Consider the following 57,410-nt stretch of genomic DNA (forward strand, 5'->3'; position numbering starts at 1 on the left):
CGTGGCGACCAGATCATCGTCGGCGCGCGGATGGTTGAAGAACGGGATGAAATCCCGGTGCGGCGTCAACTGCAGATGCTCATACCCCAACTCCGCCACCAGCTTCGGGAACTCCAGCAACTCGTGCGAGTGGTGAAACGGCGTGGGATCCAATGCAATCTTCATCGGGTTCCTCGCTTTGCGTAGTCGGCGATGGCATCGACGTTGGACCGGTCGATGAATGCCGGGCCGGTCAGCGTGGGCTGACCGCCACCGATCACGTTGCCGTTGTTGAGGTAGAGCCACAGTGCGTCGACAGCCAGATATCCCTGTAGGAACGGTTGTTGGTCGATTGCCCATTGCACCTTGCCGCCCTTGATGGCGTCGACCAAGGCGGCGTTGGTGTCGAACGTCGCGACTTTCGCACCACTGCCCGCGGTGGCGACTGCCTCCGTGGCCGTGATCGCGATCGGTGCGCCGAGCGCGACGACGTAGTCGATCGACGGATCCTGCTGCAGTTTGGCGGTGATCGTCGACTGTACCGACGGCATGTCGGTGCCGTTGACGTTGAGGGTCTGCATCCGCCCGCCGTAGCCTTCGGCCACTCCGGCGCAACGAGATTCGAGCGCGATGTTGCCCTGGTCCTGGATGACGCACACTACTTTTTTCGCGCCGTCGGCTGCGAGTCGCTTTCCTGCAGCGATTCCGGAGATCTTCTCGTCCTGGCCGAAGTACGCCTTGGCGCCCGCGGCTTTCCACGCGTCGATACCTGCGTTCAAGGCGACGACCGGGATTCCAGCGGCGACTGCTCGCTGCACCGCGCCCGTGAGTGCCTCCGGTCGCGCGAGCGTCACCGCGATCGCGTCGACCTTGCTGTCGACCGCGTTCTGCACCAGGTTCGCCTGGTCGGGGCCTTGGAGTTCGGACGAGTACTTCAGTTCGATGTTGTCCTTGGCGGCCGCGGTCTCGGCACCCTTACGCACCAGATCCCAGAACGTATCGCCGGGAGGGCCGTGGGTGACCATCGCGACGGTGAACCGCGGTGTGTCGGCCTGCCCCGCGGTCATACCACCCCCGGAGGTCTGCGGCTTGCCACCGGTAGATGAGCACGCACTCAAGCCGATCACGATGGCGGCCAACGCGGTTGCGATCCGTAACGCGCTCATGGCGTCACCCGACCACTGCGGAATTGGCGGCTCTGAGGGTTTCCGCGGCGACCTGCAGGCCTTCGAGCGGTCCGAACGCGACGTCTTCGTGTTCGATGTTGACCCACATGTTCGGGTCGACGCGTTCCAGCGCCTGCAGGAAGCGGGTCCAGAAGTCGGTGTCGTGGCCACGGCCGACGGCCACGAAGTCCCAGGCCGAGTCCTCGGGCCACTTGTTCACCACGTGCCTGCCGCCGAGCCCGGTTGGGTTCTGGTCCAACGGAATTCGGGTGAACCGCTCGTCGAGTACCCCGTAGATCTTGCAGTTGTCGTTGATGCGGGTGTCCTTCGCGGCAGCGTGGAACACCAACGGTCCGAGCCAATCGATCGCGGCGATCGGGTCGATGCCCTGCCAGAACAGGTGTGAAGGATCCATTTCCGCGCCGACGTTGGTCGCGCCGGTGCGTTCGACGAGGCGCTTGAGCGTGGGTGGATTGAACACCAGGTTCTGCGGATGCATCTCGATGGCGACCTTGACGCCGTTCTCGCGGGCCAATGCGTCGATCTCAGTCCAGAACGGCACCGCCACCTCATTCCACTGATAGTCGAGTGAGTCGAGATAGCCGGAGTCCCAGGTATTCACATGCCAGGCCGGCCACTGCCCACCGGGATGAGCCTGCGGCAGGCCGGACATGGTGACCACGCGGTCCACCCCGAGCAGACCCGCGACTCGGATGGCGTTGCGCAGGTCTTCGGCGTCCTCGGGCCCGACTTCGGGGTCCGGGTGCAGCGGGTTGCCGTTGCAGTTCAGGCCGGCGATCGACACGCCCGTGCCCTCGAATTCGGACAGGTACTGCTGCGGCGTCACCGCGCCGGACAACAGGTCACCCACCGGCAGATGCGGGGTCGGCAGGAACCCGCCCGCGTTGATCTCGGCTCCGGTCAGCCCGAGTGAGGCGATGGTCTGCAGCGCTTCGCGCAGCGGCAGGGCATGCAGGATGGCGGTGTAGACACCTAGCTTCATGTGAGGAATTCCTTTCAGGTCAAACGACTTTGACGGTGGCCCCGCCCGAAAGGGCGGATTCTGTGACGGCGGCGACGACGCGTAACCCGTGCAGTCCTGCGTCGAAGCCGGGCAGCGGTCCCAGCTCACCGGTCCCTGCGATCTGGTTCAGGAACGCCCGGTTCTGGTAGGCGAAGAGATCGGCGACACCGTGTCCGACGCCGCCGGCATCCATGGGCAGCCCACCACGGACATACGGGTGCTCGGGTCCGATGATGACGCGTCGTGTTCCGGCCAGTTCCACGCGACTCTCGGCGGTCGAGATCTCGAATTCGCCGGGGCGGTGCAGATTCCACGACGCCGAGCCGGCGGAGCCGAACAGTTCGAACCCCAACCCGTCGGGCAGGGCGTGGGCCACCCGCGATGCCGAGAACGTTCCGACCGCGCCGTTGGCGAAGGTCGCCGTGAACGTGGCGACGTCTTCGTTCTCAACCGGTGCAACCTGGTCGCTCACCGCGGCTTTGGTGTGTCCGTAGGTGACGCCGATGGGCACCGGACGTTCGGTGATGACCGTGGCAAACGCCGCGCCGCCGACCTCGGCGATGGGGCCGCACACGAATTCGCTCATGTCGATCAGGTGGCTGCCCACGTCGGCGAGAGCGCCCGTTCCTGGCCCGCCCCGGTACCGCCAGGTGATCGGCGACCTCGGATCGAGTGCGTAGTCGCACCAGTAGTGACCATTGAAATGCACCAACTCGCCAAGGGTTCCCGCAGCGAGCTCACGGCGGATCTGCTCGACGGCGGGTGAGCGGCGGTACGTGTAACCCACGGCGGTCACGCAATCGGACTGCTCGGCGGCGGCCACCATGGCTTCGGCGTCGGCGAGGCTGCCCGCGAGCGGTTTCTCGCACAGCACATGCTTGCCAGCCGCGAGCAGGCCTTCGACGATCTCGCGGTGCAGGTGGTTGGCCACCACCACGCTCACGGCATCGATGTCGGGCGCTTCGGCGATCGCACGCCAGTCGTAGCAGGCCCGCTCGTACCCGTAGCGCCGGGCGGTGTCGTCGGCCACCGCGGCGCTGGTATCGGCGATCGCGACCAACCGCACAGCTGGCCCGGTTTCGAACAACGTTGTGGCGGTGCGGTATCCGGCCGCATGTGCGCGCCCGGCCATACCTCCGCCGATGACGGCGACGCCGATTGACTGAGAGGTCACTGCTACGTCACACCCCTTCGGAAACTAATGTCTTAAACCGATCTATTTGACCGGTCTAGTTCCGATACTATGGGCTCCGTCACAGCGCCTTGTCAAGACCGGGAGGGAGTCGGATGCCCGCCAACCGAGAGCGGCCGACCATGCAGGACATCGCCGACAGGGTCGGCGTGTCCAAGGCGCTGGTGTCGCTGGTATTCCGTAATGCCCAGGGCCCCAGCGCCGAGACCCGCCGGCGCGTGCTGGCCGCGGCCGACGAACTGGGCTACCGAGTCAACCGGGCCGCCGCCCTGATGACGGCACGGCGCACCCACCTCATCGGGGTGGTGGCCAACATCCGCAGCCCGTTTCACGCCGAGCTTGTCGAGGACATCGTGGCCGAGGCCGACGCCAACGGCTACGAGGTGGTACTGGGCGCCGTCACCTCAACGCATCCTGAACTCGCCGTTCTCGAGACGCTGCTGAGCTTCCGGTGCGAGGCGCTGATCCTGCTCGGGCCTGAGCTCACCGAGAGAACGCTGGCCGAGCTGGCGGGGCGAGTGCCCGTCGTGGTCGTCGGCCGCCGCACGCCGTGCCGCGAGGTCGACGTGGTGCGCACGGCCGACGGCCGCGGTACCAGCAGAGTGGTCGATCACCTGGTCGAGTTGGGCCACCGGCGCATCAGCCATCTCAGCGGCGGCAACGGAACCATCCCCACCGACCGCAAGGCCGGCTACATCCGGGCGATGAAGCGCCACGGCCTGGCGGACCAGATCGACGTCATCGAGGGCGACTTCACCGAGAGCTCGGGCATCGCGGCCGCACACACCCTGCTCGACCGCACCGTGCGGCCCACGGCCGTGGTAGCGGCCAACGATCAGAGCGCCATCGGCCTGCTAGACCAGTTGATGCGGGCCGGCGTGGCCGTACCCGGCGACATCGCGGTCGCGGGATACGACGACAGCGTCCTGGCCCAACTGGCCCACATCGACATGACGACCGTCAGCCAGGAACCCCGGCAGCAGGCAGAAAGCGCCGTCAAGGCAATCGTCGGCAGGCTCGACAACGGCCGCACCGAACGGCTCGACGTCGTGCTCGAACCACGGCTGGTGGTGCGGCGTACGACCGGCTGACCCGGACCTAGAAGATCTGCCAGTCGGAGGCGCCGTCGGGCTGGTTGTACAGCCCCGTGGAGTTCTTGATGACGACCGGGTCACCGCTGCCGAAGTTGTCGTAGAACCACTGCGCGTTCTCGGGGCTCAGGTTGATGCAGCCGTGGCTCACGTTGCGCTTGCCCTGATCGGCCACCGACCACGGGGCGCTGTGGACGAACGCGCCGCTGTTGTCGATACGGACCGCGTCCTGCACCGTCAGCTTGTAGCCCTCGGGCGAGGTGTTCGGCACGCCGTAGGTGGCCGAATCCATGACGATGCTGGGGAACTTCTCCAGCACGTAGTACGTGCCGTTCTTGGTCTCGTGCTTGCCGTCGGGCTTGCCCATCGACACGGGGAAGGTCTTTTCCAGCTTCCCGTTGCGCATCACCTGCATCTGGTGAGCCTTGTCGTCGACGGTGGCCACCAGGTAGTCGCCCACGCGGAAGCTGGACTTGGTGCCGCCCGCGTCGATGTTCACCACGGTGTTGGCCGGCCAGAAGTCCTGCGGCCGCCAACGCACCTGGGTGTCGTTGACCCAGTAGAACCGGCCGGGAACCGGCGGGTTCGACGAGATGTGGATGGCGTCCTCGGCGAGCTTCTTGTCGGCGATGGGCCGTTGGAACTGGATGTAGATCGGCTTGGCAACACCCACCATCGACCCGTTGACCGGGTTGAAGGACGGCGGAAGGAACACCGGCTCGCCCGTGTACGGGGTCGGGTTCTGGCCTGCCGGGGTACCCGAGGGGATCACCGCGGGGGCGCCGTAGTTGGTGACCGACGGCGGAACGGCGGCCGGTTGCGCAGCCGGGGCCAGCGGATCGGCCGCGGCGGCCGGATCGGGCGCGGGCAGCACGCCTGGAGGTGGCGGCGGGAAAGCGGGGTCCACGGGTGCGGGTGGCGCATCGGGATCCGCCAGCGCGGACGGGCTCAACACGAGTCCGCCGACCAATCCCGCGGCCATGAAAACGGTGATCAGTCTGCGTTTTGCCGATTTCGGCATAGATAACCTCCAGACAGCAGAACTTTCTCCAGTGTCGCACAGCGCGGAGACCAGCTACTGCCGCGAGAGGCCATCACACCCCGACCCCGGCCGTATCCACGGCGCTGAACTGCACTGTTAGTCGGCGCGAACGTGTCAGGCGTTACTTCTCGGTGGTTGCGCAGGAAACCTCGAATACGTCGCGGCTGGCCAGTACTCCGACCATCGCGACGATGATCAGTGCCGCCGAGCTGGCGATCATGACGGCCAGGCCGACGTTGTCGTAGAGCACGCCACCCACCAGGGAACCGGCCATGATGCCCACCTGGAAGGCGGCCACGTAACGGCCGGACGCGCCATCGGGGTCCTCGGGTGACGTGCGCATCGCCGAGGCCTGCAGCATGGGCGGCAAAGCCGTCGACGCCGCACCCCACAACACCATGGCGGCCACCCCGACCAGCACCGTCGCCAAACCTCCGGCACGGCCGAACGCCAGCGTCGTCAACGCCACCAGGGCGGCGGCCAACGCGGCCAGACACGCCACCACCGAAGCTTTGGGCCAATGGTCCAGCGGCCGTGCCATGGCGGCCATCGCGATCAGACCGGCGACTCCGTAACCGGCCAGCAGCCACGCCAGCTGCGGCCCGTGCACGCCCACCACGTCCCGGATGATCACCACGATGAACGTGTAGGCGATGAAATGCCCGGTGACGCCGATCAGGGTCAGCCCGGACAGCGTCATCAACCGGCCGTTGCGGCGATGCACCTGGCGGACAGGCACGTCGTCACGGGCCACCGGCATCGGCGGGAGGATCGCCCAGGCCGCCAGCGCCACCGCCGCTGCGGCACCTGCCACCACCGCCACGGCCATCCGCCAGCCCCACAGCTCGCTCATCGCGGCGGTCAGCGGGTTACCCGCCACCAGGGCCAGGCCGGTACCGACGTAGACCGCGGCGGTCGCCCGGCCGGCGTGGCTGGGCGGTACCAGCCGCGCTCCGATCGGCGCGATCACCGACCACATCAGACCGTGGGTGAGCGCGCACAGCACCCGCCCGCCGGCCAGGACCGCGAAATTCGGAGCGACGGCCGAAACGGCTTGCGAGACGGTCAGACACACCAGCGTCGCGAGCAGGGTGCGACGCCGCGGCCAGGACGCGGTCAGCCGCACCAGGGCGACCGTGGTGACCGCGGCGACCAGCGCGTAGCAGGCCATCAGACTGCCCACCAGACCCGCACTGACCCGCAGGTCCGCGGCGATCACCGGCAGTGCACCGACCGGCAGGATCTCGGCGGTGACGTAGATGAAGGCCGCTGCGGCCAGCACCGTGAGCGATGCGGCGACGCGCACCGTCCACGGGCCTGCGGATGTCGACGACAGCTCGACGGTCATGGTGGGATGCCACGGTAACGGCTTGGCGTTGCAGTTTCGGACAACCGAACCGAAGGGATGCGTAATGGTTGCTGTACCGGATGGGTTTGAAGACCTGCTGGATCGGCCGTTGTTCGGCCATCTGGCCACCATCCGGCCGGACGGCACGCCTCAGGTGAACCCCATGTGGTTCGACTGGGACGGCTCACGGCTGCGTTTCACCCACACCACCAAGCGGCAGAAATATCGCAACGTGACGGCGCATCCCGAGGTCGCGATGTCGATCCACGATCCCGACAATCCGTACCGCTATCTGGAGGTACGGGGCGTGGTCGAGGAGATCGTGCCGGATCCGACAGCCGAGTTCTTCCTCAAGCTCAACGACCGCTACAGCGGATCACTGACCGAGGTGCCGCCGGATGCCGCCGACCGCGTGGTCCTCGTGGTGCGTCCGACGCTCTACAGCAAGCACTGAGCTTCCCCGACGCCGACTTCGACGTAAACGTCGCTCGCCGAGCCCGGTGACAACACTTTCGCCGGACTCGCGGGCGGCCGCGCAGAATTGACGACATGATTGTCGCCTTCAGTGTCAGCCCGATGGGCGGTGACGAGTCCGGTGGTGTCGGCGCCGCCGTGGCCGAAGCCGTCCGGGTGGTCCGCGAATCAGGCTTGCCGAATGAGACCAACGCGATGTTCACCAACATCGAGGGTGAGTGGGACGAGGTCATGCCGGTGGTCAAACGGGCTGTCGAAGCCGTAGCCGCGGTGTCGTCGCGCGTCAGCCTGGTCCTCAAGGCCGACATCCGCCCCGGCTACACCGGCCAGCTCACCGCGAAAGTGGAGCGCATCGAGCGCGAGCTGGGCAGTTAGGACCGCACCAGCCGCGCGATCGCGGCCGAGGCCTCGGCGAGCTTCGCGTCCGCCTGGTCGCCACCCTCGGCCACGGCCTGCGTGACGCAGTGGCCGAGGTGCTCGTCGAGCAGCCCCAGCGCAACCGACTGCAGCGCACTGTTGACGGCGCTGATCTGGGTGAGGACGTCGATGCAGTACTTGTCCTCTTCGATCATCTTCGCGATGCCGCGGACCTGCCCTTCGATCCGGCGCAGCCGTTTGGCGTAGTTCTCCTTCTGGGGCGAGTAACCATGCGCTTTCGGCGGCGAGCCGCCGCTTGTCCCCGCGCCCTCAGCCACATCCATCAGACCAGCATACCGGTACCCCTCCGGGGTATGAATACAGGTTTGGCCGGGAGAAACGGCACGGGCATACTGCATGCATGCCCTCAGACTCCACCCCTGATTCTGGTCTTCGCGCAAGCGGCTCATCACCAGACATCAAGCCGCGCAGCCGCGACGTCACCGACGGCCTGGAGAAGGCCGCAGCCCGCGGAATGCTCCGCGCGGTAGGCATGGGCGACGACGACTGGGTCAAGCCGCAGATCGGCGTCGGGTCGTCGTGGAACGAGATCACCCCGTGCAACATGTCGCTGCAGCGGCTGGCGCAGCAGGTCAAGGCCGGGGTTCACGAAGCAGGTGGCTACCCGCTGGAGTTCGGCACCATCTCGGTGTCCGACGGCATCTCGATGGGCCACGAGGGCATGCATTTCTCGCTGGTGTCCCGCGAGGTGATCGCCGACAGCGTCGAGACGGTGATGCAGGCCGAGCGCCTGGACGGTTCCGTGCTGCTGGCCGGCTGCGACAAGTCGATCCCCGGCATGCTGATGGCCGCCGCACGGCTGAACCTGGCCAGCGTCTTCTTCTACAACGGCTCGATCATGCCGGGCGTCGCCAAGCTGACCGACGGCACCGAGAAGGAAGTCACCATCATCGACGCCTTCGAGGCGGTCGGCGCCTGCGCCCGCGGGCTGATGTCCCGCGAGGACGTCGACATCATCGAGCGCGCCATCTGTCCGGGTGAAGGCGCCTGCGGCGGTATGTACACCGCCAACACCATGGCCTCGGCGGCCGAAGCGCTCGGAATGTCGTTGCCGGGCAGCGCATCTCCGGTCGCGATCGACAAGCGTCGCGACGAGTTCGCCCGCAGGTCCGGAGAAGCGGTGGTCGGGCTGCTGCGCCGCGGCATCACCGCCCGCGACATCCTGACCAAGGAAGCCTTCGAGAACGCCATCGCCGTGGTCATGGCCTTCGGCGGCTCCACCAACGCGGTGCTGCACCTGCTGGCCATCGCCAGGGAAGCCGAGGTCGAGCTGACGCTGGCCGACTTCACCCGCATCGGCGCCAAGGTGCCGCACCTGGCCGACGTCAAGCCGTTCGGCCGCCACGTCATGAAGGACGTCGACGAGATCGGCGGCGTCCCAGTGGTGATGCGCGCACTGCTGGATGCCGGTCTGCTGCACGGGGATTGCCTGACCGTCACCGGCAAGACCATGGCCGAGAACCTCGCCCACATCGCGCCGCCCGACCCCGACGGCAAGGTGCTGCGCGCGATGAACAACCCCATCCATCCCACCGGCGGCATCACGATCCTGCACGGGTCGCTGGCCCCCGAGGGCGCCGTGGTCAAGTCCGCGGGGTTCGACTCCGACGTGTTCGAAGGCACCGCACGGGTTTTCGAGCGTGAGCGGGCGGCGCTGGACGCTCTGGAGGACGGCACCATCACGCACGGCGACGTCGTGGTGATCCGCTACGAGGGCCCCAAGGGCGGCCCGGGCATGCGCGAGATGCTCGCCATCACCGGCGCGATCAAGGGCGCCGGACTGGGCAAGGACGTGCTGCTGATGACCGACGGTCGGTTCTCCGGCGGGACGACGGGTCTGTGCGTCGGGCACATCGCGCCGGAGGCCGTCGACGGTGGGCCCATCGCGTTCGTGCGCGACGGCGACCGCATCCGGTTGGACGTCGCCAACGGCACGCTGGACATCCTCGTCGACGAAGCCGAACTCGCCGGGCGCAAGGACGGCTGGCAGCCACTGCCCCCGCGCTACAAGACCGGCGTCCTGGCCAAGTACACCAAGCTGGTGCAGTCCGCCGCGGTCGGCGCCGTCTGCACGTAACCCGTTGCACCGCGAGCGTGCGGGTCTGCCGGCCGACACACGTTCCACGCACGCTCGCGGGCCGGTAGAGTGACATCGGGCGCGCAGGAACGCCCGATGTCCGCTCGAAGAGGCTCAGCCTCCCTGCTGGTCGACTTACCTTGTGACCGACCTCTTCTCGGCCCGAATCGCGGACACGGGCGCATGAGAGGAGGCCGACATGGCCAGCCGACTGCCCACCAATCCGTCATTGGACAAGCTCCGCGATGAAGCGCGCCGCCTGCAGCGTGCGAATCACCTCCCGCTACACCAAGCCCAGTTCATGGTCGCTCGCCAGTACGGCTTCACCGGCTGGCCCGCCCTGGTGCACTATCTGCGTGAGGCCGCCGCACTCAGCGTCGACCCGGCCGCCGTCGGCGAGGATGCCCACGACCCGGCCGACCGGTTCTGCAATTGGGCGTCGTTGCGCTACAACGAATCCGACGCCCCGCCCCGGTGGCAGTCCGCGGCCGATCTGCTGACGGCCGACCCGACGATCGTCGAGCTCAGCGTCTGGGCCGCCGCCTCGGCCGCCGATCCCAACGCGCTTGCCGGCCATCTCACGAAGCGCCCCACGCTCGCCAACGCCCCCGGTGGACCGTTCGGCTGGGCACCGCTGATGTACCTGTGCTATTCACGAGTTCCGTTGGGCCGCACCGCAGAGGATGTCACCACGGCCGCGACGCTGCTGCTCGATGCAGGCGCCGATCCCAATGCCGGTTACCTGTGGTGTGGGCTGTCGACGCCGTTCACGCTGTTGACCGGGGCGTTCGGCGAAGGCGAGCAAGGGCCACGCCGTCAGCCCCGTCACCCGCAGGCCGCCACGTTGGCCGCCCTGCTGTTGGACCGCGGAGCGCATCCGGCCGACCAGCAGACGCTCTACAACCGGATGTTCCGCCCCGACGACTCACACCTGGAGCTGCTGTTCGCCCGTGGCCTTGCCGATGCCCCACCGAGCCCGTGGGAGCGCCGGCTCGGTGAAGCCATGGAGACCCGAGAACAGATGTGGCAGCGCCAGATCCACTGGGCTGCCGAGCACGGCTTCACGCGGCGACTCGAGCTGCTGGCGCGCAACGGCATCGACACATCCGGGGTCGACGTGATCATCCCGAGTTTTCCCGACGACCCCAACGCGCGCGACGACGAAGACGCCACGCCACTGCACCAGGCCGCGTGGGAAGGCGACCTGGTGTTGATCCAGAGGCTGCTGGACGCGGGTGCGAACCCGTTACTCACTGATGGGCGGTTCGGCTCCACGCCGCTGCAATGGGCCGAACACGCCTATCAGACCGAGGCGGCGGATCTGCTCCGCGCCCATACGCCCGACGGCTCAGGTGTGCCTGGTGTCTGAATTACGCACGCGCATACCGAGATACGTCGCGTAGAGGCCGAGCAGGAACACCAGTGCGCCACTGAGTACGTGCGACCAGATCATGCCCGCGGTGGGTCCGCTGACGTAGATCCAGGGCGAAATGACCAGCCACGCGCCGATGAGCGGCAGTGTCCAGGTCATGCCGTGGCTGCGGTCGAGCGCACACCCGAAGCACAGCGCCAGGAATCCGACGGTGCCGCCGACGAGTAGGTCGTTGGCCGACAACCGCGTGAACCCTTGGTAGCCGATGATCCAGGGCGACAAGGCGACGTAGAGGCCTGCCATCAGCGTCAGGCCGAAGGTCGCCTGCGCGGCCATCGACTCGGCGACACGGTCATACCGGGCCCGCAGCGCCAGGATGTCGGGGTGTTGATCGATTGACGAATGGACCGTTGTCATTTCCTACCCCTTCCGTTACGCGGCAAGGGGTTCGGCCTTGCCGCACCCATCCATCACTGCCCAGATTACGCGTGTTTGCGATGGTCGGAGCGGGGGCGATCGACGCGGATCTGACCCCGTCAGCTAACCCCGGAAGCCACCCCGCACGATCGCGGCGAGTTCCTCGCGCGAGCTTGCCCCCACGCGTTGGCAGGCGCGATACAGGTGGCCTTCGACGCTGCGCACCGACATCACGAGCCGCTTGGCGATCTCGCGGTTGGACAAGCCGGCCACGACGAATTCGACGATCTCGCGCTGCCTTTGGGTCAGCGGCTGGCCTGCCGGGTGCCGCAGTGCCGGTGTGCAAATGCCTCCGCAGTCGGTGGCGAGTTGGCGCGCCACCGCCGCGGCGTACAGCCCGCGCTTGCCCTGTCCGGAACCGCTGAACGCGACGGCCGCCTGCGCCGCGGCGTCGGCTGCGGTCACCCGGTCCCCGATGGCCTGGTACCTGCCCGACGCGTCGAGCAAGCCTGCACCGTCATTCGCAGCCAGCGCTGCGGTGTGCCGCGCGACCGCGTCCGCCAAGGGAAGTCGCAGCTCGGCAGCCAGTTCCGCGGCCCGGGCGGCGCCCGAGGTGTCACCCCACTGGGCCGCCGCCTGCAGGCAGGCGAGTTCGTGGGTGGGTTGGCGGTGTTCGCGGGCCTCTGTGGCCGCGGCCCGGACGGCGGCGATGGCTTCGGTCAGTGATCCACCTGCCGCCATGGCCCATCCGGTTGCCAGTGAGAGGTTGGTCTGCATGTATACGTAGTCGTCCGGCACCCATTGCCGGGCCTGCGCCAGCGCTTGGGCTGCCTCCTCGGCCTGCCCGAGTTTGCCATGTGCCTCGGCCAGGCCGAAGCAGCTCGCCGGGCGCAAACCTGTTGAGCCCCCGTGGGTTTCGACGCCTGCCAGCGCCTCGTGCAGCAGCCCGACCGCTTCGGGTATCGCACCGCGGACCAACTCGACGTGGCCGAGCAGGAACGCCAGGTTGGCCTGGGCCAGGCCAGGCAGGTCGCGCGCGGAATCTGCCAATTGCTTTGCGTTACGCACGCATTCGTCGATCCGTCCGGTCAACCGACACGCCCGGGCGTACACGCCGCCATACCAGAACCGGGTCTGCGACGACTCGAACGAGTTGATCGCCCGCTCGATCGCGTCGGTGGCGACCTCGTTGAGGTCGTCGACTTCACCCAGCGCACCCAGGGCCATCGTCAGCGCCACCGCCGCGATCATGGCGTGGTAGTCGGGCAACAGGCCCGATGCGATTGCGGCCCGGGCATTGTCACGCGCTGCTTCACAGCGCCCGAGGACGGCGTCGACGCCGGCTTGGATCGCCAGACGCGCCGCCCGGTCAGCCTCCGACTCCGGGCCTGCTGCCAGCTGTTCGAGGATGCCCGCGGCGTCGCGGGGGCGACCCAGCATCCAGGTCAGGTTGGCGGCCCGCAGCGTCGCCCAGTGATGCGCGTCCGGCCGTCCCTCTGAGCTGATCTGAGCCAGCACGGTTTCCGTCTGTTCACCGCGGCCGAGCAGCAGCAGCGACATCGCCCGCATCGGCGCGGCCTCGTAGGCGCCGCACTCGTCGGCCGCGGCGGCGAAACGGTCCGCCGAGTGCGGATCCAGCAGCGTCATCGCCGCTCGGGCGGCATCAAGGTACAGCTGCGGGTCGGGTTTGAGATCCGAGCCGAGCATCAGCAGCGCACGCCGGACCGTGGCGCTCAGATCGTCGTCGGGGCGCGACGACAGCCGCTCGACGAGCCGGCCCCGCAACCCGGAGAGATGCATCTCGCCGGCGGTGGCGCGGCGCAGCTCACCGTAGAGCGGATGCGCCAGCCGCACCTGCAGCCGTGACCCGTCGCGTTCGACCGTGACCACGCGCAGGCTCTCGGCGGCCTCCAGATCCTGGCGGCTGACCAGGTCGCACAGCACGTCCACATCGAGCGGTTCGCATTGCGACAGCAGGTCGACCACCATGGCCGCGCCTGCGGGCAACCGATCGAGGTTGCTGCCGACCATGTCGGTGATGCTCTGTGAGACGGCCACCTCGCCGTGCCACATCCACACTCCGGCAACCTGCCGCAGGCGTGCGCCGTCGATCTGGTCTTTCAGTACCTGCTGCAGATACAGCGCGTTGCCGCCGGTGAGCTTCCAGAACCGGCGCGCGCTGCGGCTGTCGACCGGGCCGCCGAGCGTCTGCTCGATGAATGCGCGTGTCGCGTCGGCCGAAAGCGGCTCCAGGTCGAGCCTGGCGAGCAGGCCGTCCTTCCACAACGCGGTGACGGCGTCGGGAGCGGCGCCGCCGGTCCGCGCGGTGACCACCAAACGCACTCCCCTGGCCTGGGCCAGTTGGTGCAGGACATGCGCGGACAGCTCGTCGAGCAGGTGCGCGTCGTCGACCCCGATCATGCTACGCCGCTGGTGTTGTTGCGCGACAAAGGAATCGATCAACCTGCGGACGCTGGGCAGCGGATCGCACATGTCCTGGCTGATGGCCCCGGTGAACGCGCCGAGCGGCAGCGACCTGGCGGATTCGGTGCCGACGAACCAGCTGGTGCGGTCACCGGTGGTGGCAGCCTGGCTGAGTACCTGACGGGCCAGTGCGGTCTTGCCCACGCCGGCGGGGCCGACGATCATCACGCCGCAGTGCTTGCTGCCGTGCAACACCCGACGAATGGTGCCGAGCTCGTCGTTGCGTCCCGTCAGCGTCATGCCACCCCTCGAAAACCGGGTTCCCCGAGGTCAGGATAGGGCGCGAAACGCCAACAGGGACCGTTATTGACCCACCATCCGATAACGCTCGGTGTCGGCTGCGATAACGTCCGGCGTCGCCAGCGGTTCGTCGCGGTCCAGATGGACGCCCCCGGCCCGCAGTGTGTCGTCGACCAGCAACCAGATCCACCGCACCAGATCAGCGATCAGGTCCTCCGCCGATGTCGGCCCCGGGTGGTCGAGCCAGCGACCCGCGGAGGATTCGACGAGCCCGACGATCGCGAACGCCAGCGGCTGCGGGTCGGTTTCCACTCCGAAGGCGCTGAGATACACGGCGAACAACTGGCACAGCTGGGTTCCGATGGTGAGCTTGATGTCGGCGATCGCGTCGGGCGCGTCCTCGCCGAGCGAACATCTCGCCAGATAGCGGTAGAGATTGCGGTGATCGACGAGGAACCGCACGTGGGCGCCGACGCTGGCCTCGATGATCTGGGCCATCGATCCGTTCGGCGTCCACAGCGGCGCCAGCTCGGCGTTGAGCATCTCGCTGGCCCGCTGCGCGACGGCGCGCTGCAGGTCGGCCGCATCGGTGAAATGCCGGTAGAGCTTGGTGCGCGTGACGCCGACATGTGCGGCGATCTGTTCGGTCGAGGTCTGCGGCCCGTGTTCGGCGATCGCCGACAACGCCGCGTCGACGAACTCGGCCCGGCGGCGTTCGCGCTGCCCGGCCCACCTGGCTGTCCGGCCGCTGACTGACTCCACGGAACACACCCTAGCCAATTAAGTGGTACATGACGTACCATAGCGTACCTGGTACACCTTGTACCACCTAGTTTCGAAGGGAACGACGCAGATGAATGCGGTGTCCACAGCACTCGCACCCGCCGAGGACTACGGCTTCTTCGGCCCCGAATCAGTCACCTGGAAGGTGTGGAGCTACCCCACCTCGATGCTGCTGGGGTTCTCCCGCGCGGTGACCATCGAGCACCTGGACCCGTTCCTGGCCGCCGCCGTCGACGCCACCGGGCAGGTCTACGCCCGCACCCGGCTGCGATACGACCGGACCATGCAGTACTTCGCGCTGGTGGCCTTCGGCGACGCCAAGTCGGTGCTCGACGCGTCGGAGATCCTGGTGAAGATCCACTCCAAGGCCGTCGGCACCGAGCCCATCACCAAGCGACCATTCGACGCCAACGATCCGCACTCGCAGCTGTGGATCCACCTGACCGCCTGGCACTCGATCCTCTACACCTACGAGATGTTCGGCCCGGGCAAGCTGACCGAGGCCGAGGAGCGCCAGTACTGGGAGGAGTGCGCGCGGGCCGCCGAATTCCAGACCATCAATCCCGACGACGTGCCGCGCACCCGCGAGGGCGTCCGCGAATACTTCGAGAGCAACCGGGCGGATCTGGTGGGCTCCGAAGTGGCCCAGCGGATGATGGACTACCTGGTCGACCTCGGGTACCACATCCTGCCGGAGAAGATGCCGCACGTGTTGCGCAAGGCGTTCAACATCCCCATGCGCGCCGCCATCGTCTCCACCATGCCGCAGTGGATGCGGCTGCTCGGCGGTATCCCGCAGAACCGGTTCGCCGACGTCGCGGCCCGCCTCGTGGTCCGCCCGTTCCTGAAGCTGATCGCGAGCAACCCGCGTCTGGAACTGAGGGCACTGAACCTGACGACGCCGCACACCACGCCCATCGTCGGCCCCATGCTGCTGGGCATCCCGGCCAAGAACACGGTCACCTACACGCCGGCGGAAGCCCGGGCCAAGTGGGGTAAGGCGACGCCGTTCGAGCAGTACAGTCAAATCGTGGCCAAGCGGGCGACCGGCGAGGGGCCCATACCCTATTCGCACAACCATCACGATGCACTGCTGGAATTCGACAAGACCGCGAGCTGACCTATGACCGCAAACATCGACCGCGCCCTCGAAGAACTCGTCGAGGGCGAGAAGAACTGGGCGGCACTGCCGTTGGCCGCCCGCAAGCGCCTGCTCGACGAGATGCGCACGCTGACCGTCGAACACGCCGCCGAGTGGGTGCATGCCGCCATCGGCATCAAGGGCCTCGACGCGTCCTCACCCCTGGTTGGCGAGGAGTGGATGTCCGGTCCGTACGCCCTCGCCTTCGGCCTGGCCGCGCTCTCGGACAGCCTGGCCAAGCTCGAAGCCGGGCGCAGCCCGCTCGACGACGCCGAGTTCGGCACTGCCCCGGGTGGGCGCATCACCGTGAAAGCGTTGCCGCTCACCACCTTCGACGAGTTGCTGCTGTCCGGGTTCAGCGCCGACGTGTGGCTTCAGCCCGGGATCGGGCGGGACGAGGCGGTGCGCGCCGCGGGACTCGCCCAGCGGGACCCGAGCCACACCCACGGCGTGGGTGCGGTGCTCGGCGCGGGCAACATCTTCTCGATCGCGCCGCTGGACACCATCTACGAACTGTTCGCCAACAACCGCGTGGTGGCGCTCAAGCTCAACCCGATCACCGATCCGCTGCTCCCGGTGTTGTCCAAGGTGCTGGCCCCGTTCATCGCCGTCGGCGCGGTGCGAATCCTCACCGGGGGCGCCGAGGAGGGCACATACCTGGTGCGGCACAAGCTCGTTGACCACGTGCACATGACGGGCAGCGCGCTGACCTACGACGCGATCGTGTTCGGCACCGGCACCGAGGGCGCGGCCCGTAAGGCCGCCGACGAGCCCGCTTGGACAAGGAGATGACGGCCGAGCTGGGCGGGGTGTCGCCGACGATCGTGCTGCCGGGCCAGTGGACCAAGGCCGACATCGAATTCCAGGCCAACCACGTCGCCACCCAGCGACTGCACAACAACGGCTACAACTGCATCGCCGCGCAGGTGGTCGTGCTGTCCAAGCACTGGCCGCAACGCAACGAGTTCATCGCGGCGCTGCGCAAGGCCCTCAACGACGCACCGCAGCGTCCCGCGTACTACCCGGGCTCCGATGCGCGGGTGGCCGGCGCCGACGCGTCCTACCCGGACGCTCAGCACCTCGGCGCGGGCGGTGCGCGCGTGCTCGTCGTCGATCCGCAGGATCGTCAGGCACTGCTGCGCACCGAGTACTTCAGCCCGGTGCTCGGCATCATCGAACTCGGCTCTGCTGGTGAACAATTCGCCGAGGAAGCGGTCCGGGTCGCCAACGACGAGTTCGTCGGCACGCTCGGCGTCAACATCATCGCGCACCCCGAAACCATCGCCGCCCTCGGCGCGAAATTCGAGGAGCTGATCGCGCAGCTGCGCTACGGCACCATCGCCGTCAACGCCTGGACCGGTGTCGGCTACCTGACTCCCACCGCAACCTGGGGCGCGTACCCGGGACACCTGCGCAACGACATCCAGAGCGGAGTCGGCGTGGTGCACAACGCTTTTCTGATCGACCGGCCCGAACGCACGGTCGTGCGGGGACCGTTCCGCCCGGCCCCGCGTTCGGTGCTGCACCGGGAGTGGTCACTGTCGCCGAAGCCGCCGTGGTTCGTCAACAACCGCACCGCGGCCACCACGGGCCGGCTGCTGGTCGACTTCGCCGGCTCACCCGGATGGGGCAAGCTGCCTGCGATCTTTGCCTCCGCGCTGCGTGGCTAGATCGTCATTTGCTCCTCGCGTGCGCGCATCGTCATTTGCTCCTCGCGTGCGCAGTAACCGCTGACAGCAGTCCAGCAGCACCTCGTGCAGGTCGGCGTCGTCGACGTCGCTGAGCTTGGGATCGGTTGCGCTGCCGTACATTCCGGATGCCAGCATGGAGATGACGATCCTGGTGGTGACATCGGGATCGGTGCCGAGCAGCAGCACGGTGAGCCGCTCGATGGTGTCGCTGAGGTCGGCCCGGCTGTTGACCAGTGTGTCGATGGCCGGGTCGCCGTGGAACACCGCGGTCATCCGGCGATGACGAACCGTGAAATCGACCATCCCGGTGACCGCGACCTCTTGCCGGGCCTCCGGTGTTGACATGCCTTCGGCGATCCTGACCAGCCGGGCCATGTCGTCGAACGCGGGCTGGATGACGGCCAGGACGATTTCTTCCTTGGAGTGGAACTGGTAGTAGACGGCGGCCTTGCTGACCCCGAGTCGGTCGGCGATCATCTGCAGGGACGTGCCGTTGACCCCGTGCTCTGCAAATAGAGCCAGTGCCGCTTCCAGCACTCGGTCACGCGCGAACCCGCGCGGCGCTACAGACTTCGCCACACTCGTCCCTTCGTCGCGAGGAGCGTACCCAAGGGCATCTCAGCTCACACCTCGGATTGCCCAATCGACTTGATTGAACTTAGCCGACTGTATAGGTTTCACTTGTCGTACGGCAAGGACAGCTGCCTGCATCCGAAAGGCTGACGAGCGAACATGAAGCTCTTGAGACGGTTCTGGATCCCCGTGCTCATCCTCGTGGTGGTGGTCATCGGCGCATTCACCGTGATGCGGGTCCGTACTTTCTTCGGAGCCGGTGACGGTTCGGGCGTCGCCAGCGCCAAGGTCGACGACACCAAACCTTTCGACCCCAAAGTCGTCGTCTACGAAATCACCGGCGAGCCCGGCGCGACCGCCGACGTCAACTACCTCGACCTCAACGCCCAGCCCCAGCGCGTCGACGGAGTGTCCCTGCCGTGGACGTTGCGGCTGGAGAGCACCGCGCCGTCGGTGTTTCCCAACATCGTGGCGCAGGGCGACGGCAGCACCATCAGCTGCCGCATCACCGTCGATGACGAACTCAAAGACCAGCGCACGTCCACCGGCGTCAACGCCCAGACCTTCTGCTTGGTGAAATCTGCATGAGCACCCCCACGCACGACGCGCCCACCGACGCCTTCCCGGCAAGCCCGCCGCCCAAGCACGCCGCCGACCACAGTGGCATCGCCAAGTGGATCCGGCGGCTGGCGCTGCCCATCATCCTCGGCTGGATCGCCGTCATCGCAGTCCTCAACGTGATCGTTCCCCAGCTCGAAGAGGTGGGGAAGATGCGCTCGGTCTCGATGAGCCCCGACGACGCGCCGTCGATGATCGCGATGAAGCGCGTCGGCCAGGTCTTCGAAGAGTTCAAGTCCAACAGCTCGGTCATGATCGTGCTGGAAAGCGACCACGCACTCGACCAGGCCGCGCACGACTATTACGACCAGATCGTCGCCAAGCTCCGCGCCGACACCAAGCACATCGAGCACGTCCAGGACTTCTGGGGCGACCCGCTGACGGCGTCGGGCGCGCAGAGCTCCGACGGCAAGGCCTCCTACGTGCAGGTCTACACGGCCGGTAACCAGGGCGAGGCGCTGGCCAACGAATCCGTCGAAGCCGCAGAGAACATCGTCAAGAGTGTGCCGGCTCCGCCAGGTGTGCACGCCTATGTGACGGGCCCGGCCGCGATGTCGGCCGACCAGGAGATCGCCGGTAACCGCAGCCTCGAGATGATCACGGCCCTGACCTTCGTGGTCATCATCGTCATGCTGCTGACGGTGTACCGGTCGATCATCACCGTGATCCTGACGATCCTGATGGTCGTCATGTCGCTGTCGGCCGCGCGCGGCCTGATCGCGTTCCTGGGTTACTACAACATCATCGGGCTCTCGACGTTCGCGACGAACCTGTTGGTGATGCTCGCGATCGCCGCCTCGACGGACTACGCGATCTTCCTGATCGGCCGATATCAAGAGGCCCGCAGCGTGGGTGAGGACCGGGAATCGGCCTACTACACGATGTTCCACGGCACCGCGCACGTGGTGCTGGGGTCCGGTCTGACCATCGCAGGCGCCACGTTCTGTCTGCATTTCACGCGGCTGCCCTATTTCCAATCGCTGGGTATCCCGTTGGCCATCGGTATGGTCATGGTGGTCGTCGTCGCGCTCACGATGGGCCCGGCGATCATCACGGTCGCCACGAAGTTCGGCAAGACCCTGGAACCCAAGCGCGCCATGCGCACTCGCGGTTGGCGCAAGATCGGCGCCGCGGTGGTGCGCTGGCCCGTGCCGATCCTCGTCGCCACCATCGGGCTCGCACTCATCGGATTGCTGACCTTGCCTGGCTACCGGACCAACTACAACGACCGCAAGTACCTGCCGACGGACCTGCCCGCCAACACCGGTTACGCCGTCGCCGACCGGCACTTCTCCCAGGCCCGGATGAACCCCGAGCTGCTGCTCATCGAGAGCGACCACGATCTGCGCAACTCCGCAGACTTCCTGGTCATCGAACGGATCGCCAAGCGGGTGGTCGGAGTGCCGGGAATCTCCCGGGTGCAGGCCATCACCCGCCCGCAGGGCACGCCCATCGAGCACACCTCGATCCCGTTCAACATCAGCATGCAGGGCACCACCCAGACCATGAATCAGAAGTACATGCAGGACCGCATGAAGGACATGGGTGTCCAGGCCGAGCAGATGCAGACGATGATCGACACGATGACTCGGATGATCGCGCTGATGACCGAGATGTCGAAGACCATGAACAGCATGGTCGGCAAGATGCACGGCATGGTCGCCGACATCGAGGAATTGCGGGACCACATCGCCGATTTCGACGATTTCTTCCGGCCCATCCGCAACTACCTGTACTGGGAACCGCACTGCTACGACATCCCGATGTGTCAGGCCATGCGGTCGGTGTTCGACGCGCTCGACGGCATCGACACGATGACCGACGACTTCAAGAACATCGTCCCCGACATGGATCACCTCAACGCGATGCTGCCGCAGATGCTCGCGTTGATGCCGCCCATGATCGCGACCATGACGTCGATGAAGGCCATGATGCAGACCATGCAGGCCACCCAGGGTGGTTTGCAGGATCAGATGGCCGCCATGCAGGACAACTCCACCGCGATGGGTCAGGCGTTCGACAAGGCCAAGAACGACGACTCGTTCTATCTGCCACCGGAAGCGTTCGACAATCCCGACTTCAAGCGCGGTATGAAGATGTTCCTGTCGCCTGACGGGCATGCGGTGCGGTTCATCATCAGCCACGACGGCGACCCGATGAGCCCCGAAGGCATCAAGCATGTCGAACCGATCAAGCTGGCCGCCAAGGAAGCCATCAAGGGCACGCCGCTGGAGGGTTCCAAGATCTACCTCGGCGGCACGGCAGCCATGTTCAAGGACATGCAGGAGGGCGCCAACTACGACCTGCTGATCGCCGGTATCGCCTCGCTGTGCCTGATCTTCATCATCATGTTGATCCTGACGCGAAGCGTGGTGGCCTCGGCCGTCATCGTCGGCACGGTGGTGCTGTCGCTGGGCGCGTCCTTCGGTCTCTCGGTGCTCATCTGGCAGCACCTCGTCGGGCTGGAGCTGCACTGGATGGTGCTGGCCATGTCGGTGATCATCCTGTTGGCCGTCGGCGCCGACTACAACCTGCTGCTGGTCTCCCGGTTCAAAGAAGAGATCCACGCCGGGCTCAACACCGGCATCATCCGCGCCATGGGCGGCACCGGCTCGGTGGTCACCTCGGCAGGCCTGGTGTTCGCCTTCACCATGATGTCCATGGCCGTCAGCGAACTCGCCGTCATCGGCCAGGTCGGCACCACCATCGGCCTGGGTCTGCTCTTCGACACCCTCGTCATCCGCTCACTGATGACGCCGTCGATCGCGGCCCTGCTCGGAAAGTGGTTCTGGTGGCCACAATTGGTGCGTCAGCGCCCGGTCCCCGAGCCATGGCCCAAGCCGGCGGAGAAGCAGACCGCCGACGCCCCGGCCTGAGCACCGCGAGCTCACTCACCCGGCACCGCTCACCCAGCACGGCGAGCGTGCGCGTCTGCTGCCCGACACACCGTGATTCGGCAGCAGTTCACGCACACTCGTCGCGTTCCCGCTCTCAACTGACGACGGCGACGGCGAACCCGTCCCAGCCCTTGGTGCCCACGGTCTGAATCGCCGCGGTGTCCAACCGGGGATGGTTGCCCATCATCTCCAGCATGTCGCGCACCGCGCGGGCCTGGTGATCGTCGGCGGCAGGAGCCAACACCCGGCCGAACCGGGTTACGTTGTCCACCACGATGATCGACCCGGGATGCCCGAGTTTGACGGCCCACTCGACGTAGCCGACGTTGTTCTCTTTGTCGGCGTCGATGAACGCCAGATCGAAGACATCCCCGCGCTCGGCGAGCCGGGGCAGGGTGTCCAGCGCTGCGCCGACGATCACCTCGACGCGATCGGCGACCTCGGCGCGTGCCAGGTTGGTCCGGGCCACCTCGGCATGGCGGGGCTCGTATTCGAGGGTGACGACGTCGCCCGCCTCGCCGACCGCGCGGGCCAGGTTGATGGTGCTGTAGCCGGCGAGCGTGCCGATCTCCAGCACTCGGCGCGCCCCCGACATTCTGGTCAACAGCGACAACAACTTTCCGTGCTGAGCAGACACCTCGATGGCAGGCATCCCGGCAGTCGATGCCGATTCCCGAGCGGCGATCAGCGCGTCGTCCTCGGTGTGGAGAAGCTGGGTGAACATGGCGTCGACATCCGCGGGCTCGGTCACCTCCGCCAGGCTAGACCACGCCTTCTTTCGCGTACACCATCCGCAGCACCAGCCCGACCTCCGGTCCCATGATGGTTTCGCACAGCTCGCAGTAGGTGGCGACGAAGGCCGGCCCGTGCGGCGGCGGCGCGGGACTGAGGTGGTGGGCCAGCTCGTGCAGCACGACGAGTTCGCGCAACGCCCACGTCGAATCTCGTTCGGGCACCGCGATGACGGCCGCACCGTCGATGAGTTCGTAGTGGGCGGCCGCGGTACCACGGCGGGCTCGCACGCTCACCGGCGCGGCGCCGACGCGGGCCAGCACGTCGTCGACATACCGCTGCACCGACTCGACCGAGCCGAACTTCGCCTCCGGCGGCAATGTCAGCGAGGTACCGAAGAAGTCGATGGCGCGTGAACTGTGTTGCGCCGCACGGTCGAACATGGTCCGCACGAATTGCTCCGCGGCATACACCTTGGCCCGCTGAGCGTCTCGCGCCGTCACTGCTCCAATGCGCCACGGGCGCCCGACAACTCGGGGTTGGGCCCGAGCCGCGCCCGCTGCCCGGCGCGGTCCCCGGCCCGGCGCGCCGCGGAAGAATAGCCGGCCGACGCGCTGGTGGCCCGCCATGTACCGCGCGCCTGCGAGGCCTGGCGGTAGAAGCTCTTCAGCTCGATATCCTTGTCCCGCAATGCAATTGCCGTCCCCGGCTGGTCGGTGCGGTCGGCTTCCTGTTTAGCCTCTTCGCGGGCCTTGGTCAGCCGTTGGCCGATGCGGGAACCGAACGCCAGCTGGAAGTTCAGCCGCGCGGTGATGGTCGGGGTCGGCCGGTGCGCGCCGGAGGCGATGTAGGACTCCGACGCCTTGACCATCTGCAGCACCAGGCTGGTGTAGAGGGCATGGGTGGCGTCGATGTCCTCGGCGAAACCGTAGGCGTAGACGAACGTCGAATTGGACGCGACGTCGCATTTCACGTCGTTGGCCATCCCGATCATCACGAACAACTGCACATATGTGCGCAGCCCCTTGGTGCCGGCCTGCCCGATGGTCACGGTGCGCTGTACCGGCATCTGGGCCTTGGTGCGCTCGGCGGAATGCGACCGGGCCACCGCCAGGTCGATGGCGGTGGCGGTGGCCAGCCGTTGCGCAGCGGCCATGAACGCCTCTGCTTCGTGCGCGTTGTCGGTGCCCTCCGCCTGGCGCAACAGGGCGGCGATGCGCGCCAGCATCTTGTCGTCGCTCACGGCACGATCCTAGAAAACACCCCTGACATCACTGCCCGGAGAAAGCCTTCAGCGCATCGAGCACCTGCGGGGACAGTGGGCCGGGCTTGCCGTAGTTCGCGATGCTGTCGGTCGGGTCGTCGCGCAGGATGTGGTTGACGCCCTTGAGCTCGACGACCTTGAGCGCCGTGTGGTGCAGCGCGTCGATCAGCGGACGTTCCGCGTCGCAGCTGGCCTGGGAGTCGGAATCCGAGCAGGTCAGCAGGACCGGCAACCCGGCGGGCAACGCGGCGGCCAGCGCCAGCGGATCGATCTTGTCGGCCTCGATGATCGCGTTCAGGTTGCCCTTGTTGACGATGGCGCTCAGGCCCTCGGGCAGGTTGTCCGGGACCGTGCCCTTGGTGCGAATCTGGTCGACGGCACCCAGCCACGCGTTGAGCACCTCGGGCGTCGACCCCGAGCGCACCCGGTTGGTGATGATGTCCAGGTACCGGCCCGCCAGCGGCTGCAACAGCGCCAGTGAGTGCACCTTCGGATCGGCTCGACCGGCCAGCGTCATGGCATGGATAGCGCCTTCACCGACCGCGTAGATCGACAGTCGATCCTTGTCCGTGTGGGATTGGTCGCCGAGGAACTTCAGTGCCGCGGCCGCACCGGTGGTGTAGACGGCGCTGACGACTTCGGTCGGCTTCTGCTGGTAGGGCCCCAGCTTGGTCTTGCCGGTACCGATCTTGTCGTAGCGCAAGGTGGCCACCCCGTCGTCGGACAGCGCCTCGGCGATCTGGCGCATGTTGCCGATCGGACCGACCACCTTGTTGTCGCCGTTGCGGTCGGTCGGGCCGCTCTCGGAGATCAGCAGCGCCGCCGGACCGGACCTGCCGTTGTTGCGGTAGGTGCCGAAGATGGTCAGGCCGTCGGCGTCGAAGCTGACGTCCTGGTCGACCCATTTGGCCGGCTGCTCGGATCCGCAACCGACCAGCAGCAGCACCGACAGCAGTGCGGCGGCAATCCGTCTCACAGATGCGCCTCGATCCACGACGTGACGTCATCGAGCACCAGCGCCTGCTCGGGCTCGTTGAACACCTCGTGATACAGGCCCGGGTACACCTTGAGGTGGACGTCTTCGGCGGCGACGCACTCGACGAGACGGTGACTGCCTTCGACCGGTACCAGCCGATCCTTCTCGCCGTGCACCACGAGCAGCGGCGCGGCCAACGCGGAGGCCCGCTGCGGCATGGTCTCACCGACGAGGATCAGGGCCCGCGCAATGCCGGCAGGCACCTTGCCGTGCCATACGAGCGGGTCGGCGTTGTACGCGGCGACCACGGCGGGGTCCCGGGAGACGGCCGTGGCGTCGAGTTCTTCGACGGGCAGCCCGGGGGCGATCTTGCCGAGCACCTTGGCCGCCGCCACCAGCAGCGCCGACAGCGAGGCCTGCGCGGCCACCGCGGGCCCGGACAGCACCATCGCGGTGTATTCGTCGGGATATTCGACGCCGTAGCTGAACACGATGCCGCCACCCATGCTGTGCCCGAGCACTATGCGGGTGAGATCGGGATGCTCGGTGGCCGCGATGCCGACCAGGGTGTGGAAATCGCCGACGTATTCCGACATGTCCCGCAGGTACACCCGCTTGCCGCCGGATCGGCCGTGGCCGCGGTGATCGAGGGCATACACGATCAGCCCGGCCTCACCGAAGCGTTGCGCGACGTGGTGGTAGCGGCCCGCGTGTTCGCCCAGCCCGTGCGACAGCACGATGACGCCGCGGGGCTCGCCTTCCGGTGTCCATTCGTCGTAGACGATGCGCACCCCGCCGACGCCGTCGAAGGTCCGCTCGGTACGGGTACTGGTCATCAGGCGAGCGTAGCGGGGTGCAGGTTAACGGTTAATGCAGCACTGCGGTACCCAGGACGAACACGCCGACCATGGCCGCCGCGGCGACGAACGGCCAGACGATGACGTTCTTCCCGCGGGTCAGGCCATAGAGCATGACCGCGCCGGTGGCCACCAACACCACGACCAGTCCGATGCCGACGGTGATGATCGCGGCTTCCTCGTGGTAGCTGGCATCGCATGCCGCGTCGTGGCAGCCGTCGGTGGCCATACCGAAACCGAGAGCGCTCATCATGAACTCGATGAAGGCGGCCGGGATGAGCAGGACATACAGCACGAATGCCGCGACATTCCAGCCGTCCACCCCCCGCCGAGCCATTTTTCGATCGTAGTTGTCGGTGGGCGTGCGTAGGCTCAACGACGTGACCGTGCTCGCACCTTCACTCGACAGCGGCAGTCCGGCTGACGCCTTCCTCGCCGACGCCCAGCGGTACCGGCGCGAGCTGCTCGCGCACTGCTACCGGATGACCGGCTCGTTGCACGACGCCGAGGATCTGGTGCAGGAGACGTATCTGCGCGCATGGAAGTCCTACGAGGGCTTTCAGGGCAAATCCTCGATACGCACCTGGCTCTACCGGATCGCCACCAACACCTGCCTGACGGCTCTGGAAGGCCGCCAGCGCCGACCGCTGCCGTCCGGGCTCGGCACCCCGAGTTCGACGGGCACAGACGACATCGCCGAGCACCACGAAGTGCCCTGGCTTGAGCCGCTGCCCGACGAGTCCGCCGACCCGGTGAACATCGTCGGCGACCGCGAGTCGGTGCGGCTGGCATTCGTGGCGGCGCTGCAACACCTGTCTCCCCGCCAGCGCGCCGTGCTGGTGATGCGCGAGGTTCTGCAGTGGAAAGCCTCGGAAGTCGCCGGTGCGCTGGGTTCGTCCACGGCCGCGGTCAACAGCCTGCTGCAACGCGCCCGGGCGCAGCTGGAAGCCGCCAATCCGCAACAGGACGATCCGGTCGTCCCGCCCGAGTCGCCCGAAGCGCAAGACATGCTCAGCCGCTACATCGCCGCGTTCGAGGCCTACGACATCGACAAGCTCGTCGAACTCTTCACCGCCGAGGCCATCTGGGAAATGCCGCCTTTCGACAGCTGGTACCGCGGCCCGCAGGCCATCGGCGACCTGTCACGCAACAAATGCCCCGCCGAGAAACCCGGCGACATGCGGTTCATCCCGACGACCGCCAACGATCAACCCGCCGCGGCGATGTACATGCTCAATCCCGAGACCGGCGTGCACGAAGCGTTCCAGTTGCACGTGCTGGCCATCGGCGCCGACGGCATATCCCATGTCGTGGCGTTCATGGACCAGTCGTTGTTCGAGAAGTTCGGGCTGCCTGCGGCACTGTAGGCGCCTCACGCGCTGGCCTGTCGGCCGGTCGGCCGTCATCCGGCGAGTGGCCACTTACGCCACGCGATCGCCCAAGATGCGTGCGATAACTGGCCATTCGGCGCCGGCAGCACGCAGCGCGGCACAGACGCGTGCGACGAGCACCCACGGTCGGCGGTCCAGCAGGTCGGCTCCGACGCGGATGATCAACCAGCCGAGGGCAGCCAACTCTGTATAGCGCTCGATGTCGTTGGCACGCACTCGCGGATCTGTCCACTGCTGTGCGCCCTCATACTCGACGCCTACCTTGAACTGCTTGTAGCCCATATCAATTCGTGCGTGCTTTCGACCGCCGAAGTCGCCAGGCACCACTATCTGCGTCTCCGGCTTGGGCAGTCCGGCGTCGACGAGAACCAGGCGGGTGCGGGTTTCCTGCGGGGATTCGGCTCCACCGTCCATCAGGGCCAGCACCTCACGTAGTTGGATCAGGCCCCGGGCTCCGGGATGGCGCTGCACCAAGGGGCTGACGTCGGCCGCCGTCACGAACGTCGCCTGAGCGAGAGCATCCAGCCGAATGACCGCCTCGTCCCTGCCGCGGCGCCGGCCGAGGTCGAATGCCGTGCGCGCCGGCGTCGTCACCGGGATCCCGGTGAACAGTCGAGTCTCGTCGTCCAGGAGTTCGTCGCGATGCACCAGAATCCCGGGCACGGGCTTGCCGTTGCGGCGATAGAACTCGGCAGGCTCAGCCGGGTCGATCCACCGCGTGCCGTACACCGCCGCCGCCGAGAGCCCAGCCAACGTCGCATGCCGCCCGGAGAACAGCCAGGCCGCCTCTGCTCGCAGTGCCGCGGTCAGCTCCACGCCCTTGGGCAGATAGACGTCGCGGTAGATCGCGTCGTATCGGTTCGCCAGAACTCGACGGGTCATCGCCCGTGCGGCAAGCACCTCTGATCCGAGAATTGGACTTTCCATGTGCCCACGGTGTCGGCGGTGGCCGACGAGATGGCCGCCCGAGCCGCCCCACAGGCCCCGGCTGTGGATGAACTTCGGTTTGGGGATAGACCCGACCGCGCCTAGTGGCCAGTTACAACACGCAAACCAGCCAACCGCGTGACACAAGTGGCCACTCGACGATCAAACGAGCCGCGTGCATTAACTGGCCGCCCATCAGAGCCGGCGACAACCACAACAAACGACGAAGAGAAGCTCACATACACGCAGTTCAGAGTGCTGTTTGTCACAGTTTCTGAAACGTGTTCTATGATCGCCTGTCATGAAGACCAAGGGCGCCCTGCTGTGGGAACTCAATTCGCCGTTCAAGGTCGACGAGATCGACCTTGGCGACCCCGTCGCCGACGAGGTACAGATCCGGATGCATGCCGCGGGCATGTGCCACTCCGACTACCACATCACCACGGGAGCCACGCCGATCGCGTTGCCCGCACTCGGCGGCCACGAGGGTGCCGGGGTGGTCACGAAGGTCGGCAAGAACGTCACCGGCATCGAGGAGGGTGACCACGTCATCCTGGCCTTCATCCCGGCCTGTGGTGCATGTCCGCCGTGCCTGAAGGGCTTCCGGTCGCTGTGTGACCGTGGCGCTGTGCTGCTGGGCGGCAAGGCCATCGCCGACGGCACCAGCCGGATCCACGCCGGTGACCGTGAGGTGTCGCCGATGAACCTGCTCGGCACCTTCGCGCCGTACATGACCGTGCACAAGGATTCGGTCGTCAAGATCGACAAGGACATCCCGTTCGAGACCGCGGCCATCATGGGCTGCGCGGTGCCGACGGGCTTCGGCTCGGCCACCAACGTCGCCGACGTCAAACCCGGCGAGACGGTCATCATCGTCGGCGTCGGCGGTATCGGCATGAGCGCGCTGCAGGGTGCGGTGATCTCGGGGGCCAAGCAGGTCATCGCCATCGACCCGAACGAGTGGAAGCGTGAGCAGGCCATCAAGTTCGGCGCGACGCACGTCTACCCGTCGATGGCCGAGGCCATCGCCCCGGTCATCGACGTCACCCACGGTCTGATGGGCGACAAGGTCATCATCGCGGTCGGCGAGATGAAGGGCGAGTACATCGAAGAGGCGATGATCCTCACGGCCAAGACCGGCACCTGTGTGGTGACGGGCATGGGGTCGATGATGGACGCCGACGTCAAGCTCAACCTGTTCCTGTTCACCATGCTGCAAAAGACGTTGAAGGGCAACATCTTCGGCGGCGGCAGCTCGCATGTGGAGACGCCGCGGCTCGTCGCGCTGTACAAATCGGGCCTGCTCAATATCGACGACATGATCACCCGGACCTACAAGCTCGAGGACATCAACCAGGGCTACCAGGACATGTTGGACGGCAACAACATTCGCGGCGTCATCAAGTTCGACGAGGCCGACTGGTAACTTTCCCCTGCCCAGCAGACGCAAAACTGTCCCTTTTCGCGCGAAAAGGGACAGTTTTGTGTCTGCTCGCGGAAGGAAATCAGGCGGCGCGGTCGAACAATCGGTATATCCGCGCACACAATTCGACGGGAAACCGCCGCACATCGTCAACCACTGCAGGCACTGTGGTCCATCGGACCTCCTGCAACCGCGCAGTCTTTATCCGATCGTGTTTGAACGCATCAGGGTTTGCATGCCAGTCCACGCTGTCGTACTCGGCGGCCACCCGGTAATCAGGCCAAGCGAAGTCCACCCGCCACAGCTGGCCATGTAGGTCATGGATTTCGTACTGCAACTCCGGGGTTGGCAATCCCCAGTCGATGAAGACCAGTCGCATCTCGGACTCCATCGGCGACTCGGCCCTGGCGTCCGCATAAGGCAAGAGTTCGCGCACCTTGACCACACCACGACGGCCGCGCTGTTCCTTGAGCGCGTTCTCGAGCTCAGCCTTCGAGCAGCTGCCGCTGCGTAGTGCGGCATCCAGCGTCGCCAACGTGCGTGGACGCCGAAGTGTCCGGGCCATTTCGATCGCCGTCCACGCTGGAGCCGTCAACAGGCGGCCTTCAACCTTCTTGAGCGGAGCACCGATTCGCTGATGCACCATGAGATCGGGCGAAGGCCTCACGCGCACACCAGGATCGAGAATGTGCGTTCGGCCGTCGGGGTCGGTGTCGAAGCCGTAGATCTGCGCCGCGGTGTTCATGCAGCCGACAATCGGGGTGGCCGCAAGCAAGTCGAGAGCTCGCAGCCGACAGGCCGTATCGGGCGGCCGCAGTGAATAGACACCGTGCCACACGCGGAATACCTTGCCGTCACGGACCTGCCTGGCGAGGGTTCTGTAGGTCATGGTGGCGAGCAACTGCGTCGTGGTCGCGATGCCGTCGTGCAGAGCGAATGGTCCGTCGAGCGCCATGGCGAGCATTCTTTGCAGGCAACCGCGCGGCCGCCACCACCTGGCGTTCCAGGCTGTGGATAAACCCGCCAGCAGACACAAAACTGTCCCTTTTCGCGCGAAAAGGGACAGTTTTGTGTCTGTTCGCGGGAGGGGCTACTTGGGTGGCATCCGGATACCGCCGTCGACGCGGACGACCTCGGCGTTCATGTAGGAGTTGGTGATCAGCTCGATGACCATCGAGGCCAGTTCCTCGGGCTTGCCCAGGCGGTGCGGGAAGAGCACGGATTCGCCGAGCTTGGCCTTGAAGGCTTCGGACGCTTCGCCTTCCCCGTAGATCGGGGTGTCGATGAGGCCGGGGGCCACGGTGTTGACGCGGATGCCCACTGCGGACAGATCACGCGCGACCGGCAGGGTCAAGCCGACCACGCCGCCCTTGGACGACGAGTAGGCCGCCTGCCCGATCTGGCCGTCGAAGGCCGCGACGCTGGTCATGTTGACGATCGCGCCGCGTTCGCCGGTGTCGGTGAGTTCGTTGCGGCTCATCGCGGTGGCGGCCAGCCGGATGCAGTCGAAGGTGCCGACGAGGTTGATCGCCAGCACCTTCTTGTACACGTCCAGGTTGTGGGCGGATTCGAACTGACCGTCCTTGCCGATGGTGCGCTGGGCCCAGCCGATGCCGGCCGAGTTCACCAGGGCCCGCAGCGGGCCGAGGTCGGCGGCGGTATTGACCGCGTCGATGATCTGGTCGGTGTTGGTCACGTCGACGGTGACGAACACGCCGCCGATCTCTTTGGCGAGTGCCTCGCCCTTTTCGGCCTGCAGGTCGGCCACGACGACGCGGGCTCCCTTGGCAGCCAACTGGCGGGCGGTTGCCGCGCCGATACCTGATGCGCCACCGGTGACGATTGCGCTAGCTCCATTGATATCCACGCCTCACACACTAAGTCCGCCCGACCGGTGGGTTGACGGTAGGTCGCTAAGCTGGGCGCCATGCCTCCGATCGTCGACATTCGCCACGCCGGCGACCGTGGCCTCACCACCACAGAATGGCTGCAGTCCCGGCATTCGTTCTCGTTCGGCGATTACTACGATCCGGCCAACACCCACCACGGCCTGCTGCTGGTCAACAACGACGACATCGTCAAACCGGCTTCAGGGTTCGACACCCACCCGCACCGGGACATGGAGATCGTCACCTGGGTGCTGGACGGCGAACTCGCACACCGCGATTCGATGGGCAACTCCGGCGTGATCTACCCCGGTCTGGCGCAGCGGATGTCGGCCGGATCTGGCGTCTCGCATTCGGAGAAGAACGGATCATCAGCTGCCCCAGTGCATTTCGTGCAGATGTGGGTGCTACCGGATGAAGCCGGCGTAACTCCGGGCTATCAGCAGCAGGAGATCGAGCTCACCAGTTCCCTGACACCCATCGCGTCGGGCGCCACCGACGCCGCCGTCACGCTGCACAACCGCAACGCCACCTTGCACGGCGCCCGGCTGCAGGCCGGCGACACGGTCGACCTGCCGCAGGCTCCGTACGTGCATCTGTTCGTCACGCGGGGCGCGGTGACGCTCGAAGACTCCGGCGAGCTGACGACGGGCGACGCCGCCCGGCTCACCGCCAGCGGCGGCCAACGCGTGAGCGCGTCGACGGACGCCGAGATCCTGGTGTGGGAGATGCATGCGGGCCTGGGCGGCTCGTAGCGCGCTCGCAGCGGTTCTGGTCGCGACGGCGGCCTGCGGTTCCCCGCCCACACCGGCGCCCACCCCGCCGCCGGTACCCGCGGGCCTGTCCACGGTCACGATCCAGGTGCCCGATGCCCTCGCGCAGTCGCCGTTCGATTCGCCTCGCAGCGCTCAGGTGCCTGCCGGCTGGACGTTGACGGTCGTCGCGCGCGTCCCCGGAGCCAGGATGGCCGCGTGGACGCCCGATGGCAGGCTCCTCGTCTCGGTTCCCGGCGCCGGTCAGGTCCTGCAGGTGCTGCCCACGCGGCAGGTCGTACTGGCCGGCCTGGACCAACCGCACGGCCTGACCTTCGCGGGGTCGACACTGTATGTCGCGGAGAGCGACCAGATCGACGCCTACGACTACGCCGACGGCCGCGCCGTCAATCCCCGCACGATCGCCGGCGATCTTCCCGACGCCAAGAGTCCCGACCTGCACGGCGCGTACGCCCACGCACTCAAGAGTGTGGTGGTGGGACGCGATGGCGCGGTGTACTTCTCGATCGGGTCGACGGGCAACATCTCCGCCGAGGACCGCACCGCAACGCCACCACGGGCGACCATCATGCGCGTGCCGCCCGGCGGCGGGCCCGCCCTACCGTTCGCGACAGGGGTGCGCAACGGCACGGGCCTGGCGTTGGCTCCCGACGGATCGTTGTGGACAGCGGTGAACAACCGGGACAACGTCGCGGATCCCGAAGGCAAGGTGGACCAGACCTACGTCAACGATCATCCGCCGGAGTCGGTCGCGAAACTCCCGCCGGGACGCGAATTGGGTTGGCCCTATTGCAATCCCGATGGTGCCGCACCGGCCGGGTTCATCCGCGACATGCAGACCAACGCCGATGGCAGCAAGCTGGACTGTGCCGCGCTGCCGCCGCTGGAGCAGACCATGCCCGCGCATTCGGCCCCGCTGGGGATGAGCTTCACCGAGCTGACACAGTTCGGAACGGGTGCGCTGGTGGGTGTACACGGGTCGTGGAACCGCGCTCGGGCCCAGGCGCCCGAGGTCTCGTTCTTCGCCTGGCACGACGGCACATTGGGCCCGCAGCAGACCCTGGTTGGCGGGTTCCAGGCGGACGACGGTTCGCGCTGGGGTCGGCCGGTCGCCGCGGTTGCGGGGCCTGACGGCGCGGTGTACATCACCGACGACGCCGCCGGGGCGGTGTATCGGTTGACGCCGAAAACCTGACCACAGCTAACCGCTGTCTCGCGACGCCCGGCAGCGCGCACGGGCGTGTCGTCCGATTCGATGGATGCCGGTTTTACCGGCGAAGTCGCACGTCCGGTACCGAATCGAGATTGTAGTGTTACTAATGTTGACAGAGTTTCCTGTGTGGTTATTGTGTACAGCGTGCCTGCGCTGGCAAAACTGAAACAACGTGCGGTCGCAGGTGCCACCGCCCTCGCGTTGTGCGCGGTGTTGAGCAACGGCGGAACGCCGACGGCGCGGGCCGAGGACGCCAAGGCGCTGCTGCTCGGCGCCATCGCCAACACCAAGGGCTCCTACCTCGTCTACAACTTCGGCGGGCAGTTCGCCGCACCGTTCATGTCGGCGTCGGGCAATCAGTACACGCTGAACAACGGCGGCCACTTGATGACGATCAAGAACGCCTCGTCGCGGCTGAGCCCACGACTGCTGGTCGACAGCCATCAGGGCTATCAGTCCCGGTGTGAGCGCACACCGGGTGCCCGTACCGGCGAAGGTCTCTGGCAGGCGTCGGAAACCTATGCGCCCCTTCAGGCTTGGCAAGCGTTGGGCCAGCCGACCATCGCGATCAACGCGAACTTCTTCGACGTGCGCGGGCAGAAGGGCGGCTCGTGGCGCGACACCGGCTGCAGCTCACCGCTGGGCGCCTACGTCGACAACACCCGCGGGCAGGGCCGGGCCAACACGGCAGTCACCGGCACGCTGGCCTACGCAGGCAAGCAGGGCCTCTCGGGCGGTGACGAACACTGGACCGCGCTGGCCACCATGATCCTGCCGACCGGCGGGGCTCCATACGTGGTGATGCCCAAAGGGCCCGACGACTATGACGCGGCCACCCCGGTGATTCAGCGACTGTTCGACCAGAACGCCCGGTTCGTCGCGGTCTCCGGCATCGGGCTGCTGGCCCCGGGCGACACCGGCCAACTCAACGACAATGGCCCCAGCGCGGCGCGCACAGCGTTGGGCTACAACCGGGCCGCCGACCAGTTCTACGTCTTCCAGGGCGGCAGCTACACCCCTGACAACATCCAGGATCTTTTCCGTGGCCTGGGCGCCGACAACGCGCTGCTACTCGACGGTGGCGGCTCGTCGGCGATCGTGCTGCGTCGCGACACCGGCGGCATGTGGAGCGGGGCCGGCTCACCGCGCGGCAATTGCGACACCCGCGTCGTGCTGTGCGATTCGCGTGAACGCGCCCTGCCGAGCTGGCTCGGATTCAACTAGTCCTTCAGTTCAGGTGATGCTGAGCGACGGTGTCGTCGGACGCACGCACTGACCGGAACTGGTCGCGCACCCCGGCATGCCGCAGCTGGAAAGGCCGCTCATGCCAGGGCATCACGCCCAGATCATGGTCGCCGATGTACATCAGCGACGCCCCGGCAGGCAGGCGGTCGGCGGCCAGCGATGCCGACGCGACCGACATCAGCGTCTGACCACCATGGGCCATATCCCGCAGCCGCGCAGCGACATCCGTGCTCACGGTGGCGACGGACTCGCCGGTGCGCATTTCGATGGTGTGCAGGCCGATGCACAACGAGAACGGATCCGAAGGCGCCAGTTGCAGATCGAGCGCACAGGCCACCGCGTCGGAGGCCCGGCCGAAGGTGGCCACGAAGCTGTCACATGCGTATTCCCCGCCACGCAGAACGCCGTCATTGAGGGCGATGAGGTGGTTCATGGTCGCTCGCAGCCATGGCAGGGATGCGGCCATGTCCCCGGGTTGCGTTTGCCACAGGCGTGCCGACCCCTCGGCGGCGGCCATCAGCAACGTCACCGTCCCGGTTGGTTGCTTCTCGGTCATGCCCACGTCGCTCCAGTCTTCGTCAGTTCCGCGGTGCCGGCGAGCACACCACAGAAAGCCAGCGTAACCGCCCTGCGAGCGACGTGCGGCCGGTGCAGTCATCCGACGTTGGCGGCGCCAACCCCGTTGCCGCGGAGCGAGGTTGCTGACTCGCGGGTGCACCGGATTTGTGCCCGTCGGATGCACATCCACTGCTGCACATCCGGTTTGCTGACGACCGTTCAGGCGGTCAACCACAAATCGACGGATTCACTGGTGAAGACGTTGAGCAGCGTGCTCCAGTCGTCTTGCCCGAGCGCCGACTTCACATGCTTGTAGTCGGTCAGGACGAACCTGAACTTGCCGTTCTCGGGTGTGCCGAAGCCACCGCGAAGGCAATCGGCGAGCGCGTCGAAGTTGGAGCCGAAGTAGCCACCGTTTCCGTTGACGGCACGTCCGATCTCGGTGAACAGGTCGGCTTTGGATCCGACCGCGGAACCATCGATCCGATAGATCTTCACATGCCTCCGATCCGGCAGAAGCTCTGATAGTGATCGCCGGTGTAGTAGAACTCCGGCGGATGGTTCAGCGGCTGCCCGCCGGTGACGATGCGGCGGGCGCCCCGGTTCTTCGCGCCGGGCGTGGGCACCGTGTACTCGTGGTAGTAGCCGCGTTCGTGCTGGGGCAGGACGCGTTCGAAATTGCCGAAGACGACGCCGTCGTTTTTCGGGTACGGGAACGGGCCGCCGGATTCGATGAGCTTGACGGTCTGCCCGGCTTCCGGCGGGAGCCCGTTGAGGTTGCAGGTGCCCTCGGCGGCCTTCGCGGCGCTGGACGCCGTGGTGACCGCCGTGGTCTTGGTGGCCGTGGGTGCGCTGTGACCGCAGCCGGCCACCAGCCCGATCAGCACCACCGCCATCGCTACCCGCCGCACCGCCACGACGCTAGCAACAAATCCCGGGTTACCGAAGAACCTCGTGGCACGATCGTTACTCGAGTGAACAGAACGTCCCCTTCCGAGCAGCCCACCTCCCGCCGCGGTGTTTCCGCGAGTGGCCGGAAGATGGCGTCCACCAAGCAGTTTCGGCCCGATATCGAGGGTTTGCGGGCAGTCGCAGTGCTGGCTGTCGTGCTCTATCACGCGGGCGTCCCGGGAATCGGCGGCGGATTCATCGGCGTCGACATGTTCTTCGTGGTTTCCGGTTTTCTCATCACGGGGCTGCTGTGGCGCGAGGCAGGCCAGAGCGGCACGGTGCGGCTGGCGTCTTTCTACGCCGCACGGGCCCGGCGACTGCTGCCCGCCGCGGCGGTGGTGCTGGTGGCGACGTCGATCGGCGCGGTCGCGCTGCTGCCGCCACTGCAGGCGCGCGGTGTGCTCGGCGACGCGATCGCCAGCGCGCTCTATGTGGGCAATTACCGGTTCGCAGTAGAGGGCACCGACTACCTGGCCGCCGACACACCGCCGTCGCCGCTGCAGCACTATTGGTCCCTCGGTGTCGAGGAGCAGTTCTATCTGGTGTGGCCGGCGCTGATCATCGGGGTTGCGTGGTTGTTGACGCGGTCCGGGCGGAGTACCCGCTCTGCCACCCCGTACGCACTCGTGCTGTTGGCCGTGGCGGGCGGCTCGGTGGCGTTGTCGTTGGCCTGGACCCAGACCATGCCGCCGTGGGCGTTCTTCTCGCTGCCCACCCGGGCCTGGGAATTGGCGGTCGGTGGCATCGTCGCGTTGACCGCGGCGAGTTGGCGGACGCTGCCGCCGGTGTGCGCGGCCATCGCGGGTTGGGGCGGTCTGGTCCTGATCCTGGTGACCTGCACGCAGATCCGGGCGTCGGAGCCCTATCCCGGCACCGCGGCGCTGCTGCCCGCGCTGGGCACCGCGCTGGTGATCGGTGCCGGCTGTGCGATACCCACCCTGGGGGCGGGGCGGCTGCTGGCCCTGCCGGTGATGCGCGGTATCGGCCGGGTGTCGTACTCGTGGTACCTGTGGCACTGGCCGCTGCTGTTGTTGGCGCCCGCCCTGTTCGGTGGCCCGCTCGGGCTGGGCGGCAGGGTGCTCATGGTGCTGATGTCGCTGGGCCTTGCGGTCCTGACGCTGCACCTCATCGAGAACCCCGCCCGGTTTGCCGCGACCCTGCGCGCGTCGGCCTGGCGGAGCCTCGCGATGGGTGCGACCGCCACCGGCGTCGCGGTGTGCGCCGGTCTGATCCTGCTGGCCGTCCGGCCGGTGCCGACCGGATCCGGGCCCGCAGCCGTCCCGGTGGCCGCTGTGCAGGCACCGGTGCCGGGGCCCGCTCCGAAAATGCTGACGCCCGCCGAACAGCTGCGGGCCGCCGTGGCGGCGTCGGCGAACCTGCGGGCCGTGCCGTCGAATCTCTCGCCGTCGCTGGGCAACATCACCAAACCGGAGGTGTTTCTCAACGGCTGCGTTTTGTCGTGGAAAGACCTGAACCCGCCCGAATGCGCCGCCGGTCAGGTGAATTCGAAGACCACGGTGGCACTGATCGGCGATTCACACGCAGGCATGTGGTACCCGGCACTGGAACCCGTTGCGCGCCAGCGTGGCTGGCGGTTGGAAACGATGGCCAAGGTCACCTGCCCGGTGCTGAAGCTGCCCATCGTCAGCCCGTACCTGGGCCGCGAGTTCACTGAGTGCAAGCAGTGGCGGGCCACCGTGCTGGCCCGGGTTCAGCAGGAACGCCCGGCGCTCGTGGTGGTCGACATGGTGCGCCGCTACGGTGCCGACTTCGGCTTCACCAGCTATGACCCGGTGTGGCTGGATGCGTTGACGCGGTTGGTCTCTCAGTTGCGCGGTACGGGCGCCAAGGTTCTGGTGCTCGGCCCTGTTCCGGATCCCCACGACACGGTGCCGACGTGCCTGTCGGCGCACATGAACGACGTCGGTGCCTGCACGCCGCAGCGGTCGATCGCCACGAACGACGCCGGCATCGCCGCCGAGGCCGCGGCCGTGCAGGCCGGAGGCGGGCAGTACGCGAATCTCGGCGAGTTCTTCTGCACGGCCGACCGCTGCCCCGTCATCATCGGCAACACTATGGTGTTCCGCGACGACAACCACATCACCACCGAATACGCCCAGCAGCTCAGCCCCGTCGTCGGCGACCTCGCCGCGGGTGCGCTGGCACGCAATTAGGAACCGCTGTTATGGATCAGCGCATTTCGCGCGGTCCTCAACAGGGCGTCGCGGGAAACTCGTTGCGGTGCTGTTTGACCCAGTCGCCGAGACGATTGATGGCGGCGACCGCGGCGTCGTAGGTGCCACCGTCGGACTGGGCGGCCAGCGCGACGCCGAAGGTTCCCGAAGGGCTGCTGACCGTCGCGAGCTGCCGGACCAGGTAAGCGCCGTCGACGCCGGGGCCCCAACCGCCCTTGGCGGCGACCCCATCGGCTCCGGCGAGTCCCCACTGTTGGTCGGCGGCCAGCTTGTGCATGTCGTCGAGCACGGGACCGGCCGCGGCGAGGCACGGCAACCGGGCGGCGAATCCGGCCTGGGCCTGCATCGCCCAGTCCGTCTGGCCGAAGGCGCTGTACCCGTCGCGTACCCGTTGCGATTGCACGACGGTGGTCATGTCCTTACCGTCGTGCAGGACGGCCTCCACCGCACGGGAAGCCACCGACGGATCGCCGAGCATCGCCCAGAGCTGCTCAGCAGCAGCATTGTCGGACTGGATGATTGCCTTGTTCACCAACGCTCCGGCCCGCTCGGGCTCGCTGCGCAGCGCGGCTATGGACAGTGGCACCTTGATGGTCGACCACGCCGGGCCCGCGGACCAGTTCCCGAACAGCCGGGTACCGTCCGCCGACGCGACGGCAACGCCGACCGTGGCGGGGATGGACGCTGCGAGGGCTGCGAAGCTCTCGGCCAGCGTGTCGACGGGCGCGGCCGCGGGATTGGGCGGAGCCTCTGCTGGTTTCGCCGCCGGGGTTGGTGAACCCGCGCAGCCGACGACGATCGCACCGCAGACCGCGACGGCCGCCACGGTGTTGCGAAAGGCGCTAGAACAGATAGACACGTGCGTTCTTCCCGCCCGTGCAGGTGATCCAGCCGTCGCTGCCGTTGACTCCGCAGTTCATCACGAACTTGTCCCCCGCGCATTGGCTGCCCGTCGTGCTGCAGGGCACCGTGCCAGCCGCCTCGACGGTGCGTTGATCCTTGCTGGGACTGGGATATTCAGCCCAGTAGGATTCCAGGACGCTGCGCGCCAGGAAGCACGACGTCTCCGGAGAACCCCGCCCGGCGCGCGTCGCCCAGCCCGTCTGGCCCGGAAGTTGAATCCCCCCACCGCAATCCTCGTTGCGGGTATCCGGACCCGGCACCAGCGGGGGTTTCGCGGTAGCGGTCGGGGTGCGCGGTGTCGACATTGTCGTTGGCGTGGTGGCCGATGTCGGCTTGCTGGTGATCGGGGTCAGCGACCCACTGGTGGTCGACGTCGGCGTGGAACCTCCGATGATGTTGATCGCCAACACAATTGCTCCAACGACGACCACCAGCACGACTGCCGAGAGGATCCACGGCAGCGGGCTGCGGCCCCGTTTTGCGCTTACCGGGGAGATCGCCGGGCCGGAGGACTGCGGCGGGGGTGTCACCGGGATGCTGGGACTCGACCAGCCCGAGACCACCAGGGGCGGCGGAACCGCGCGCTGCGGCGGTGGTTCGGCACGCGGCGGTGCGGGCGTACGCGGCCGGGGCGGTTCGACGACCCGCGTCGGCGCGGTGGGCGGGTCCACCGTCGACAGGTCCGGCAGCACCGCACCCACCGCGAAGGCATCGGCGAACTCCGCGCAGGAATTGAACCGGGCGCCAGGATCTTTCGCCATCGCACGGATCAGCACCGAATCCAGAGACCGCAATTGCGGGTGAGTGTCCGACAGCATCGGCGGCGGGCTGCTGAGCCGTTTGGCAATCACCACCGCAGGATTGGAATGCGCGAACGGCGGCGCCCCCGTCAGCAGGTGATAGGCCGTTGCCGCCAACGCATACTGGTCGGCCCGGCCGTCGAGCGGGTCGTTGGTCAACTGCTCCGGCGCGGTGTAGGCCACCGATCCCACTGCGGTATTGGTGGTGGTCAGGCCCGTGTCGTCATTGGTGGCGCGGGCAACGCCGAAGTCGGCCAGCATGATTCGACGCTGACCGTGATCGGGATTGGTCAGCAGGATGTTGGACGGCTTGACGTCGCGATGCAGCAGCTGGCGTTCGTGGGCGTAATCCAGCGCGGCGGCCACCGCGTTGATGACCTTCGCGACTTCGGTGGGAGGCATTCCGCCGGGGTACTGTTCGCGCACCAGCCGGGCGGCGTCAGTGCCGTCGACATAGTCCATGGCGATCCACAGCCGACCCTCGAATTCACCGCGGTCATGGACCCCGACGATGTGCGGATGCCACAGGCGCGCCGCCAGATCCGCTTCCCGGGTGAACCGGGCCCGGTACTCGGCGTCGCTGCTCATCTCGACAGGAAGAACCTTGAGCGCATCCTCGCGCGGCAGCCGAGGGTGCATGGCCAGATAGACCTCACCCATACCGCCCGAACCCAACAGCCGCATGACGGTATAGCCCGCGAACTTGGCCCCCGCACCCAACGGCATGTACGGGAGCCTAGTTGGCCAGACAGGTCGCCACGCCGAGATGGCGGCGACCTAGGTGTTGCTGCCGTACCGGCACTACTTCGATGATGCTCCCGCCGTGGCCTTGTCCGTGGTGTCCTTGGTGCCCTGCGTGGCTCCGGCGACCGTCTTCTTGACCGCGTCCTGGCCCTTCTTGGCGATGTTGTTGAGGTTGTCGCTCGCCTGCTTGGCGGTATCGCTGATCTGCTTGGTGGCCTTCTTGGCCGTGTCGTTGATCTGCTTGACCGACGTGTTCACCCGGTCACGCGCGGTGCTGGCCGAGGTGCTGAGCTTCTTGGTGTTGTCGGTCGCCTTGGTGGTGGTGTCCGTCACCGAGGACTTCGGCTCGTCCGCAGTCGAATTCGCTGTCGTTGTACCGGTATTCGTGGTCGACGACGGCACCGACGGGAGAGACAACGTCTTGGCCGACGGCAGAGTGGGCAGCCCTGTCTGCGGGGTGCTGGTGGCCGCCAACGTTGACGCGCTGTTCGTCGCTGCAGGCTGAGTTGCGCCCGGCAGGTTGTACGACGCGTTCGCGATCGCGGCGGTCAGTTGCTTGACCAAGTTGGCCAACCCGTCAGCCCACGAACCGACGTTGTTGTTCAGGTAATTGGTGAGCTGCGCTCCCAACGGCGCGGCCGTGGCGTTGAAGACCGGTGTCAGCACTGAGTCCGACAGGGTCTTGCCGACATCTGGAAGCCCGAGCAGGCTCGCGACATTCGTGGTCTGAGTGGGAACGTCGAGTCCGGCATTGAGCAAGCTTGCCGGCAGCAGGCCGTCCGGGGACTGCTGCGTCGGCGCAGTACCGACCTGGAACGGCGGCAACGCCCCGACTGTGAACAGCGACGGCAACGTGATGCCGAATCCCGTGGTGCCTGCGTTGACCGAGCCCAGCGAGTAGACGATGGGCAGTACGCCAAATGGCGTGGTCAGCAAGCCCACGGTCTGCCCGCTGTTGAAGTTGAACCCGTTGGTGCCCAGGTAACCGGCCTGCAAGGTGTTCAGGCTCGTGTAGCTGACGCCGAGCAACGGGATCGCGAACGACTGGAGATTGGTGCCCAGCAAGGTTGAAACGCCTGTGGCAGTAGGCAATACGAGACCCGGCGTGGCGACGGTGGCGAACGTGGCGAGGTTCAGCGGTAGCGCCACGCCGCCCGCGAAGATCGGGATGGCGACGACGGTATCGGTGGTGGACAACGGGATGCCCGCAACGTCGACCGGTCCAAGATCCAGTGTCGGCATCGTCGCGAGCCAACCGGCCTTGCCGCCCAACGGGAAGTTGTACAGACCAGAGCCAGAAGGATCCCAGACGGTGATCGACGGGGTGTTGATGATGTCGAGGGGCGACAGGAGCCCGTTGACGGTGGCAGTCAGTCCCGGTATGGCGGATATCGGCAGATTGCCCACGTGCAAGCCACTGAGAATTCCACTGACCAACGACGATGCGGTCAAGCTGGGAATCTGAGCAAAGAGATTGTTGACGTTAGTTTGGCCACTCAGGCCGAGCAGTGCCCAGCTGTAACTCGATTGGTAACTCGTGTCCGTCACTTGAAGGCCAGGAATGAGCGTCCCCAGCGACGGCACACCCTGGAGGCCAGGCACGTCGTTGAGGAGGCCAAGCACGCCGTCAACTAGTTCGACAGCGCCACTGCCTACCCCGGCCACCGCCGCCAGCGGAGCGAGAGCGACTTGGAGCGCCGTCGTGATATCGGTAGCCACGCCAGACGGAAGTCCAGGAATATTGCTCAAGTCGGGCGCTTCAAAGCTCTTGAGCAGCGCTTCCAACGCTGCGGTAAGACCCTGCGTCGTCAGCAGGTCGTACTGCGTCGTCCCCGCATTGAACGTCGGCAGCAACCCACCCGGGAAGGCACTTGCGATCGGATCCCACGCGCCTGCCGCGGCGCCACCGAAGTTGCCCGCCGCGAACAGGAGATTGTTCAGGCTGTCGGATGAGTCGGTGATGATCTGCGTGTAGTTGGGACCTGTCGCTGCACTGAGCGCGACGTCCCGGCTCACCACCGCGGCATTTGCCTCGGCCGGCTGGGCAACGCCGACAGTCAGGGCTGTGACGGTTGCCGTCGCTGCACCGATAGTCGCAATCTTCTTCGTCCGCTGCTTCGACTTACGGTGCTTAACGGCCATATGACCAGTCCTTTCGGGAACCATCTCAGGTTGCTCTCAGGCAACCTAGCACCCCGGTGATCTAGATCACTACGATTGCTAAGGAAAATTTTCGTCGATGTTGGATAAAACCCGTCTGGTCGCCGATTTCCCGCCGTTATCGCGCCTGCCAGTGAATATGCCGAGCCGATTTTGTGAGTACGCAACTGTCAGGGGCTGCCACATCTACGTAGACGTCAATTGCTGCCAGCCAGTTCACAGCCTGACGGCAAACCCGCTAGCTGATCTCACCTCACCCTCGCGAACTGCAGATTCGGGAAAGGCGGCTGCTGCGCGGTGGTCTTCCGGCCATATCGGTGTGCAACCTCGCGTGCGCCACGGCCGGACAATCCGGTGGCAGATAGTGCCGTTAGCTGATGGCGGCCAGCAGTTTCGTCACGATCGCAGCGACGTGGGACGCGTAACTCCCGCCGAACAGCACCACATGCGCAAGCAGTGGGTAGAGCTGATGCAGGCCCACCCGATCTTGCCAACCGTCCCGCAGCGGATGCACCGACTCGTAGCCGGCCAGCACATCCCCCAGATGCGGGCACCCGAACAGTGCCAGCATCGCCAGGTCGGTCTCGCGGTGCCCGCCGTGCGCGGCCGGATCGATCAGCACCACGCCGGCGGCCGTCCACATCACGTTGCCGCTCCACAGGTCACCGTGCAGGCGGGCCGGGCCGTCACTGTCGTCGAACCGCCCCGCGCGGCACAATTCGGCCACCTCGGCCAGGCCTCTGCGGGTCGAGGCGTCGAGCTGCCTGGCAGCGAGCCCGCCCATCGGCACCAGTCGCTCGTCGGCGTAGAACGTGCCCCAAGAATCGTGGTGGGTCAATGCCATCGGGAGCGGCTCGGACATCGGCCCGAAAAATCCCGCTCCACGATAACCGTCGGGCCCGGCACCGAAGGCTGACGCACCGGCGTCGTGGGTTATCGCCAGCCCGCGGCCGAATTCGGATGCCGCGCGTGCCGACGGGGCCACCGACTGTAACCGTTGCAGCGTCAGCGATGTCGCGTCGTGCGCCAGGACCTGGGCACAAGGCACGCCGCCCTCCACGGCGAGCCACTGCAGTCCGGCCGCTTCCGCCGCGAAGAACCCTTGCGGCGCCGACGGATTGCGTTTGACGAAATGGTCCATCAAACCCGGCCGGGCACGCCGAAGACTTTCGCCACGATCCGATCCCGCACCGCCGCAGGCGTGTTCCGCATGAACGCGACCTGAACCTTGGTGCCGAACCCAACGAGGTACCGGGCCTTCGGCCTGCGCGCGGTGAGCGCTTCCTCCACGACCGCAACAACTTTCGCCGGTGGCACCGCCAGCCGTTTCGACACAGGGATGAACTTCTTCATCCCGTCGATGTGCTTGGCGTACAGCGCCCGCTGCGCGGGCGGTGTCGCGGCCTCCACTTCGACCACCATGTCGTCGGCCTTGCGCCACATGTCGGTGTCGGTCTGCGCCGGCTCCACGACCACCACGGGTATCCCCCAGGGCCGCAACTCGATTCGCAGCGCCTCCGCACCGGCCTCCAGCGCGAACTTGGATGCCGCGTACGCACCCAGCATCGGCGAGGACAACTGACCGTTCACGCTCGAGATGAAGATCACCCGTCCGCGGGACTCGCGCAATTTCGGCAGGACCGCCCTGGTGACCGCGAACTGGCCGATCACGTTGACCTCCAGCTGTTTACGCCAGTCATCGGAGGACAGCACCTCGACCGGTCCGGCCACCACGATGCCTGCGTTGTTCACCACGGCGTCCAGGCGCGGTGGCAACGCGGCTTTCAACGCGTCGACGTGCCCTGCGTCGGTGACGTCCAAGATCACCGTAGAGATGTGCTGCGGATCGATCGCGGCGACCGACGCCGCATCGGCTTCCGAACGCACTCCGGCGATGACGTCCCACCCGCTCGCGGCCAGGTGCTCGACGATGGCCCTACCGATGCCGCGGGCGGCGCCGGTGACCAGAACTGAAGGCATATCGGCGAGCGTACTGCGCGGCTCGCCCGACTACGAGCCCGTGGGTTCGAGGTCTATCCGGATGGTCAACAGATCGGTTCCGGCGACCCGCACACCCACGCTGTTGAGCCCGCCGAGGATATCGAGCCGCTTCGCCGTGTCGTCATCTGGAAGCAGTGTGGCAGTGCCGGAACGCCACTGCCCCCTGAGCCGCAAACGCACATGCGGGTCGGCTTGAATGTTGCGGACATAATCGGAGCGGTATCCGTGTTCGGACACCAACCAGAAACTGTCGCCCTGGCGTCGGCCGCCGATAGCCGTCAACCGTGGCAAGCCGCTCTTGCGCCCCGTGGTCTCCAGCATCGTCAGATTCGACGAACGCCGCGCCAGCGGGTTCACGATGAATCGCTGGCCGGTGCGGACGAGCTTGAATTTCAAGGCCTTGACGTCGACCATGGCGTGCCTCTCCATTGGATAATGGTCGATCCAACCGCCCCAGTGGCCAGTTGTGACACGCAAACCGGTCGATCGCGTGCATTAACTGGCCGCTCGGCAGCGGTGCGACCCAGAAGGTCAGCCCGGCGCCTGAGTGCAGTACGTGCTGCGCGCCGCGCGGACGGCGACGGCCGCCTGATCCGGGGTCGCGCCGTACTGCCCCACCATCGCGTCGATCGCATCCTGGGTGTGCTGCCCGGTATAGAGCAGCCTGCAGATCTGTCGGCCGGCCATCAACAGCTGATCGTCGTCGCCGGGGAAGACCCCTCGGGTGGCGTTCAGATAGCGGTAGTCGACGTCCGTCAGCGGGATGGGCCACGCTCCCGCCGTCGCACCGGTGGCACTCAGCAACGCTCCGGCCGCCAGCACGGCAGCACCAATTCGGACAATTCCCCTCGTCATGGCGATCAGGTTAGGGTTCCGGAGCTCAGCCCCGCAATCATTCGGCCGATTTGACCGCAAACACCGGCCAGATCTCATCGGCCGCGCCTCGCCTTGACCGTAACAGTTGTTTCATATATTGGTTGTGCAATGGGCGGGAACATCATTCAGTGAAGGCGTGGCGCTGGGTAGCGATCGTCGCCGGCCTGATCGGTTTTGTGCTCAGTGCACTCACGCCCATCCTGCCGGTGGTGCAGACGACGGCGACACTGAACTGGCCCCAGGACGGCCGGCTCGGCAACGTGACCGCGCCGCTGATCACGCTGACGCCGGTATCGCTGACAGCGACAGTGCCCTGCGCACTGGTGCAGCAGATGCCGGCCGACGGCGGCCTGATATTCGGCACCATTCCCGCCGACGGCAAAGACGCCGGTCTCAACGGGCTGTTCGCCACCGTCAGCAAGAACCGCGTCGACGTGCTGGTGCGCAATGTCGTGGTTGCCACCATCGCGCGCAGCGACGCGACGCACTGCAGTCGCATCGACATCACGTCGTCGCTCGACGGGACATTCGCCACCTTCGTCGGCCTCCCCGGCCCCGACGGTGCCGATCGACGGACCGGCTACGCCGACCCGAACCTGCGGCCACAGATCGTCGGCGTGTTCACCGATCTGAGTGGCCCTGCGCCGGAGGGGCTTTCGGTGTCGGCGACCATCGACACCCGCTACACCACCTCGCCCACGCCGCTGAAGCTCGCGGCGATGCTGATCGGGATGACGGCCACCGTCATCGCACTCGTGGCACTGTGGCAGCTCGACCGGCTCGACGGTCGCCGGATGCAGCGGTGGATCCCCACCCGGTGGCGCACGTTCACCTGGGTCGACGCAACCGTCATCGCGGTGTCGCTGTACTGGTACGTCGCGGGCGCGGGCGCCTCCGACGACGGCTATCAGATGCAGATGGCGCGCGTCGCCGGGCACGCCGGGTACATGTCGAACTACTTCCGATGGTTCGGCAGCCCCGAGGACCCGTTCGGCTGGTACTACAACCTGCTCTCCGTCATGACGCATGTCAGCGACATGAGCCTGTGGATTCGGTTGCCAGACCTGTTCTGCGCGTTGGTGTGCTGGCTGCTGCTGTCCCGGGAGGTCTTGCCGCGCCTGGGACCCGCGGTGGCGGCGAGCAGACCGGCGCTGTGGGCCGCGGCGTTCGTGTTGATCGCCGCGTGGATGCCGTTCAACAACGGTCTACGGCCAGAAGGCCAGATCGCGGCCGGCGCACTGATCACCTACGTCCTCATCGAACGGGCCATCATCTCCAGCCGGGTCACCCCAGCGGCGTTGGCGGTCGTGACGGCCGCCTTCACCCTCGGGATCCAGCCGACCGGACTGATCGCGGTCGCAGCGCTGGTCGCCGGCGGGCGTCCACTGTTGCGGATCTTCGTCGCCCGGCACCGGATGATCGGCACATGGCCACTGCTGGCACCCCTGCTGGCCGCCGGTTTCGTGGTCCTGACCGTAGTGTTCGCCGACCAGACGTTCGCCGCGGTGCTGGAGGCCACCCGGGTGCGCACCGCGATCGGCCCCAGCCAGCCCTGGTACACCGAGAACCTGCGGTACTTCTACCTGGTGCTGCCGACCACCGACGGTGCTCTGTCACGACGGTTCGGCATCCTGATCACGATGGCGTGCCTGTTCCCGTCCATGGTGTTGTTCTTGCGCCGCAAGAAGATTCCCGGCATCGCGACAGGCCCCGCGTGGCGGTTGATGGGCATCATCTTCGCGACCATCTTCTTCCTCACGTTCACGCCGACGAAGTGGATCCACCACTTCGGACTGTTCGCCGCGGTGGGTGCTGCGATGGCAGCGCTGGCCACGGTGCTGATGGGGCCGACGATCGTGCGATCGGCGCGCAACCGAATGGCCTTCCTCTCCGCCGTATTGTTCGTTGTGGCAATGTGTTTCGCGTCCACCAACGGCTGGTGGTATGTGTCGAGCTACGGCGTTCCATTCAACGACAGCACACCGCACCTGGGACCGGTCACCGTGAGCAGCGTGTTCTTCGGGCTCTTCCTCTTGACGGCGTTCTACGCCGCGCTGCTGCACATCATGCCGACGACGCGGCCCGAACGACGCTTCGTCCGCATGCTCACCACCGCGCCGGTGCCGATCGCCGCCGGGTTCATGGTGATCGTGTTCGTTGCCTCCCTGACCATCGGCATGGTCCGCGAATACCCGACATACTCCAACGGCTGGGCCAACATTCGAGAGCTCAGCGGAGGCTGCGGCCTGGCCGACGATGTGCTCGTCGAACCCGATCCGAACGTGGGATTCCTGACCCCCGAACCCGGCGGCTACGGCCCGCTGGGCCCGTTGGGCGGCGACGCCCCCGTCGGGTTCAGCCCCGGCGCATTGCCCGAACACATTGTGGCCGAGTCGGTCTGGCAGACCAATGCCCAACCCGGCACCGACTCCGACTGGAGGGCAGCACCCCCGCTGCCCTACGGCCTGGATCCGGCACGCGTTCCGGTGCTGGGCAGCTTCACCGTCGGGCCGCAACAACCCAGCACGTTGACCTCGGCGTGGTACCGCCTACCTGCCGCCGACGACGCACACCCGCTCGTGGTGGTGACCGCCGCGGGGACCATCACCGGCAACAGCGTGCTCTACGGCCACACCGAAGCCCAAACCGTCGCACTGGAATACGGACGCGTCGGCCCCGAAGGGAAACCCCTGCCTGCCGGACGGCTGACGCCGTACGACATTGGTCCCCAACCGTCTTGGCGATCCCTACGGTTCCCGCGGGCGCAGATTCCGGCCGACGCAGATTATGTGCGCGTGATCGCCGACGATCGCTCGCTGAATCCCGGCGACTGGGTTGCCGTCACCCCGCCCCGGGTGCCCGAATTACGGTCGCTGCAGGAATATCTGGGCTCCACTCAACCGATCCTGCTCGACTGGATGGTGGGCCTGGTGTTCCCCTGCCAGCACCCGATGCTGCATGCCGACGGAGTGACCGAGGTACCGAGATACCGCATCTCACCGGACTATCCGGCCAAGCTGCAGAACCCCGACACCTGGCAGGAAGGCCGCAACGGCGGGCTGCTCGGCATCTCGGATGTGCTGTTGCGCGCCCACGTCATGCCCACCTACCTGTCCCGTGACTGGGGCCGCGACTGGGGATCGCTGCGCAAGTTCGACACCGTCGTCGACGCCCAGCAAGCCCGCATCGACCTCGGCACCGCCACCCGGTCCGGGCTGTGGTCGCCCGGGCCGGTCCGGATCGAACCCTAGCCCTCTGACTTCGGACGCCGAATGGCCAGTTACTGCACGGTTTTTCATGATTTTGCGTGCACAACTGGCCACTCGCCGGAAAACGGGTCTTAAGAGCCGAACCGGAAGATCGCCGCACTCGCGGCAATCACCAACGCCGCCAACGCGATCACCGGCGCCACCGTGAAGAGCGTCAGCGATGCACCGACCATGGCGCCGGCCATCATGGTGGCCACCACGCCATAGCGCAGCTTCTCCCGGTCGCCGGTACCGCCGGCCAATCTACTGTCGAGCCCGATGCCCACGATCGTCTGTGTGAGCACGGTGGTGCTGAGTTCCTGGATGCCGAACTGCCGCGCGGTGGCGTTCTGGATACCGAAGGTGATCGCCAGCCCCGAGATGAGAATCAGCTTGCGGTTGTCCTGGTAGTCGAGCACGCCGGCGCCGGCGAGGACCGAAAGTGTCAGCAGCATGAGCACTTCCACCGAATGCGTGACGGTCAGCCATCGCCTCGGATTGCCCTGCAGGTGACGTGCGAACCGGCCACCCACCACGGTGCCCGCGACGAAGCTGACGAACGCGACGACGGCCGCCGCCAGGTCCACGCCCGAATGCGGCACCAACCAGAAGCCCAGGAAGATCACGTTGCCGGTCATGTTCGCGACGAACACATGGCCGAGCACCAGCACACTGATCGCGTCGACGATGCCGGTCGCGAAGGTCAGCAGCAGTAGCGCGGTGACGGTCAGCCGGTGCGATACCGGTGACTGGATGCCCATCGCCCGAGGTTCCGGGTTACAGCTGCGGTGACAGATCCAGTTTGGTCAGTGCGGGCATTTGCGTTATCCGCCAATTACTTCCGTCCCGCTTGAGCGTCACCCGGTAGGACAGATAGCGCAGTGACGGGATGTTCTTGGTGACCGGGCTCGTCGACACCGAGTTGGTGTAAACGATCGCAGTGGCCTCGTTGGGTCCGATGCTCTCCACCGCCGTGCCCATCACCTGCGTGTTGCTGGAGACCTGCGCCTGCTTGTTGGTCGGCACGATCGAGTCGACGAAGGTCCGATACTGCGCGGCGAAATCACCCGACAGGTACTGCGACGCACGCTGCGGCAGCGAGTCGATGTTGTCAGGCGTGTACGTCCACAGCGTGGTGATCGCGTTAGCCGAGGTCTCTGCGACCTTCAGCTTGGTCGCGACGAGGGCTTGGTCAGCAAGGTACGGCTGCACCATCGCTCCCGCGAACGCCCCCGCCGCCACGAACAACGCCGCGGCGCCTGCCGCCACGTACGTCAATCGCTTCCCGGCCGGCCGGAACGGGACCATGACAGTCTCGACGGTCTCATCCTCGGAGGCCGCTGAGTCCTCGGATTCCGCTGAGTCCTCGGAGGCCGCTGAGTCCTCGGATTCGGTTGATTCCTCGGATTCGGCAGATTCGTCGGCAGATTCGTCCGCGACGGGTTCCTCCACAACCTCGTCCGCGACGGGCTCAACAACCTCGTCGTCCTCATCCGCGGGCTCCGCCACGTCGGCCGTCTCGTCACTGACCGCCTCCCCGCGGCGCCCCTTGCCGACCGGAGTCCGTGGCTTGGGCCGCGCTTCCGGCGACGGCGTGCTCGTCGAGCTCTGCTCAGCCGACGACTCGTCGCCCGCCGTCTCATCAGGCGACGCCTTGGGCTTGCGCTGCCACGGCATCCGACGACGGCGCCGCTGGGCGGCCGAGCCCTCCGGGCTCGATGTCTCGGTGGTCAGATCACCTGATTCAGTTGGCTGATCTTCCACTGCTGTCCCTCTCGAATCGTCGTGACCACCCACCGGGCGCCACTTGCAATCGTTGACTTGCCGTCCGGTGACCGCGTGCTGGTCTTGACGGCGATCAACACGTCAGCGCTGCCATTGTCGTTCCAGCGTTGGATGCCCGCGTCCTCCACGGTGCCCTCCGTCGGCTCGGCACGAGCCACCTGGACGACGATCTCGTTCTCTTTGTCCTTGAACATCTTCGCGAAGTCGCCGGTGCCCTGTGCCGCGATACGGTCGGCGTAGTCATTGGCGTGGTACGGATCGATCGTCGTGTACATCGTCATGAACTCACGCACATATCCGAGTGCCGCGGCGTCCTTGCCCTTCACCCGGTCGCCGGACACATGGCGTACCAGCATGACGGTGCCGCCGGCGATGGCCGCCGCGACCAGCACCGCCGACAGCACGGCCACCAACGGCAGCCCCCACCGCTTGGGCGGTTTCGGTTGCACGGCAAAGTAATCCGGCTCTGACGTGTCGATCCTGCGGCGTGGGCTCATTGTCCCGCCCCGCTCATCTGTGGCTTGGTGAGCACGGTCAGGTTGTCCACGCGCCACTGCCCGTCGATCTTGTGAAAGTCCACCCGCACGGTTGCGGTGAGGAACTTGAGGTTCTTCGGATCGATGCCGCGCTGGCCCTGCAGCGCCAGCAACATGGTCCCCTCGGTTTTGCTCGACTCGGGCAACACCGCGCTACTCACGGCCCAGTATTCGTTGGTGTTGGGCCCGGCTTTGCGGACGGCCGCCTGCTGCACCACGAGCTGCGGACGGTAGTTGTCGGTGGTCAGGTTGAGCGCCTTGGCGAAATCCTGGTCCATGGAGTCCACGCCGTAGCTCAGCAGTTGTTCGACGATCCGCGGGCCCTGATCGGCCAGCTGGGCCCGGGCCTGCTCGACCGCGAGTTCCTGGCGGTACGAGCCGAAATATCCCAGCCCCACCGCAGCTGCAGACACCAGCACGCCTGCCAGCAGAACGATCGCGGCCCGGCGCCGGACATCGCGCACACCTTCGTCAGGCACACCGACACGGTGGACCTCTGTGCGGACCAGCAGATCGGCGAACGTTCGCTTACGGCTGTCCCACAACGGCCACAACCAGCCGATACACACCGCAGCAGTGTCCACCAGATGGGCGAGCTCACGCAGCGTCAACCGCACCAGTCCGGCCTCACCGCCATCGGCAGTCGTCACGCGGATGCCGGTCACTGCCCGCCCCACGGTCCAGCCGGTTTTGGTGGGCAGCGCGACGCGGTTGACCAGCATTGCGATCATCACCACGACGGCCACGCCGGCGTACACCCACCACAGCCAGCCGTAGGTCGGCGCCGCGAAGGCCAGCACAGCCAGCGTCGCGATCACACCGACCCCCAGCAGCACATCGATCGCGAACGCTCCTGCGCGCAGCGGCCATGACGCCGGCTGCGGCTCCGGGGCGCCGTCCGCAGCCGGCGAGTCGACGGTGTCCGACGAAGGGGTGTCCAACACGGCCGTCACGAGGTGACCTGGTCGAGCCTGGCCACCTTGTAGACACCGTCGTCAAGTGCCATCTTCACCCGCAGCCGGTAGCCCTGCTCCTCGTTGGACTTCTCGGTGTTGCTGACGACGACACGGACCGCGACCAACAGATCCATCGAACCGTCGTCGTTGTGCTTCTCCACCGCGGCACGCATATCGGACACCTGCACCTTGACGTTCGCCGCCTGGTAGGCCTCCATCAGCATGCTGCTGTACAGCACTGACTGGGCACCGAAATCACCGGTCGAACATTCGATGATCTTGGTCTGCGCCGCCGTCATGGCCGCCGTGTCGGGTGCCTGCGTGGCCGTCACACAATCTTTGGCCGCCTGCAGCGCGGAAGCCTCGTCGCGGGCGATCTGCTCGCTCTCGGCGTGCGACCGCAGGGCGAGGTAACCGCCGGTCCCGGCCAGCGCGGTCAGGACGAGCAGACCTGCACTGATCGCGGCCATCGCGCCCCGGCCCAGCCGGGACAGACGCCGCTCGACGTCGGAACTCGACTCGGCTTCCGGCTCGTCCGCACCCTCCGCAGCTTCCGGCTCGCTGGAATGCTCGACATCCTGCTCACTGGAGTGCTCTACGGCCTCCTCGGGGCGAGATTCTGGGTGTTCGGGGTCCTGCTGGTCGGCGAGGTTCAGCCGGCTGGTGCCAGCATCTCCTTCCATCCGTCATCTCCTGGTTTATTCGAGTTGGTGACGGAGTACTTCACACCGCCTGGACCGACCACCTCGCCGCTTGACGGGCTATAGGTCGCGGTCGAACCTGCTGCCGGAGTGTAGATGCAGGGGTTCGGCTGCTGTCCACTGCAACTGACGCTACCGCCTCGCGGTGCGGTCAGCGGATCGCTGGTCGGAGCCGATCCGCCCACTTCAGGCGGTGGCAACATACTCGCAGGCAACGGGTTCAACCCGGTGTTGACCGAGGGCGCGGGGATCACCCGGCCAGGGTCCACAGGTTGATCGCATCGCGCGGCCGGGGCCGGGCAGTTGCGGATCTGGTTCGGGTCGCCGTACCACGGGTTGGTGCCCAGCGGGACGTACGGCTCGTTGCTGCGGCATTCGATCGGGGTGGCGGCCCGCTTGCCCGGAACGTCGGCACACGGGTAGTTACGGGCACCGCGGACGGCGTTCTGCGCGTCCTTGGGGATCTTGCAGTACAGGCCCGACGGCAGCGGCGCCGTCGTGGTGTCGGCGGGCGCCCGCCATTGCGACGCCGGCAGGAAGCCGGTGAGGCACGGCGGCGGCATGTTGATACCGAGGCCGAAGTGCAGCAGGCCCTCGGGGGCGAAGATGGTCGCGGTCTGCGCGATCGCGGCACCCTGAGGGAGGACCACCAGCACCTGCTCGACGTTCTTGTTGTAGCGCTTGAGCATGTCGATGACGATCTCGAGGTTCGCCAGTGTCTGCGGTAGCGACTCCCGGACGTCGCTGAACACCGCGTTCAACTGATCGGCCGTCGGTGCGGCCTGCTCGATGCTGCTCCGCAGTGCCGCATCGTTCTGGGCGGTCTGGGCCGAGATGGTGTTCAGGTTCCTCGCCCAGCGCGAGATCGCGTCACCCGAATTCACCTGGCTGTCGATGATCGGCCCGGAGTTGGTGACGATGTCGTTCACCGGGTCGAGGTTGTCCTTGAAGTCGCTCGCGATGGACTGCGTCGAATCGACCAGGCGCTGCAGTGACGGACCAAGGCCGCCAACCGCTTTCGCGGTCTCGTCGAGCAGAACCCCGATCTTCTCCTTCGGCAGCACCGACAGTCCGTGCTCGGCGGCGTCCAGAGCGGGCCCCACCTCGGAAGGCACGGAGCCCTTGGTGATGGTGTCGCCCGAGGCGAAGTAGGCCTTCGACTCCCCGGGGGAGATCAGGTCGATGAACTGCTCACCGACCGCCGACACCGAGTGCACGTTGGCCGTGGCGTCGGTGGGGATCTTGTACCGGTTGTAGATGTTCATCTGGATCCGGGCACCGGTCTCGGTGGGCTCCACCGAGGTGACCTTTCCAATGGTGGTGCCGCGGTAGGTGACGTTGGCCGTCTTGTACAGGCCCGCCGAGTTCGGCAACTCAGCGTTGAGGTTGTACATCCCCACGCCTGCCCACGTGGGCAGACGCAGGAACACCAGACCGAGCACCACCAGCGCGACCAGCGTCAGCGTCAGGAAGATGACGAGCTGCATCTTGATGAAGCGGGTCAGCAGCATCTTTCACTCCCCCCTTTCCACCAGCGGGCCACCAGGCACATCGTGCGGGTTCGGCGTGAACCGCACATCCGGGATCATCGTGTTCGGATCCCGGCCCCAGGCCTGTTCCAGCGCCCGCAGCATGCCCGAGACACCGGTACCGGACAGGATCGCGTTGTCCACCGAACTCAGCGTCAGGTCCAGGTTCAGCGACACGTTGATGTAGTCGCCGCGGATGGCCTTCGGGATGTTGTCGATGTTGAACGGCACCGTCAGCAGCAGCTTGAGTGCGCCCACGAGGTACGGGGCTGCCCGGCTGAGCTGCTTGAGCGGACGCTGCAGGTTCTGCAGGTTGGTGTGCAGGTTGGCGTTGCTGCCCGACAGCGTCGTGTCGGCCGCGGCCGACAGCCGGCCCAGCGCGGTCACCGCATCGGCGAACAGGTCACGGGTATCGGCGAAATGCTGGATCAGCGGCGGGAACTCGGTGAGCACCCGGTCCAGCGTGTCGTTGCGCTGCGCCACGATGTTGAGCAACTGATTCGTCGAATCGATCGCCCGCGTGATGTCGGCGCGCTGCTGGTTGAGCTCATTGGTGAAGGTGTCCAGCTGCCCCAGGAACTGCCGGATCTGGTCGGCCCGGCCGTTGAGGATGTTGAACACCTCGGTCTGGATCACCTCGATGTTCGGGATGCCACCGCCGGTGAGGATGCCGGAGATGCCTGCCAGCGTCCGCTCGATCGTCGGGTATGCCGAGGACTGCGCCAGCGGGATGGTGTCGCCGCTGCGCAGCATCTCCTTGGACGGATTCTGATCCGGCGGGTTGAGCTCGATGTGCTGCGAACCCAGCAAGCTGGTCTGGCCGATCTTGGCCAGCGTGTTCTTCGGCAGCTCGATGCCCGGCTCCAGATCGAGCGTCAGCGTGGGCACCCAGTTGACCAACTCGATGCTGCGGACCCGGCCCACGAACACGTCGCGGACCCGCACCCGGCTGTTGGCGTTGAGCGCCAACGTTTCCGGCATCTGCACGTACAGGGTGGTGTGGCCACCCTCGGTGCCCGGTCCACCCGGCAGCGGGACGTTGGCGATGCCACGCCACTGGCCACATGAGGTCAGCATCAGCGTTGCGGCCGCCAGCACGGCCAACCGCAAGCCGACCTTCCTGGGTGCCACCCTCTTGGGCAGCCTGATCCCACGCATTACGACCCTCCTGCCTCTGCGGGCAACGGCGGCCCACTCGGTGCGGGTGCGGGTGCCGGGGCGGCCGGAGCCGCCGGGGCGATGGCTGACAACGGATCTCCTGGGATGACGCCTGGCGCCGGTCCCGGCGGGGGCCCGGGCTGCGGGTACCAGGGCGGTGGCAGCGGGTTGTTCTGGTCGTAGGCATTGGGCGGACCCGGAAGGTTGCCACCCGGAGGTGCCCCGAAGGCAGGCGGGGCCGGCGGGGCCACGATGTCAGGGCCACCCATCAACTCGGCCAACGACTCCGGCGTCAGCATGTTCTGGGTGAACGGCTGCACCTGCACACCCTGCATGCCCGGCGCGACCGTCCAGCCCGGCTCGTGGTTGCCGTGCGAGAACAAGGTGTCACGCGCCCAGATGCCCGGAACTGTCGTGTCCTTGTAGCCGCCCGGAGGCTGCAGCCGCGGCTCGGAGTACGCGATCTGCTTGGGCAGCGTCATCGCGGTAGTGGCCAGGTTCATGCCGAACGGCAGGAAGTTGAACTTGATGGCATCGAGGATCGGCGCCAGGTACTGCGCACACAACTCCGCCGAATCCTGGTAGCCCAGCCGGCTTCCCGCCTGAATCGAGCTGCAGATGAACTGCAAAGGGTTGGAGAAGTTGGTCAGGCCCGGCAGCACCGGCAGACCGATGATGCCGCCCTGGTTGGGCGCGACGATGTTGACCACGTTGGCGGCCAGGTTCGGGTACGCGTGCAGGCCCGTCTCGAGGCCGTTGCGCGGTTCCGGCTGCAGGATCGCGGTGGTGGCCTCTTCGAGGTTGTTGACGTCGTGGGTCAGCACGCCACCGTTCTTGTCCAAGAACTGACGCGTGGTCTTGAGCACCTGGTTCAGGTTCTGCACCGCGCCCGCCAACTCGTCGTCTTTGGAGAAGTAGTTGGTGAACTGCGCCAGGTCGTTGTTGAGCGCGACGAACTGCTGATCGCTCTTGTGCAGGGCGTTGACGAACAGCGCCAGGCTCTTGACGATCGTGAAGAAGTCCCCGCGCCCCTGGTTCAGGGTGGTCAATGCCTCCGAAAGGCCGCTCAGCGTGCGGTTGAGCTGCTCACCCTTACCGGCGAAGCCGTCGGCGAACGACTCGACGATGTCACCGAACGGGCCCTTGGGTTGTTCGGGCGTCGGGCCAAGATCGTGGAGCAGACGCGTCACCTGGTTGCGCAGCTCGTCGTACTCGATGGGGATCTGGGTCCGGTCCACCGGGATGACCGCGCCGTCCTGCATCTGCGGGCCGCCGGTGTAGGGCGGCGACAGCTGGATGACGCGCGAGGCCACCAGGCTCGGGTTCAACACAGAGGCGCTGGCGTTCTCCGGCACCTTGTACTTGTTGTTGAAGTGGAAGACCACCTTCATCTTGTCGCCGGCGGTCTCGATGCTGTCGATCGCGCCGACGCGGACACCCATGATGAGGACCTTGTCGCCGGGATACAGCGCAAGCACCTCGGGGAAGTACGCCGTGACCGTCGTGTTGGTCAGCTTCTTGTAGAGGCTGATACCGAAGTAGCCGACCGCGAGGGCCACCACAACTGCCAGCGCA

Annotated in this window: 52 protein-coding genes and 2 pseudogenes (1 of these 54 running past the window's edge); 16 read left to right on the plus strand and 38 right to left on the minus strand. The window is 66.6% G+C overall.

Annotation, left to right across the window (positions count from 1 at the left end):
• The 4 genes and pseudogenes from BST13_RS39820 to BST13_RS25240 all read right to left on the minus strand — a co-directional run.
• Positions 1-165: pseudogene (locus BST13_RS39820) on the minus strand (sugar phosphate isomerase/epimerase); the annotation flags it as partial.
• A complete protein-coding gene (locus BST13_RS25230) occupies positions 162-1,145 on the minus strand; it encodes a substrate-binding domain-containing protein (RefSeq protein ID WP_083166764.1) in 984 nt (327 codons plus the stop codon). The gene BST13_RS25230 and the pseudogene BST13_RS39820, both read right to left, overlap by 4 nt.
• 4 nt (positions 1,146-1,149) lie before the next feature.
• Positions 1,150-2,148 (minus strand): sugar phosphate isomerase/epimerase family protein, encoded by a 999-nt coding sequence (locus BST13_RS25235; protein ID WP_083166765.1) that lies wholly within the window; start codon positions 2,146-2,148, stop codon positions 1,150-1,152.
• A gap of 19 nt (positions 2,149-2,167) precedes the next feature.
• Positions 2,168-3,343, minus strand: a complete 1,176-nt coding sequence (locus tag BST13_RS25240) for a Gfo/Idh/MocA family protein (RefSeq protein ID WP_083166767.1) — start codon at positions 3,341-3,343, stop codon at positions 2,168-2,170.
• Positions 3,344-3,456: 113 nt separating this feature from the next.
• Between BST13_RS25240 and BST13_RS25245 the strand changes: the two genes are divergently transcribed.
• A complete protein-coding gene (locus tag BST13_RS25245; protein WP_083166768.1) occupies positions 3,457-4,452 on the plus strand; it encodes a LacI family DNA-binding transcriptional regulator in 996 nt (331 codons plus the stop codon).
• A 7-nt stretch (positions 4,453-4,459) separates the two neighbouring features.
• On the opposite strand, the gene BST13_RS25250 is transcribed toward BST13_RS25245, so the two are convergent.
• Together BST13_RS25250 and BST13_RS25255 are read right to left on the minus strand one after the other, a co-directional pair.
• On the minus strand, positions 4,460-5,473 hold the full coding sequence (locus BST13_RS25250) for a L,D-transpeptidase (protein ID WP_083166770.1): 1,014 nt from the start codon (positions 5,471-5,473) through the stop codon (positions 4,460-4,462).
• Positions 5,474-5,615: 142 nt separating this feature from the next.
• On the minus strand, positions 5,616-6,842 hold the full coding sequence (locus BST13_RS25255; protein WP_083166771.1) for an MFS transporter: 1,227 nt from the start codon (positions 6,840-6,842) through the stop codon (positions 5,616-5,618).
• A gap of 64 nt (positions 6,843-6,906) precedes the next feature.
• On the opposite strand from BST13_RS25255, the gene BST13_RS25260 reads away from it, so the two are divergent.
• Both BST13_RS25260 and BST13_RS25265 read left to right on the plus strand, forming a co-directional pair.
• Positions 6,907-7,296, plus strand: coding sequence for a PPOX class F420-dependent oxidoreductase (locus BST13_RS25260; RefSeq protein WP_083166773.1), 390 nt, complete (start codon positions 6,907-6,909; stop codon positions 7,294-7,296).
• Between the two features lie 95 nt (positions 7,297-7,391).
• On the plus strand, positions 7,392-7,691 hold the full coding sequence (locus tag BST13_RS25265; protein ID WP_083166774.1) for a thiamine-binding protein: 300 nt from the start codon (positions 7,392-7,394) through the stop codon (positions 7,689-7,691).
• On the opposite strand, the gene ricR is transcribed toward BST13_RS25265, so the two are convergent.
• Positions 7,688-8,017: a copper-sensing transcriptional repressor RicR gene (gene ricR / locus BST13_RS25270; protein WP_083166776.1), complete on the minus strand. Its 330-nt coding sequence runs from the start codon at positions 8,015-8,017 to the stop codon at positions 7,688-7,690. The genes BST13_RS25265 and ricR overlap by 4 nt on opposite strands.
• A gap of 77 nt (positions 8,018-8,094) precedes the next feature.
• Here ricR and ilvD point away from each other — a divergent pair, with 77 nt between their 5' ends.
• Together ilvD and BST13_RS25280 are read left to right on the plus strand one after the other, a co-directional pair.
• Positions 8,095-9,831 (plus strand): dihydroxy-acid dehydratase, encoded by a 1,737-nt coding sequence (gene ilvD / locus BST13_RS25275; protein WP_083166777.1) that lies wholly within the window; start codon positions 8,095-8,097, stop codon positions 9,829-9,831.
• Between the two features lie 199 nt (positions 9,832-10,030).
• Positions 10,031-11,200: an ankyrin repeat domain-containing protein gene (locus BST13_RS25280; RefSeq protein WP_083166778.1), complete on the plus strand. Its 1,170-nt coding sequence runs from the start codon at positions 10,031-10,033 to the stop codon at positions 11,198-11,200.
• Here BST13_RS25280 and BST13_RS25285 read toward each other — a convergent pair.
• The 3 genes from BST13_RS25285 to BST13_RS25295 all read right to left on the minus strand — a co-directional run bounded on the left by BST13_RS25285 (position 11,180) and on the right by BST13_RS25295 (position 15,106).
• Positions 11,180-11,620 (minus strand): SPW repeat protein, encoded by a 441-nt coding sequence (locus BST13_RS25285; RefSeq protein ID WP_083166779.1) that lies wholly within the window; start codon positions 11,618-11,620, stop codon positions 11,180-11,182. The genes BST13_RS25280 and BST13_RS25285 overlap by 21 nt on opposite strands.
• Positions 11,621-11,743: 123 nt before the next feature.
• Positions 11,744-14,344 carry a LuxR C-terminal-related transcriptional regulator gene (locus BST13_RS25290; protein ID WP_245839793.1) on the minus strand — a complete coding sequence of 867 codons (2,601 nt, stop codon included), beginning with the start codon at positions 14,342-14,344 and terminating at the stop codon, positions 11,744-11,746.
• Between the two features lie 63 nt (positions 14,345-14,407).
• Positions 14,408-15,106, minus strand: coding sequence for a TetR/AcrR family transcriptional regulator (locus BST13_RS25295; protein WP_095533705.1), 699 nt, complete (start codon positions 15,104-15,106; stop codon positions 14,408-14,410).
• Between the two features lie 100 nt (positions 15,107-15,206).
• On the opposite strand from BST13_RS25295, the gene BST13_RS25300 reads away from it, so the two are divergent.
• Positions 15,207-16,247, plus strand: coding sequence for an oxygenase MpaB family protein (locus BST13_RS25300; protein WP_245839794.1), 1,041 nt, complete (start codon positions 15,207-15,209; stop codon positions 16,245-16,247).
• 3 nt (positions 16,248-16,250) lie between these two features.
• Positions 16,251-17,938 (plus strand): annotated as a pseudogene (locus tag BST13_RS25305) (aldehyde dehydrogenase family protein).
• Here the strand turns inward: BST13_RS25305 and BST13_RS25310 are convergent.
• Positions 17,885-18,538, minus strand: coding sequence for a TetR/AcrR family transcriptional regulator (locus tag BST13_RS25310; protein ID WP_083166782.1), 654 nt, complete (start codon positions 18,536-18,538; stop codon positions 17,885-17,887). The pseudogene BST13_RS25305 and the gene BST13_RS25310 sit on opposite strands and share 54 nt — an antisense overlap.
• 153 nt (positions 18,539-18,691) lie before the next feature.
• Between BST13_RS25310 and BST13_RS25315 the strand changes: the two genes are divergently transcribed.
• On the plus strand, positions 18,692-19,120 hold the full coding sequence (locus tag BST13_RS25315) for an MmpS family transport accessory protein (protein WP_029374272.1): 429 nt from the start codon (positions 18,692-18,694) through the stop codon (positions 19,118-19,120).
• Positions 19,117-22,026, plus strand: coding sequence for an MMPL/RND family transporter (locus BST13_RS25320; RefSeq protein ID WP_083166784.1), 2,910 nt, complete (start codon positions 19,117-19,119; stop codon positions 22,024-22,026). Before BST13_RS25315 ends, BST13_RS25320 begins: the two co-directional genes overlap by 4 nt.
• Before the next feature lie 115 nt (positions 22,027-22,141).
• Here the strand turns inward: BST13_RS25320 and BST13_RS25325 are convergent, their stop codons facing one another.
• The 6 genes from BST13_RS25325 to BST13_RS25350 are packed head-to-tail and all read right to left on the minus strand — an operon-like array spanning position 22,142 to position 26,213.
• Positions 22,142-22,771 (minus strand): O-methyltransferase, encoded by a 630-nt coding sequence (locus tag BST13_RS25325; RefSeq protein ID WP_083166876.1) that lies wholly within the window; start codon positions 22,769-22,771, stop codon positions 22,142-22,144.
• 37 nt (positions 22,772-22,808) lie between these two features.
• Positions 22,809-23,282 (minus strand): TIGR04338 family metallohydrolase, encoded by a 474-nt coding sequence (locus BST13_RS25330; RefSeq protein ID WP_083166786.1) that lies wholly within the window; start codon positions 23,280-23,282, stop codon positions 22,809-22,811.
• Positions 23,279-24,022, minus strand: a complete 744-nt coding sequence (locus BST13_RS25335; RefSeq protein ID WP_083166787.1) for a DUF2786 domain-containing protein — start codon at positions 24,020-24,022, stop codon at positions 23,279-23,281. The genes BST13_RS25330 and BST13_RS25335 overlap by 4 nt, the downstream gene beginning before the upstream one ends.
• A 28-nt stretch (positions 24,023-24,050) precedes the next feature.
• Positions 24,051-25,019 (minus strand): hypothetical protein, encoded by a 969-nt coding sequence (locus BST13_RS25340; protein ID WP_083166789.1) that lies wholly within the window; start codon positions 25,017-25,019, stop codon positions 24,051-24,053.
• Positions 25,016-25,855, minus strand: coding sequence for an alpha/beta hydrolase (locus tag BST13_RS25345; RefSeq protein WP_083166790.1), 840 nt, complete (start codon positions 25,853-25,855; stop codon positions 25,016-25,018). Before BST13_RS25345 ends, BST13_RS25340 begins: the two co-directional genes overlap by 4 nt.
• 31 nt (positions 25,856-25,886) lie before the next feature.
• The gene (locus BST13_RS25350; RefSeq protein WP_083166792.1) at positions 25,887-26,213 is read right to left on the minus strand and encodes a hypothetical protein; all 327 of its coding nucleotides are present in this window, start codon (positions 26,211-26,213) and stop codon (positions 25,887-25,889) included.
• A gap of 13 nt (positions 26,214-26,226) precedes the next feature.
• Between BST13_RS25350 and BST13_RS25355 the strand changes: the two genes are divergently transcribed.
• Positions 26,227-27,243, plus strand: a complete 1,017-nt coding sequence (locus BST13_RS25355; RefSeq protein WP_083166793.1) for a sigma-70 family RNA polymerase sigma factor — start codon at positions 26,227-26,229, stop codon at positions 27,241-27,243.
• A gap of 54 nt (positions 27,244-27,297) precedes the next feature.
• Here BST13_RS25355 and BST13_RS25360 read toward each other — a convergent pair whose 3' ends face one another.
• Entirely contained in the window at positions 27,298-28,194 is an 897-nt protein-coding gene (locus BST13_RS25360) for a hypothetical protein (RefSeq protein WP_083166795.1), read from the minus strand.
• Positions 28,195-28,495: 301 nt separating this feature from the next.
• On the opposite strand from BST13_RS25360, the gene BST13_RS25365 reads away from it, so the two are divergent.
• Positions 28,496-29,620, plus strand: a complete 1,125-nt coding sequence (locus BST13_RS25365; protein ID WP_083166796.1) for an NDMA-dependent alcohol dehydrogenase — start codon at positions 28,496-28,498, stop codon at positions 29,618-29,620.
• 79 nt (positions 29,621-29,699) lie between these two features.
• Here the strand turns inward: BST13_RS25365 and BST13_RS25370 are convergent, their stop codons facing one another.
• A complete protein-coding gene (locus BST13_RS25370) occupies positions 29,700-30,572 on the minus strand; it encodes a type IV toxin-antitoxin system AbiEi family antitoxin domain-containing protein (protein ID WP_083166877.1) in 873 nt (290 codons plus the stop codon).
• 135 nt (positions 30,573-30,707) lie between these two features.
• Positions 30,708-31,484, minus strand: coding sequence for an SDR family NAD(P)-dependent oxidoreductase (locus BST13_RS25375; RefSeq protein WP_083166798.1), 777 nt, complete (start codon positions 31,482-31,484; stop codon positions 30,708-30,710).
• A gap of 60 nt (positions 31,485-31,544) precedes the next feature.
• On the opposite strand from BST13_RS25375, the gene BST13_RS25380 reads away from it, so the two are divergent.
• The 3 genes from BST13_RS25380 to BST13_RS25390 all read left to right on the plus strand — a co-directional run bounded on the left by BST13_RS25380 (position 31,545) and on the right by BST13_RS25390 (position 34,713).
• Positions 31,545-32,258 (plus strand): pirin family protein, encoded by a 714-nt coding sequence (locus BST13_RS25380; protein WP_083166799.1) that lies wholly within the window; start codon positions 31,545-31,547, stop codon positions 32,256-32,258.
• A complete protein-coding gene (locus tag BST13_RS25385) occupies positions 32,236-33,471 on the plus strand; it encodes a PQQ-dependent sugar dehydrogenase (protein ID WP_083166801.1) in 1,236 nt (411 codons plus the stop codon). The genes BST13_RS25380 and BST13_RS25385 overlap by 23 nt, the downstream gene beginning before the upstream one ends.
• 153 nt (positions 33,472-33,624) lie before the next feature.
• On the plus strand, positions 33,625-34,713 hold the full coding sequence (locus BST13_RS25390) for a phosphodiester glycosidase family protein (protein ID WP_095533707.1): 1,089 nt from the start codon (positions 33,625-33,627) through the stop codon (positions 34,711-34,713).
• A 4-nt stretch (positions 34,714-34,717) separates the two neighbouring features.
• On the opposite strand, the gene BST13_RS25395 is transcribed toward BST13_RS25390, so the two are convergent.
• The 3 genes from BST13_RS25395 to BST13_RS25405 all read right to left on the minus strand — a co-directional run bounded on the left by BST13_RS25395 (position 34,718) and on the right by BST13_RS25405 (position 36,188).
• Positions 34,718-35,290, minus strand: a complete 573-nt coding sequence (locus BST13_RS25395; RefSeq protein ID WP_083166803.1) for a nucleotidyl cyclase domain-containing protein — start codon at positions 35,288-35,290, stop codon at positions 34,718-34,720.
• A gap of 221 nt (positions 35,291-35,511) precedes the next feature.
• The gene (locus BST13_RS25400) at positions 35,512-35,790 is read right to left on the minus strand and encodes a barstar family protein (RefSeq protein ID WP_083166804.1); all 279 of its coding nucleotides are present in this window, start codon (positions 35,788-35,790) and stop codon (positions 35,512-35,514) included.
• The gene (locus BST13_RS25405) at positions 35,787-36,188 is read right to left on the minus strand and encodes a guanyl-specific ribonuclease (RefSeq protein WP_083166806.1); all 402 of its coding nucleotides are present in this window, start codon (positions 36,186-36,188) and stop codon (positions 35,787-35,789) included. The genes BST13_RS25400 and BST13_RS25405 overlap by 4 nt, the downstream gene beginning before the upstream one ends.
• Before the next feature lie 144 nt (positions 36,189-36,332).
• Here BST13_RS25405 and BST13_RS25410 point away from each other — a divergent pair, with 144 nt between their 5' ends.
• Entirely contained in the window at positions 36,333-38,417 is a 2,085-nt protein-coding gene (locus BST13_RS25410) for an acyltransferase family protein (protein WP_083166807.1), read from the plus strand.
• A 37-nt stretch (positions 38,418-38,454) separates the two neighbouring features.
• On the opposite strand, the gene BST13_RS25415 is transcribed toward BST13_RS25410, so the two are convergent.
• From BST13_RS25415 to BST13_RS25445, 7 genes are all read right to left on the minus strand, one after another.
• Positions 38,455-39,150 (minus strand): serine hydrolase, encoded by a 696-nt coding sequence (locus BST13_RS25415; RefSeq protein WP_083166880.1) that lies wholly within the window; start codon positions 39,148-39,150, stop codon positions 38,455-38,457.
• Positions 39,151-39,280: 130 nt separating this feature from the next.
• Positions 39,281-40,867, minus strand: coding sequence for a serine/threonine-protein kinase (locus BST13_RS25420; RefSeq protein WP_083166809.1), 1,587 nt, complete (start codon positions 40,865-40,867; stop codon positions 39,281-39,283).
• A 75-nt stretch (positions 40,868-40,942) separates the two neighbouring features.
• Positions 40,943-43,027 carry a hypothetical protein gene (locus BST13_RS25425; RefSeq protein WP_083166811.1) on the minus strand — a complete coding sequence of 695 codons (2,085 nt, stop codon included), beginning with the start codon at positions 43,025-43,027 and terminating at the stop codon, positions 40,943-40,945.
• A 388-nt stretch (positions 43,028-43,415) separates the two neighbouring features.
• On the minus strand, positions 43,416-44,186 hold the full coding sequence (locus tag BST13_RS25430) for a fructosamine kinase family protein (protein WP_083166812.1): 771 nt from the start codon (positions 44,184-44,186) through the stop codon (positions 43,416-43,418).
• Positions 44,186-45,025, minus strand: coding sequence for an SDR family oxidoreductase (locus BST13_RS25435; protein WP_083166814.1), 840 nt, complete (start codon positions 45,023-45,025; stop codon positions 44,186-44,188). Before BST13_RS25435 ends, BST13_RS25430 begins: the two co-directional genes overlap by 1 nt.
• Positions 45,026-45,055: 30 nt before the next feature.
• Entirely contained in the window at positions 45,056-45,460 is a 405-nt protein-coding gene (locus BST13_RS25440) for a nitroreductase/quinone reductase family protein (RefSeq protein WP_083166815.1), read from the minus strand.
• A 117-nt stretch (positions 45,461-45,577) separates the two neighbouring features.
• Entirely contained in the window at positions 45,578-45,901 is a 324-nt protein-coding gene (locus BST13_RS25445) for a DUF732 domain-containing protein (RefSeq protein ID WP_083166817.1), read from the minus strand.
• A gap of 149 nt (positions 45,902-46,050) precedes the next feature.
• Between BST13_RS25445 and BST13_RS25450 the strand changes: the two genes are divergently transcribed.
• Positions 46,051-49,173, plus strand: a complete 3,123-nt coding sequence (locus BST13_RS25450) for an arabinosyltransferase domain-containing protein (protein WP_281254767.1) — start codon at positions 46,051-46,053, stop codon at positions 49,171-49,173.
• Between the two features lie 89 nt (positions 49,174-49,262).
• On the opposite strand, the gene BST13_RS25455 is transcribed toward BST13_RS25450, so the two are convergent.
• The 8 genes in view from BST13_RS25455 to BST13_RS25490 are tightly spaced (at most 16 nt apart) and all read right to left on the minus strand, a layout consistent with a single transcriptional unit that may run on beyond the window.
• Complete coding sequence (locus BST13_RS25455) at positions 49,263-49,931, minus strand: YoaK family protein (RefSeq protein ID WP_083166820.1); 669 nt, start codon at positions 49,929-49,931, stop codon at positions 49,263-49,265.
• Between the two features lie 16 nt (positions 49,932-49,947).
• Positions 49,948-50,934: an ICP22 family protein gene (locus tag BST13_RS25460; RefSeq protein WP_083166821.1), complete on the minus strand. Its 987-nt coding sequence runs from the start codon at positions 50,932-50,934 to the stop codon at positions 49,948-49,950.
• Entirely contained in the window at positions 50,901-51,452 is a 552-nt protein-coding gene (locus BST13_RS25465; RefSeq protein WP_083166823.1) for a mammalian cell entry protein, read from the minus strand. The genes BST13_RS25460 and BST13_RS25465 overlap by 34 nt, the downstream gene beginning before the upstream one ends.
• The gene (locus BST13_RS25470; protein WP_083166824.1) at positions 51,449-52,444 is read right to left on the minus strand and encodes an RDD family protein; all 996 of its coding nucleotides are present in this window, start codon (positions 52,442-52,444) and stop codon (positions 51,449-51,451) included. The genes BST13_RS25465 and BST13_RS25470 overlap by 4 nt, the downstream gene beginning before the upstream one ends.
• Positions 52,441-53,130 (minus strand): hypothetical protein, encoded by a 690-nt coding sequence (locus BST13_RS25475; protein WP_083166826.1) that lies wholly within the window; start codon positions 53,128-53,130, stop codon positions 52,441-52,443. The genes BST13_RS25470 and BST13_RS25475 overlap by 4 nt, the downstream gene beginning before the upstream one ends.
• On the minus strand, positions 53,100-54,659 hold the full coding sequence (locus BST13_RS25480) for an MCE family protein (RefSeq protein ID WP_083166827.1): 1,560 nt from the start codon (positions 54,657-54,659) through the stop codon (positions 53,100-53,102). Before BST13_RS25480 ends, BST13_RS25475 begins: the two co-directional genes overlap by 31 nt.
• A gap of 3 nt (positions 54,660-54,662) precedes the next feature.
• Positions 54,663-55,835 (minus strand): virulence factor Mce family protein, encoded by a 1,173-nt coding sequence (locus BST13_RS25485; protein WP_083166829.1) that lies wholly within the window; start codon positions 55,833-55,835, stop codon positions 54,663-54,665.
• Positions 55,835-57,410, minus strand: the 3' portion of a protein-coding gene (locus BST13_RS25490) for a virulence factor Mce family protein (protein WP_083166830.1). 68 nt of this gene lie beyond the right edge of the window; 1,576 of the gene's 1,644 nt are visible here — the last part of the coding sequence; its start codon lies beyond the right edge, outside the window; it ends in the stop codon at positions 55,835-55,837. The genes BST13_RS25485 and BST13_RS25490 overlap by 1 nt, the downstream gene beginning before the upstream one ends.

The organism is Mycobacterium aquaticum, assembly GCF_002086485.1.
Classification (GTDB): Bacteria; Actinomycetota; Actinomycetes; order Mycobacteriales; family Mycobacteriaceae; genus Mycobacterium; species Mycobacterium aquaticum.

Coding starts and splice junctions, on each gene's coding strand:
- BST13_RS25230 (WP_083166764.1), bottom strand. CDS start 1,145: ATGAGCGCGTTACGGATCGCAACCGCGTTGGCCGCCATCGTGATCGGC.
- BST13_RS25235 (WP_083166765.1), bottom strand. CDS start 2,148: ATGAAGCTAGGTGTCTACACCGCCATCCTGCATGCCCTGCCGCTGCGC.
- BST13_RS25245 (WP_083166768.1), top strand. CDS start 3,457: ATGCCCGCCAACCGAGAGCGGCCGACCATGCAGGACATCGCCGACAGG.
- BST13_RS25250 (WP_083166770.1), bottom strand. CDS start 5,473: ATGCCGAAATCGGCAAAACGCAGACTGATCACCGTTTTCATGGCCGCG.
- BST13_RS25255 (WP_083166771.1), bottom strand. CDS start 6,842: ATGACCGTCGAGCTGTCGTCGACATCCGCAGGCCCGTGGACGGTGCGC.
- BST13_RS25260 (WP_083166773.1), top strand. CDS start 6,907: ATGGTTGCTGTACCGGATGGGTTTGAAGACCTGCTGGATCGGCCGTTG.
- BST13_RS25265 (WP_083166774.1), top strand. CDS start 7,392: ATGATTGTCGCCTTCAGTGTCAGCCCGATGGGCGGTGACGAGTCCGGT.
- ricR (WP_083166776.1), bottom strand. CDS start 8,017: ATGGATGTGGCTGAGGGCGCGGGGACAAGCGGCGGCTCGCCGCCGAAA.
- ilvD (WP_083166777.1), top strand. CDS start 8,095: ATGCCCTCAGACTCCACCCCTGATTCTGGTCTTCGCGCAAGCGGCTCA.
- BST13_RS25280 (WP_083166778.1), top strand. CDS start 10,031: ATGGCCAGCCGACTGCCCACCAATCCGTCATTGGACAAGCTCCGCGAT.
- BST13_RS25285 (WP_083166779.1), bottom strand. CDS start 11,620: ATGACAACGGTCCATTCGTCAATCGATCAACACCCCGACATCCTGGCG.
- BST13_RS25290 (WP_245839793.1), bottom strand. CDS start 14,344: ATGACGCTGACGGGACGCAACGACGAGCTCGGCACCATTCGTCGGGTG.
- BST13_RS25315 (WP_029374272.1), top strand. CDS start 18,692: ATGAAGCTCTTGAGACGGTTCTGGATCCCCGTGCTCATCCTCGTGGTG.
- BST13_RS25320 (WP_083166784.1), top strand. CDS start 19,117: ATGAGCACCCCCACGCACGACGCGCCCACCGACGCCTTCCCGGCAAGC.
- BST13_RS25325 (WP_083166876.1), bottom strand. CDS start 22,771: ATGTTCACCCAGCTTCTCCACACCGAGGACGACGCGCTGATCGCCGCT.
- BST13_RS25345 (WP_083166790.1), bottom strand. CDS start 25,855: ATGACCAGTACCCGTACCGAGCGGACCTTCGACGGCGTCGGCGGGGTG.
- BST13_RS25350 (WP_083166792.1), bottom strand. CDS start 26,213: ATGGCTCGGCGGGGGGTGGACGGCTGGAATGTCGCGGCATTCGTGCTG.
- BST13_RS25360 (WP_083166795.1), bottom strand. CDS start 28,194: ATGGAAAGTCCAATTCTCGGATCAGAGGTGCTTGCCGCACGGGCGATG.
- BST13_RS25365 (WP_083166796.1), top strand. CDS start 28,496: ATGAAGACCAAGGGCGCCCTGCTGTGGGAACTCAATTCGCCGTTCAAG.
- BST13_RS25370 (WP_083166877.1), bottom strand. CDS start 30,572: ATGGCGCTCGACGGACCATTCGCTCTGCACGACGGCATCGCGACCACG.
- BST13_RS25380 (WP_083166799.1), top strand. CDS start 31,545: ATGCCTCCGATCGTCGACATTCGCCACGCCGGCGACCGTGGCCTCACC.
- BST13_RS25385 (WP_083166801.1), top strand. CDS start 32,236: ATGCGGGCCTGGGCGGCTCGTAGCGCGCTCGCAGCGGTTCTGGTCGCG.
- BST13_RS25395 (WP_083166803.1), bottom strand. CDS start 35,290: ATGACCGAGAAGCAACCAACCGGGACGGTGACGTTGCTGATGGCCGCC.
- BST13_RS25405 (WP_083166806.1), bottom strand. CDS start 36,188: ATGGCGGTGGTGCTGATCGGGCTGGTGGCCGGCTGCGGTCACAGCGCA.
- BST13_RS25410 (WP_083166807.1), top strand. CDS start 36,333: ATGGCGTCCACCAAGCAGTTTCGGCCCGATATCGAGGGTTTGCGGGCA.
- BST13_RS25420 (WP_083166809.1), bottom strand. CDS start 40,867: ATGCCGTTGGGTGCGGGGGCCAAGTTCGCGGGCTATACCGTCATGCGG.
- BST13_RS25425 (WP_083166811.1), bottom strand. CDS start 43,027: ATGGCCGTTAAGCACCGTAAGTCGAAGCAGCGGACGAAGAAGATTGCG.
- BST13_RS25430 (WP_083166812.1), bottom strand. CDS start 44,186: ATGGACCATTTCGTCAAACGCAATCCGTCGGCGCCGCAAGGGTTCTTC.
- BST13_RS25435 (WP_083166814.1), bottom strand. CDS start 45,025: ATGCCTTCAGTTCTGGTCACCGGCGCCGCCCGCGGCATCGGTAGGGCC.
- BST13_RS25440 (WP_083166815.1), bottom strand. CDS start 45,460: ATGGTCGACGTCAAGGCCTTGAAATTCAAGCTCGTCCGCACCGGCCAG.
- BST13_RS25445 (WP_083166817.1), bottom strand. CDS start 45,901: ATGACGAGGGGAATTGTCCGAATTGGTGCTGCCGTGCTGGCGGCCGGA.
- BST13_RS25455 (WP_083166820.1), bottom strand. CDS start 49,931: ATGGGCATCCAGTCACCGGTATCGCACCGGCTGACCGTCACCGCGCTA.
- BST13_RS25465 (WP_083166823.1), bottom strand. CDS start 51,452: ATGAGCCCACGCCGCAGGATCGACACGTCAGAGCCGGATTACTTTGCC.
- BST13_RS25475 (WP_083166826.1), bottom strand. CDS start 53,130: ATGGAAGGAGATGCTGGCACCAGCCGGCTGAACCTCGCCGACCAGCAG.
- BST13_RS25480 (WP_083166827.1), bottom strand. CDS start 54,659: ATGCTGCTGACCCGCTTCATCAAGATGCAGCTCGTCATCTTCCTGACG.
- BST13_RS25485 (WP_083166829.1), bottom strand. CDS start 55,835: ATGCGTGGGATCAGGCTGCCCAAGAGGGTGGCACCCAGGAAGGTCGGC.